General features: G+C 41.8%; 47 protein-coding genes. 22 read left to right on the top strand and 25 right to left on the bottom strand.

The genetic code is table 11. From position 1 onward, the window contains the following. The first annotated feature begins 270 nt into the window (after positions 1-270). From ACM0OP_RS12970 to ACM0OP_RS12945, 6 genes are all read left to right on the top strand, one after another. A complete protein-coding gene (locus tag ACM0OP_RS12970; RefSeq protein ID WP_414528828.1) occupies positions 271-1,083 on the top strand; it encodes a peptidylprolyl isomerase in 813 nt (270 codons plus the stop codon). Positions 1,084-1,218: 135 nt separating this feature from the next. Beyond that, on the top strand, positions 1,219-1,581 hold the full coding sequence (locus ACM0OP_RS12965) for a hypothetical protein (protein WP_414528827.1): 363 nt from the start codon (positions 1,219-1,221) through the stop codon (positions 1,579-1,581). Positions 1,582-1,819: 238 nt separating this feature from the next. Continuing rightward, positions 1,820-2,599, top strand: a complete 780-nt coding sequence (locus ACM0OP_RS12960) for a ParA family protein (protein WP_414528826.1) — start codon at positions 1,820-1,822, stop codon at positions 2,597-2,599. Position 2,600: 1 nt separating this feature from the next. Further along, positions 2,601-3,056 carry a hypothetical protein gene (locus ACM0OP_RS12955; RefSeq protein WP_414528825.1) on the top strand — a complete coding sequence of 152 codons (456 nt, stop codon included), beginning with the start codon at positions 2,601-2,603 and terminating at the stop codon, positions 3,054-3,056. 107 nt (positions 3,057-3,163) lie between these two features. Further along, positions 3,164-3,295 carry a hypothetical protein gene (locus ACM0OP_RS12950; RefSeq protein ID WP_414528824.1) on the top strand — a complete coding sequence of 44 codons (132 nt, stop codon included), beginning with the start codon at positions 3,164-3,166 and terminating at the stop codon, positions 3,293-3,295. Next, positions 3,292-3,504, top strand: a complete 213-nt coding sequence (locus ACM0OP_RS12945) for a type II toxin-antitoxin system Phd/YefM family antitoxin (RefSeq protein WP_414528823.1) — start codon at positions 3,292-3,294, stop codon at positions 3,502-3,504. Before ACM0OP_RS12950 ends, ACM0OP_RS12945 begins: the two co-directional genes overlap by 4 nt. Positions 3,505-3,732: 228 nt before the next feature. Here ACM0OP_RS12945 and ACM0OP_RS12940 read toward each other — a convergent pair whose 3' ends face one another. Both ACM0OP_RS12940 and ACM0OP_RS12935 read right to left on the bottom strand, forming a co-directional pair. Next, positions 3,733-4,383: a tyrosine-type recombinase/integrase gene (locus ACM0OP_RS12940; RefSeq protein ID WP_414528822.1), complete on the bottom strand. Its 651-nt coding sequence runs from the start codon at positions 4,381-4,383 to the stop codon at positions 3,733-3,735. Between the two features lie 135 nt (positions 4,384-4,518). Continuing rightward, a complete protein-coding gene (locus ACM0OP_RS12935; protein WP_414528821.1) occupies positions 4,519-6,408 on the bottom strand; it encodes a pentapeptide repeat-containing protein in 1,890 nt (629 codons plus the stop codon). A 167-nt stretch (positions 6,409-6,575) separates the two neighbouring features. Between ACM0OP_RS12935 and ACM0OP_RS12930 the strand changes: the two genes are divergently transcribed. After that, positions 6,576-6,812, top strand: a complete 237-nt coding sequence (locus ACM0OP_RS12930; RefSeq protein ID WP_414528820.1) for a hypothetical protein — start codon at positions 6,576-6,578, stop codon at positions 6,810-6,812. Positions 6,813-6,963: 151 nt separating this feature from the next. On the opposite strand, the gene ACM0OP_RS12925 is transcribed toward ACM0OP_RS12930, so the two are convergent. From ACM0OP_RS12925 to ACM0OP_RS12865, 13 genes are all read right to left on the bottom strand, one after another. Beyond that, the gene (locus ACM0OP_RS12925) at positions 6,964-7,695 is read right to left on the bottom strand and encodes a M48 family metallopeptidase (protein WP_414528819.1); all 732 of its coding nucleotides are present in this window, start codon (positions 7,693-7,695) and stop codon (positions 6,964-6,966) included. 118 nt (positions 7,696-7,813) lie between these two features. After that, positions 7,814-11,008 (bottom strand): type I restriction endonuclease subunit R, encoded by a 3,195-nt coding sequence (locus ACM0OP_RS12920; protein WP_414528818.1) that lies wholly within the window; start codon positions 11,006-11,008, stop codon positions 7,814-7,816. A 12-nt stretch (positions 11,009-11,020) separates the two neighbouring features. Continuing rightward, positions 11,021-11,284: a DUF3368 domain-containing protein gene (locus tag ACM0OP_RS12915; protein ID WP_414528817.1), complete on the bottom strand. Its 264-nt coding sequence runs from the start codon at positions 11,282-11,284 to the stop codon at positions 11,021-11,023. A gap of 84 nt (positions 11,285-11,368) precedes the next feature. Continuing rightward, on the bottom strand, positions 11,369-11,539 hold the full coding sequence (locus tag ACM0OP_RS12910; protein WP_414528816.1) for a hypothetical protein: 171 nt from the start codon (positions 11,537-11,539) through the stop codon (positions 11,369-11,371). Continuing rightward, positions 11,536-11,871, bottom strand: coding sequence for a UPF0175 family protein (locus ACM0OP_RS12905; RefSeq protein WP_414528815.1), 336 nt, complete (start codon positions 11,869-11,871; stop codon positions 11,536-11,538). Before ACM0OP_RS12905 ends, ACM0OP_RS12910 begins: the two co-directional genes overlap by 4 nt. A 31-nt stretch (positions 11,872-11,902) precedes the next feature. After that, complete coding sequence (locus ACM0OP_RS12900) at positions 11,903-12,112, bottom strand: hypothetical protein (protein ID WP_414528814.1); 210 nt, start codon at positions 12,110-12,112, stop codon at positions 11,903-11,905. A gap of 25 nt (positions 12,113-12,137) precedes the next feature. Then, a complete protein-coding gene (locus tag ACM0OP_RS12895; protein WP_414528813.1) occupies positions 12,138-13,436 on the bottom strand; it encodes a restriction endonuclease subunit S in 1,299 nt (432 codons plus the stop codon). A 119-nt stretch (positions 13,437-13,555) separates the two neighbouring features. Then, positions 13,556-14,017, bottom strand: a complete 462-nt coding sequence (locus ACM0OP_RS12890) for a type II toxin-antitoxin system VapC family toxin (protein WP_414528812.1) — start codon at positions 14,015-14,017, stop codon at positions 13,556-13,558. Then, entirely contained in the window at positions 14,002-14,256 is a 255-nt protein-coding gene (locus tag ACM0OP_RS12885; protein WP_414528811.1) for a hypothetical protein, read from the bottom strand. The genes ACM0OP_RS12890 and ACM0OP_RS12885 overlap by 16 nt, the downstream gene beginning before the upstream one ends. Before the next feature lie 23 nt (positions 14,257-14,279). Beyond that, positions 14,280-15,806 (bottom strand): type I restriction-modification system subunit M, encoded by a 1,527-nt coding sequence (locus tag ACM0OP_RS12880; protein WP_414528810.1) that lies wholly within the window; start codon positions 15,804-15,806, stop codon positions 14,280-14,282. A gap of 324 nt (positions 15,807-16,130) precedes the next feature. Beyond that, entirely contained in the window at positions 16,131-20,234 is a 4,104-nt protein-coding gene (locus ACM0OP_RS12875; RefSeq protein ID WP_414528809.1) for a plasmid replication protein, CyRepA1 family, read from the bottom strand. Further along, positions 20,231-20,584, bottom strand: a complete 354-nt coding sequence (locus ACM0OP_RS12870) for a hypothetical protein (protein WP_414528808.1) — start codon at positions 20,582-20,584, stop codon at positions 20,231-20,233. Before ACM0OP_RS12870 ends, ACM0OP_RS12875 begins: the two co-directional genes overlap by 4 nt. 323 nt (positions 20,585-20,907) lie before the next feature. Next, positions 20,908-21,252, bottom strand: a complete 345-nt coding sequence (locus tag ACM0OP_RS12865; RefSeq protein ID WP_414528807.1) for a hypothetical protein — start codon at positions 21,250-21,252, stop codon at positions 20,908-20,910. A 410-nt stretch (positions 21,253-21,662) separates the two neighbouring features. On the opposite strand from ACM0OP_RS12865, the gene ACM0OP_RS12860 reads away from it, so the two are divergent. The 10 genes from ACM0OP_RS12860 to ACM0OP_RS12815 all read left to right on the top strand — a co-directional run bounded on the left by ACM0OP_RS12860 (position 21,663) and on the right by ACM0OP_RS12815 (position 27,177). After that, the gene (locus ACM0OP_RS12860) at positions 21,663-22,025 is read left to right on the top strand and encodes a hypothetical protein (protein WP_414528806.1); all 363 of its coding nucleotides are present in this window, start codon (positions 21,663-21,665) and stop codon (positions 22,023-22,025) included. A 4-nt stretch (positions 22,026-22,029) separates the two neighbouring features. Further along, entirely contained in the window at positions 22,030-22,701 is a 672-nt protein-coding gene (locus tag ACM0OP_RS12855; RefSeq protein WP_414528805.1) for a hypothetical protein, read from the top strand. Positions 22,702-22,867: 166 nt separating this feature from the next. Continuing rightward, positions 22,868-23,146 (top strand): hypothetical protein, encoded by a 279-nt coding sequence (locus ACM0OP_RS12850; protein WP_414528804.1) that lies wholly within the window; start codon positions 22,868-22,870, stop codon positions 23,144-23,146. A 1-nt stretch (position 23,147) separates the two neighbouring features. After that, complete coding sequence (locus ACM0OP_RS12845; RefSeq protein WP_414528803.1) at positions 23,148-23,303, top strand: hypothetical protein; 156 nt, start codon at positions 23,148-23,150, stop codon at positions 23,301-23,303. Further along, positions 23,296-23,493, top strand: a complete 198-nt coding sequence (locus ACM0OP_RS12840; RefSeq protein WP_414528802.1) for a hypothetical protein — start codon at positions 23,296-23,298, stop codon at positions 23,491-23,493. The genes ACM0OP_RS12845 and ACM0OP_RS12840 overlap by 8 nt, the downstream gene beginning before the upstream one ends. Before the next feature lie 69 nt (positions 23,494-23,562). Next, positions 23,563-23,757: a hypothetical protein gene (locus ACM0OP_RS12835; RefSeq protein WP_414528801.1), complete on the top strand. Its 195-nt coding sequence runs from the start codon at positions 23,563-23,565 to the stop codon at positions 23,755-23,757. Beyond that, entirely contained in the window at positions 23,750-24,409 is a 660-nt protein-coding gene (locus ACM0OP_RS12830) for a hypothetical protein (protein ID WP_414528800.1), read from the top strand. The genes ACM0OP_RS12835 and ACM0OP_RS12830 overlap by 8 nt, the downstream gene beginning before the upstream one ends. A gap of 1 nt (position 24,410) precedes the next feature. Continuing rightward, complete coding sequence (locus ACM0OP_RS12825; RefSeq protein ID WP_414528799.1) at positions 24,411-26,486, top strand: IS1/IS1595 family N-terminal zinc-binding domain-containing protein; 2,076 nt, start codon at positions 24,411-24,413, stop codon at positions 26,484-26,486. A 3-nt stretch (positions 26,487-26,489) separates the two neighbouring features. Then, complete coding sequence (locus tag ACM0OP_RS12820; RefSeq protein WP_414528798.1) at positions 26,490-26,993, top strand: GIY-YIG nuclease family protein; 504 nt, start codon at positions 26,490-26,492, stop codon at positions 26,991-26,993. Further along, a complete protein-coding gene (locus ACM0OP_RS12815; protein ID WP_414528797.1) occupies positions 26,983-27,177 on the top strand; it encodes a hypothetical protein in 195 nt (64 codons plus the stop codon). The genes ACM0OP_RS12820 and ACM0OP_RS12815 overlap by 11 nt, the downstream gene beginning before the upstream one ends. A 75-nt stretch (positions 27,178-27,252) precedes the next feature. On the opposite strand, the gene ACM0OP_RS12810 is transcribed toward ACM0OP_RS12815, so the two are convergent. Together ACM0OP_RS12810 and mobV are read right to left on the bottom strand one after the other, a co-directional pair. Further along, positions 27,253-28,200 carry a DUF3991 domain-containing protein gene (locus ACM0OP_RS12810; protein WP_414528796.1) on the bottom strand — a complete coding sequence of 316 codons (948 nt, stop codon included), beginning with the start codon at positions 28,198-28,200 and terminating at the stop codon, positions 27,253-27,255. A gap of 32 nt (positions 28,201-28,232) precedes the next feature. Further along, complete coding sequence (mobV, locus tag ACM0OP_RS12805; protein WP_414528795.1) at positions 28,233-28,994, bottom strand: MobV family relaxase; 762 nt, start codon at positions 28,992-28,994, stop codon at positions 28,233-28,235. Between the two features lie 1,135 nt (positions 28,995-30,129). On the opposite strand from mobV, the gene ACM0OP_RS12800 reads away from it, so the two are divergent. Beyond that, positions 30,130-30,627, top strand: coding sequence for a hypothetical protein (locus tag ACM0OP_RS12800; RefSeq protein ID WP_414528794.1), 498 nt, complete (start codon positions 30,130-30,132; stop codon positions 30,625-30,627). 250 nt (positions 30,628-30,877) lie between these two features. On the opposite strand, the gene ACM0OP_RS12795 is transcribed toward ACM0OP_RS12800, so the two are convergent. Continuing rightward, the gene (locus tag ACM0OP_RS12795) at positions 30,878-31,045 is read right to left on the bottom strand and encodes a hypothetical protein (protein ID WP_414528793.1); all 168 of its coding nucleotides are present in this window, start codon (positions 31,043-31,045) and stop codon (positions 30,878-30,880) included. 219 nt (positions 31,046-31,264) lie between these two features. On the opposite strand from ACM0OP_RS12795, the gene ACM0OP_RS12790 reads away from it, so the two are divergent. Both ACM0OP_RS12790 and ACM0OP_RS12785 read left to right on the top strand, forming a co-directional pair. Then, entirely contained in the window at positions 31,265-32,296 is a 1,032-nt protein-coding gene (locus tag ACM0OP_RS12790) for a protelomerase family protein (protein WP_414528792.1), read from the top strand. A gap of 85 nt (positions 32,297-32,381) precedes the next feature. Further along, on the top strand, positions 32,382-33,272 hold the full coding sequence (locus ACM0OP_RS12785; protein ID WP_414528791.1) for a hypothetical protein: 891 nt from the start codon (positions 32,382-32,384) through the stop codon (positions 33,270-33,272). 152 nt (positions 33,273-33,424) lie between these two features. Here the strand turns inward: ACM0OP_RS12785 and ACM0OP_RS12780 are convergent, their stop codons facing one another. The 6 genes from ACM0OP_RS12780 to ACM0OP_RS12755 form a co-directional block, all read right to left on the bottom strand. Continuing rightward, positions 33,425-33,658, bottom strand: coding sequence for an EF-hand domain-containing protein (locus ACM0OP_RS12780; RefSeq protein WP_414528790.1), 234 nt, complete (start codon positions 33,656-33,658; stop codon positions 33,425-33,427). Between the two features lie 276 nt (positions 33,659-33,934). Continuing rightward, positions 33,935-34,867, bottom strand: coding sequence for a nucleotidyl transferase AbiEii/AbiGii toxin family protein (locus tag ACM0OP_RS12775; RefSeq protein WP_414528789.1), 933 nt, complete (start codon positions 34,865-34,867; stop codon positions 33,935-33,937). Further along, positions 34,867-35,463 (bottom strand): type IV toxin-antitoxin system AbiEi family antitoxin domain-containing protein, encoded by a 597-nt coding sequence (locus ACM0OP_RS12770; protein WP_414528788.1) that lies wholly within the window; start codon positions 35,461-35,463, stop codon positions 34,867-34,869. Before ACM0OP_RS12770 ends, ACM0OP_RS12775 begins: the two co-directional genes overlap by 1 nt. Before the next feature lie 240 nt (positions 35,464-35,703). After that, positions 35,704-36,135 (bottom strand): DUF2442 domain-containing protein, encoded by a 432-nt coding sequence (locus ACM0OP_RS12765; RefSeq protein ID WP_414528787.1) that lies wholly within the window; start codon positions 36,133-36,135, stop codon positions 35,704-35,706. Continuing rightward, positions 36,041-36,367 carry a DUF4160 domain-containing protein gene (locus ACM0OP_RS12760; protein ID WP_414528786.1) on the bottom strand — a complete coding sequence of 109 codons (327 nt, stop codon included), beginning with the start codon at positions 36,365-36,367 and terminating at the stop codon, positions 36,041-36,043. Before ACM0OP_RS12760 ends, ACM0OP_RS12765 begins: the two co-directional genes overlap by 95 nt. Before the next feature lie 350 nt (positions 36,368-36,717). Then, on the bottom strand, positions 36,718-36,972 hold the full coding sequence (locus ACM0OP_RS12755) for a hypothetical protein (protein ID WP_414528785.1): 255 nt from the start codon (positions 36,970-36,972) through the stop codon (positions 36,718-36,720). Between the two features lie 1,914 nt (positions 36,973-38,886). Between ACM0OP_RS12755 and ACM0OP_RS12750 the strand changes: the two genes are divergently transcribed. After that, entirely contained in the window at positions 38,887-39,051 is a 165-nt protein-coding gene (locus ACM0OP_RS12750) for a hypothetical protein (RefSeq protein ID WP_414528784.1), read from the top strand. A gap of 260 nt (positions 39,052-39,311) precedes the next feature. Here ACM0OP_RS12750 and ACM0OP_RS12745 read toward each other — a convergent pair whose 3' ends face one another. Continuing rightward, positions 39,312-39,536 carry an HAD family hydrolase gene (locus tag ACM0OP_RS12745; protein WP_414528783.1) on the bottom strand — a complete coding sequence of 75 codons (225 nt, stop codon included), beginning with the start codon at positions 39,534-39,536 and terminating at the stop codon, positions 39,312-39,314. A gap of 794 nt (positions 39,537-40,330) precedes the next feature. Between ACM0OP_RS12745 and ACM0OP_RS12740 the strand changes: the two genes are divergently transcribed. Further along, positions 40,331-40,474 (top strand): hypothetical protein, encoded by a 144-nt coding sequence (locus ACM0OP_RS12740; RefSeq protein WP_414528782.1) that lies wholly within the window; start codon positions 40,331-40,333, stop codon positions 40,472-40,474. Positions 40,475-40,827 lie beyond the last annotated feature (353 nt).

Below are 40,827 nucleotides of genomic sequence, written 5' to 3'. Positions count from 1 at the left end.
CTCCCTACTCCCTACTCCCTACTCCCTACTCCCTACTCCCTACTCCCCAGCTATAAAATGCAAAGCTTATAGATTTTCAGAGCCTGTCAAATTTATTTTGACAGAATAAGAAAGCTAATTGTCGTCATACAATATTCTAATACTTACGCATTGACAGAGTGATAAATCCGTAATAATACTCTACTTGCAATTGTCTCATTAAAAACATATAATTGATGATGCCAGAGAAAAACTATCAGTACATTCCTCACTAATACCGAATCGCACCCAATGGCACAAACTCTCCAATTTGGAAACCAAACTATTATAGCAGCAGAACTTTTGCCCATGCTAGCAGGTTACCAAATGCTGCCCCAGTTGTGCCGCTTTCTAATCATAGATCAAGCGATCGCATCAATAGAACTCACCCCGGAAGAAAAAACCAGCACCATAGAGCAGTTTTATCAGAATTATCAGATAACTACAAAAGAAACAAAAGCTTCAGCCTTAAAGCAGAACGCTATGAACGAGGCACAACTAGAAACTGCCGCCACAAGAGAACTGCGGATTGAAAAATTCAAGCAAGCCACCTGGGGACAAAAGCTAGAGTCATACTTCCTTCAACACAAATCGCAGCTAGACAAAGTTATTTATTCCCTAATTCGCACATCTGATGCAGAAGTAGCCCAAGAACTATACTTCCGCATCAAAGCAGGAGAACAAAGTTTTGCTGAATGCGCGAAAATTTACTCACAAGGAGCAGAAGCTCAAACAGGGGGAATGCTAGGTCCAGTTCCTATCTCGCAACCGCATCAAATAATAGCCCAAAAACTAGCTATTTCCCAGCCAGGACAGTTGTGGCCGCCAATGCGACTTGATGAGTGGATTGTAATTGTGCGAATGGAAAAGCTTATTCCCGCGCAATTAGATGCTGCCATGCGCTCTACACTCCTTAATCATCTATTTGATAATTGGTTATCTGAGGAAATGAGCAAAAGAGAATTAACTATATTTGAAGAAGAATACATCCGTCAGAATACACCCGTCAGAATCAAGAACGTGGGGGATTCAGACCCACCACTGATTGTTCACGCTGTTACGTAGTGAAAACCACTAAATCTACCCCCAGGAAAAACGCCACTCCAACAGCTAGACTCCAATCTTCTGTGGCTAGTTAGTAGCAAAGGTTCTAACTATGACGTAGGATCTCACCTTTCTTTGGAGAGATTCCGTGAGTCGGTGCAGGATTCTCAGAGTGAAAGATTAAGGGAGTCTGTCAATGAGTCGGTGCAGGAAAGTTCCCAATCCCCAACTAGCAGCGCTTTTGCAACTGATAAACAAGAACCACTTGTTTACATTAACGTAGAAAATCCCAGAGGATTGCGCCTATTGGGTTTAGGTTTAATTGACCCCACTTCCTCCCCGACTCCCGGACTCTCAGACTCTGGAATCTGGAACAACGCACCTTATGCCCCAGAACATCCAGAAGAACCAGAAGAATTGGGACAATCGCCACAAATCAAATGGCAACGGACATACCAACAAGCTGTAAGCTCAGTAAAGAAGGGTATTGCTGGAGTGCGGGTGTTTTCATGTCCATAGAACGGGAATCGGTAAATTTTAAACGAACCAAATCTTTTTATTGATCACTGAAAAGCAATCAGAGCCAGGATTTTTGGCTAAATCGCGGAATACCCCTGAATCTCTGCTTCACCTATAAAAAGCTAATTAGCTAAATTTAGCTTTTTATATAAATTTAAATAGCTAATTAGCTAACTTAATAAATTGACAAATTAAATAAATTAGTTTAAGTTAATTAGCTTAATTAATAAAAATATATATGTTGACGATTACCGTAAGCTCCTTGAGTGGCGGACAGGGCAAGACGACAACATCACTGTTCCTGGGGCGACTGCTATCCCGCCAGGGCTTGCCCACCTTGATGCTAGACTCAGACCCCCAACATAATCTCACCACCTATCTGGGGTTTGAGTTAGAACCTAACCAACCAACCCTATTGGAATTTCTCAAAAAAACAGTCGCGCCATCCGATTGCATCTACCCGACTCAAGACAACGACAATTTATTTCTCATCCCCGCCGACGACCAACTTGATACCGTACAAGATTATTTATCTAACAGTGGAGTTGGTGCAACCTTACTCAAGCGCCGATTAGAAGCCATCAGCCAAATATTCAAAGTCTGTATTATCGATGCCCCACCCCAGCGATCGCAAATTTGTTTAACAGTCATTGGCGCAGCAGATTTTTTGATTATCCCCGCCGAAGCATCGGTCAAAGGTTACGGTTCCCTGGTGCGGACGCTGGACTTACTTGGCGGCTTGCAAGATGTCGGCGCAACCAATGCTGAGGTATTAGGTGTTTTACCTTTCCGAGATCGCTGGTTTGGTAACACCCAAGCCCATGAAAGTCGGGCGGCTGTAGATGGAATGCGTGATGAAGTTGGCGAGGGGTTAGTTATACCCTCAATCCGCGAATCAGAACGCTATAAACAAGCCATAAACAAACGTACAACTCTCTCGCAGTTGGGATATACCGACTTGGAATATCCTTTTGAAATTTTAATTGCCAAAATTCACGCTTCACTTGGGGATAAATAAAATGTCAGATGATGTACTAAACCAACTACGCAACAAACGCAATCGCTCCACAGTTGAACCACGCCAGGATGCACTCGTTCCGAAAGTACAACCCCAAGCTTCAGCACCCAAGCAAAACTCACCACAGGAAACTAGCCCAGTTACCGAACCAACGAACCCAACTGCTGCACCAGGAGACACCATCGCCGAACTCCAAACCGAACTCGAAAAATACCCCGAAACTCGACGACATTCAGCTATCGTTCTGGAAAAAGACCTCGACCAAGAATTAACACGCTTTTGTAAAGACAGGGGCATCACAGTTGAGGTATTTCTAGAAGCTGCTTGGAGTTTTGCTAATGCCGATAACGCAGTTTTAGAAAAAATCACCACTGAAGCCAAGCGCCGCTACGACCAACGTAAGCGAGTTGGTCAAATTAAACGGTTAATTACTATGTTGAGTAACTCGTCAAAGTGATAGATGTTGAGAAGGTGATGGCGCAAGCGCCCGCCGTAGGCGATAGCGCGGAGCGCTGTGCCGGAGGCAATCGCTAGGTGTCTGGAGGAGGCGATGATCGCTACTGGATGTCTAAAGAGCAGGGGATTACTGTAACTTCAGTGATCATTGAGGCGTTAAACCAGAAATTTGGCAAACCAGATAGCCAGAAAACCAGAATAGCAGTCAAAGTAGCTCCCTCACCCCAGAAACTACCATGAAACAAATTACCCTTGCAGAACTTCCCGAAACCGTCCAAAACCTAATTAACCAAGCTCAAAAAACAGGTGAACCCCTGACCATCATCCAAAATGGTATCCCCTTCGCCATTATTTCCCCCATTCAGAAAAAATCACTCCTGGAAACACTTTCTACCCTGGAACCATTGGACGAAGACTTTGCCGATGTGGACGAAGGATTATTACCCTGAGATGATATTGAGTTTTAAAGGGGTAATGATTTACTGCCAATGTTCGTGAATTTGACCGTGTTCCTCATTTAAAAGTAGAAAACTGGCTCAAACCTGATAAAAAAAACTAGCCCCAATCATGCCCAAAAAACCATTCGAGGCAAATTAGAGATTTAGTCTCCAAACCCAGACTCCCAGGGGCATTACCTTTAGATCGTCATAGGCCAATTTAACGATCTATACGTCTTTCTATACGTCAGTTTCCGCCATTGAACTGGTGCTACTTATTTCATGGCTGGTATTACTCTCTGCTGCTACTGGTGTCAGCATCGACAATGCTGCGATCGCGCCGCGCACCTGTGACGATTCCACTTCTAGATATCGTTGCAGCTGTTCTAAGTTACGATGCCCGGAAATTTCTTGAATTACCCTGAGTGGGATGCCAGCGTTGCTCATCAATGTCAGGGAAGTTCTACGGAAGCTGTGGGTACTTGCTCCTTCGATATCAACTTGCTTACACCCTTCTCGGAAGATAATACTTGCCGAGTCCGAGTGCAGGTGTCCCCTTCCCCAGCGACCGGGAAACAGAAATCCGTCATTGGTAGTTGGGGGTTGATATTGTTCTAGGAAGTGCCTTAAGTCGTCCAGCACTGGAATAGTGCGGGTAGCTAGTTTGCCCTTAGTATTACCTTTGCGGATGATTAGTTCTGGTCTAATTCTGCCTTTTTTGTCGTAGACATCGGTAATTTTTAGGGTGACAGCTTCGTTAACACGGCAACCTGTGTACAGCATGACAGCGCAAAGGGTGCGATCTCTGACAGTGGTCAAGCCTTCTGTAAATAATCGCTGGATTTCTTGTTGTGTAAGGACTTTGGCTTTGCCGTGTCGGTCGATTTTCACATTGGCTGTCTACCCCGATGGTTGATCATGGTAGCAGGTATCGACTCACTCCAGGAGCGAGGGCATTAATTTTTGACACAATTCTCAATACGGTGATGAAGTAATTTAATTTCCTGACTTTGCTCAAAACGTGACCTATTCGGCTTCCAGATATCCTTTTATTGTTTCAACCGGAATACTAAAAGCAGGATGGTTAAATATTGCCTTCAGCGTTTCCAATCCTCCTGCTTTCAGTGCGGCTAGCAACCTAGCTTTGAAAGTTGGATCGGCTTTAATTTTTTGATGAATTACCTCTGTAGCAGCGTCTGTTGATGGGTTAGTTTGAGCTAATTGATTGAGAATTTGCTGAATTTCCTCTTTGGTTGTATCCAAATTTTGATTTTGCTGTGACTGGTAGATATTCTGATTAGCTTGCTGACGTGCATCATCCTGAATTTTGTTGGCAAAGTTAGCGATGTTAGGTTGATTAAAGTTATTGTTGAAAGTTTCTGACATTGAATTATTCTCCGCGTTAGCTGTGACATTAATAATATTTTGAATATTTCTATTTGCTACTATTTCAATGAGTTTATGTAAACTTGCATTCTCCTGACGATAAATTGTTATCTGTTCATCTTTCGCTTGTAGTTTTTCATGATAAATTGCTTCCAATGTCTTTAGCTTAATTTCATATAATTCCTTAGCCTGATGTTCAATCTTTGCTTTATTAATTTCTGGTGGAACTTCCAACCTGATCACAAAAGCACTTCCGCTTTTCTTTTCAATGGCTTGGACTGATAAGTTTTCTTCACCATATTCAGCTTGTAGTTCTTGAAAAGAGAGAAGAAATGCTTTCCAGTCAATACCATCAGCAAAAATTAAGTCAACTGTTTCTAAAGCCTTTTGAAATAACTTGCTAAAACCCCCAGGAGCAAACTCACCACTACTAGGTCGGCATTCACGGTTATCAGTTCCGAACTTTGGATATTCTAGAAGATAGACAAAGCGACAATCAACATTGTCTAACTTAGTTGAACTGTCAATATTCCATGCTTCTATACAAGCACCAGTCATTTGGGCATTAGTAAAATCAGCATACACAGCTTGAGTAATAGTTAGGTTTGCCCATTCTAAACAAGCTCCCTCGAAAGTGGCGACAATAATATCAGCACCTTTGAGATTTGCGTTGCTCAGATCAGCACCTTTGAGATTTGCACCTCTTAAGTTAGCAGCAGCATAGGATTTTCCCCTTCCGTTGCAAGTAACAAGCAAGTCTAGAACAGCGCGGTTAGCCAATATAGTCCCGTCTACTCTGGCAAATTCGAGTTTTTTGGCTTCATAAAAACGAGTACGTTTTAGGTCTGCTTTTCTAAAGTCTGTGTTTTGGAGAATTGCACCAGTAAAATCAGCATTAATCAAATTAGCACCATGAAAACTTGTGCCTCCGGTAGCAGCAAAGATATTAGCAAATGAGTTGAGCCAATCATCTTTGTCATGTTTACCTTGAATCCTCCACCCAATAAAAATACTAAATAATATTAAGACCAAGGCAAAGACTAAAGCAAAGGCAAGGACTAAACCTCTTGATGATGTTCTGGTACTAAGAAAGGTTCCAGGAAAGGCAACAGCGACCGTAAGGACTATGAGGCTGGTAATGACCAGAGTAACAGCCAGAGACTTTAAACCTGTTGTATAACCCTTGCGAACAGTAACAATACAAAAAACTCCTACAAGAATCAGGTAGACTGAACCCATGAATACGCTTCCAGGGTATTTGGTGTCAAATATAGATGATGCTACTGATAAACCAAAGCTGACTAAGTAAATCCCTGCTAGTGCTAAAAGCACTAATGTAACCATCAGCAACAAAATTACCCAATGTCGCTGTAGTCCAGCTTTAGCACCGCTAAAATTTGCACCTTTGAGAATAGCATTTGTAAAATTTGCCCCTCGAATATCTGCCTTACTAAAATTTGCACCTTCCAGGTTTTGACCTTTGAAGGAACGACCTCTAAGATTTTGACGGGAGAAGTCCTGGTGTGTCACTTGTTTGGTAGATATTCGGATTTATGTTCTAGCTTGAGTATGCAATTTTCTAGTTTTTTCAGCAATAATGGAATGTTTTGATGCTGGGTTCAAATAGATCAACATCTAAATCTAAAAGTAGAATGAGGAAAGAAAGGTAGAGACAGTCAAAAGAGTTAAATAGAGTTATGGCAAGCGTAACACCAACAATTGATCCTGTTGTTGTACCCGAAATATTACCATTTCTGGAGGCAATCTGTTGGCAAACAGCAGATGTCTATCGGTTTACTCCAGAAGAAATGCTAAGTCGTTACGAGCGTGGTTGGACATATCGCAGACTTTTTAACAACCTTGAAGGTGAGGAACTTGCTTTCCTCAAGAACCTTGCTATCAGGTATAAATCCTGGTTGCAAGTTGATTTATGACATTCAGGCTAGAACACCATAATAATGCGTCTATACCGATTTTTCTATACTAGAATCTATACCGGAAGAATTAAGCCAAGATTAGCGCACCTCACTAGAATCTATACCGGAAGAATTAAGCCAAGGTTAGCGCACCTCAATTGCATATTTTTCAGAAAGAACGTAGTTCAATGCGAGTATTGAGGTAATCTTTGCGAGTTTGCCAATCGGGAATGATGGTTTCTAAAAGTTTGTAAAAGCTTTGGGAATGGTTATGAATACGGATATGGCACAATTCATGGATAATTACATAGTCAATGCAATCTTTAGGGGCGCTGACCAGCATGGGATTGAGCATGATCTTACCTTCTTTGGTACAGCTTCCCCAGCGTTTGTGCATGGTGCGTAGCTCAAACCCTCTCTCATGGTCAATTCCGTATTGGGCTACGAGGCGGATGCAATCCTGGTAACGTTCCTGATATATTTGTTCAGCGCGTTCTCGATACCACCGTTTGACTAAATTCTCTATCTGTTTACTGTTTTCGGGATTGTGAGTGCTAACTTCTAATCTACCGTGCCAGAGTCGCACACGTTCTTGATTACTCTCAATTACTTTTAAGCGATATTGCCGACCCAAATATCGATATCCTTCTCCAGAAACATATTCCTGGGCGGGTAATGTGGGAGCATATTGGGCAAATTGCCGTTGCTGCTTGGTAATCCATCTGGCACGTTTGCTAACTCTAGTCTGGATAGCTTCTAAAGGTGAGTTATGGGGGGCTTTAACGACAACGCTACTATCTGGGTGGACTTCAATGCCGAGAGTTTTCCGCTCTCTATATTCTAGAGTAAATAAGATAGTGCTGTTGCCATACTCTACGCTATGGGTTTCAATTAATTTCATACTGTTTTCTGCTCTCTATATCGTAGAGTAAAATGGTGCTGTTGCTGTCCTCTACGCTATGGGTTTTAGTTAATTTAATAGTGTCTGGCAATGTGAATGGTGTTGCCTTCATTAAGACTCAGTTGCTTTCATAGTGTTTGGCAATGTTGATGATTTTGCCAATGATTTCGTCTAGTTCTCCCCAAGGAATAAATAACTCATATTTGGGCTTGAGTTCATGCACTAGGTCATCGATATCATTCAGCATCCGGTTTTGGATATCCTGGTTGGTGTGCCAGTCCCGGACTGTATTCTTAATGATAATATCGTCTATGCCAATAGCTAGGTTAGTGAACAATTCTAAATTATCTACTTTCCCGGTCAGCTTTTCTTTTAACACATTGTAATAGGCACGAGCTTGTTCTCTGTGTCGCAATTCTGCGGGAACTGAGCTAACACCACGATTCCGGGCAGTTTCTAGATATTCCTGTATCAGCTTCAGGTATTCCAAGTCACTAAGGCGTTTGGCACGGTGGGCATTGATAGCAGCTTGGATCAGTTCACTCAACCGCAGATATAGCACTGGGTCTTCTGCCATCTTCTCAGAAATGACTTTTTTCACCCGTGCGGCGATGGCATCAGCTTTGGCCGCCTCTCCTTCTATGCCGTTAATTTCTGCCTCAAAACGGTCTAATTCAAAAATATCTACTGGCTGAATCATCGTTTTAACTTCTTGGGCCCCAATTTGCTTTAATACCATGTTTCTAATTTGGGCTTCATAAGTGGAATAATCTATAGTTTCGGCATAGCGTTGTTTAACAGCAGCCCGGAGATTCAGAAAATATTTCAGGTCTTGGGTGTAGCGTTGTTTAGTCTCCTCTGGGGTTGTATCCTGGAAACGGGAATTACTCAGTGCTAGTTGTAGGGTTTTGGCAAAGTCTCTCAATGCCTCATAGAAAGCATCCCGCCTATCTTGGGGATAAAGCCATTGTTGCATGGCTTCGGGGTCGCGCTGGTTGGGGACTTGTTTGAAGACATCCCAGACAGCCGCGTGATGGGTAGGGAGTTTGTCAATTTCTACCTGCACATTCACTAATGCACCAACAACATCTTCTCTGTCAAATCCTTCTTGCTCTAATTTAGCGTAGAGATCCAAGGCGTTGTTCATGTCACCAAAGATACCCCGATAGTCAATCACCAGTCCATGATCTTTACCCTGGAATACCCGATTTACACGAGCGATCGCTTGCAGGATATTATGTTCTTTTAATCGTTTATCTACATAGAGAACAGCATTGCGGGGGGCATCAAAGCCAGTTAAGAGTTTATCCACCACTATAAGAACTTCAGGGTCATCTTCTCCATCCCCATCTGTAAACTTTTTAATCAGTGTTTCTTGGTATTTTCCTGGTGTCCCATAACGAGCCATCATATCTTTCCAGAACCGTTGGACTTCCGAGATATCAGCTTCATCTACGCTGTCGTGGTCTTCACGGGTATCCGGTGGGGAAATAATCACTTCGGCTCGGACTTTCCCCCATTTATCTAGCAGCCTTTTGTATTGAATTGCCGCCCGTTTACTCGATGTAGCAAATTGTCCTTTTAAACCCGTCCCCTGAAAATGTTCACTAAAATGCTCACTGATATCATAGGCAATTTCTGCCATGCGTGATTCAGCCTCATAGAGGGGTTCAGCACTTTTAAATTTACGTTTTAAGTCAACTTTTTGCTGTTCATTGAGTGTTTTAGTAATGCGTTCAAACCACTTATCTACGGCTTGGGTATTTTGAAATTCACTCTCCCGCCCTTCGTACAATAGAGGGACTACAGCTTTATCTGCTACCGCTTTGGGCATGGTATAAGTGTGAATCAACCCGCCAAATTTTTTGGCGGTGTTTTTCTGTTTTTTTAACAGTGGTGTCCCGGTAAAACCGATATAGCAAGCCTGGGGAAACACAATTCTCATCTGGGCATGAATTTGTCCATATTGTGACCTGTGGGATTCATCAACCAGTACAAAAATGTCACGGTTTTGGTTCTTGGCTTTTTCCCGTGCCACCGTCTCAAATTTGTCAATCACTGTGGTGATGATTTCCACCTTAGAATCATTGACTAATTTCAGCAGATGTTGCCCATTTTTGGCGCGGATAACTTTTGCACCACAATTTAAAAAAGTGTCTTTTAATTGCCGATCTAAATCAATCCGGTCGTTGACGAGAATAATTTTCGGGTTGAGGATGGTTTTTTCTAACGACAAGGCTTTGGCCAGCATCACCATTGTTAAGGATTTACCACTACCGGTGGTGTGCCAAATTAGTCCACCTTGGCGAGAGGAATCACCCCGGACTTTTTTCACCTGTTCCACGGTGGCTTTGACCGCAAAGTATTGTTGGTAACGGGCAATCTTTTTTGTCCCAGCATCAAAGATAATGTAACCAAATATCAGTTCTAGTAAGCGTTGGGGAGTTAAGAGACTGAAAAGAGTACGGTCTTGGGCAGATACTTGACGTTCTCCAGCATCCCAGATTTCTTGGATTTTCTGTTGTTGCCAAGGTTCCCTCCACAGGAGCAATTTTTCTTGTTGAGTTGGGGAGAGGGGAGTATTTACCAGTGGATACAGTTGTTGGTCTAATTCTGCGGCGGCTTCTTCTTGCCAAACAGCCCAAAATTCTTTATTGGTGGCAGTGGTGGCGTATTTAGCGGCGTTTTGGCAGACAACTAGCAGCAGTTGAGTTAAACAAAAGAAGTGGGGAATATTATCAGAATAATGATTCTCTAGTTGTTGATTGATGGCTTGATTTAATGCGTCTTTTAAATCGGGGCGTTTGCATTCAATTACTACTAGGGGGATGCCATTGACAAATAGCACTAAGTCGGGGCGACGGGTTTGGGTACTGTTGCGGCGTTCTATCTCAAATTCGTCGCTGATGTGGTAAACGTTATTGGCTGGGTTGTGCCAGTCAATGTATTGTAGGGGGTAACTTTTTTTATCACCGTCAATAATTTGCTCTAGGCTTTTACCCAGAGTGAGCAAATTGTAGAGTTCTTGACTGGTGGTATAAAGTGCGTCGTAAGTAAACTGACTGATGGCGGCGACGGCTTTTTGGATGTTGATTTCACTGAAGGGGTGCGTTTGACCCCGGTGTTCAATTCGATTCAGTTTACTTAGTTGGGCTGTGAGAATTTCTTCTAGGACAATTTTAGAACGTTTTCCCCCACGTTTGGCTAGGGCTTCTTGGGGTGTAAGATATTCATAGCCCATGTTTTGCAGAAGAGTCAGGGCGGGAAGTTGGGAGATGATATTTTCTAGCCAGTCACTTGGGGATAGGTTCATTGTCAGATTGTTTTAAATTTCTCTTGCTGTAATTAGAGCATAATCATAAATTTCTCTTGCTGTAATTAGAGCATAATCATAAATTTTGGGGCTGATTCTTGTGCCTTTACTGATTAAATCATCTAAAATATCCTTGACATTATCAATTAATTTTTGCTCTTTTGCTAAGATAATCACTCCAACTAAACCAATAATTGGCAAGCCTCTACTAATAGCAACTTTTCTCCCAGCTTTTTCATCAATTAAAAGTTGATCTGCTTTTAATTCTTCTGCCAAAATAATTGCCGAACATTCTCCTAAATCTAAATCTGTTTCTAATTGTAATTTTTCGATGAGTTGGTTATTAGTTATAGAACAAACTTATAGCCATAAGGCTGATTTTACAGCTAAAACTGCGGGATGATTCCCCGTTGTTAATTCTGCATAGACTTGTTGAGGAATTATTACTCTACCAAAAACAGCCTGAAGCAAGTCTAATTTATCAATTTTAGAAAGTTCACTTAATGGGGTTGTATCTGAGACAACAATCATGAATTATTGCCTGGTAATTTCATTTTTGCCTGATTAACCTCTTGCTGAAATTCGTCTAAGGTCATACTATCGTCAAATATAGATATCTCATACTTAGACATTAAATCTATTACGTCTAACCGAGAAATTCTTAGTAATTGACTAGCCTTACCACTGCTAATTTCTCCATATTTTAGTAGAGTCATTACATAAGCTTCTTTGGCTTTATTTTCTGCTTCTTCTCTGATAGTATTATTAACAGAGTGAATGGGAATGGTAAATTCTATTTTAGTCATAATTTCCGAAATTTTTAAGTGATAGCGGTAATTTGTGAGACGATATTTTCTAGCCAATCGTTACAGGTGTTAATATTTAGCAGGAATTTCATAGAATGGCTTCTCGTTGTGCTTGTTCTCCTGGGGGATGGCGGAAAAATGTTTCGTCTGGGATACATCCAGAGAATTGAGGCTGAGGATATTCTGGGTTGTTGTTGTTACTTTGTGTGGTCATACTTTGGGCGAGAAGTTGAATAATATGCAGTTTATCGTTGGGGGAAAGCTGTAAAAGTTGTTGTTCGAGTTCTGAGATAGTCATGATGGGGGTAAAATGGCGGATAATTTTATTCTACTTCTAGCTTTAGGGCTTCATCTACTTTGACTCGTTTTTTACCTGTTAATAGTTGCTGCATTAATCCGCGTTTTTGTTGTTTGTAGGCGGCGAGTTGTTTTTCTAGGTTTGAGATTTCCTGATTTATAGTAGAAAATACAGAGGCAAGTTTTTTTTGCTCCTCGATAGGTGGAACTAATATAGGTAGTTCCCGTAAAACGTCTAAACCGATTCTTTGGCGAGTTGAGCCAGTGCTATGAGATATTGCTATCTTGCGAAAAATAGGAGAGTTTATTTGCTCTAGTAGAAAAATGGGATCAAATCTTGATTTATTAACTTTTAATCTAATGCCATCTGATGCCATTAAAAATCTTGTGTCTGAATCTGGAATAAAACACGCTCGTGCAACAGGATCACCCATTTTTGAGATAATTATATCACCAGGATAGATATTACAAGAAATAAGTTCATCAGCTTTTTCTTTTGTAGTAAATATTTTATATTCATCATTAAATTTACCATCTCCAATATTTTGGAGTTGAATAATTCTTACTCCATAATCGGTGTAATGCTCTGCTTTAAGATTTGAACCAAATGGTCCACCCGTAAAGCTGTATTTTTCCTTTGTAACAACTTCTTTTAGAGGTACTTTACTCCATGTATTTGGGATATATTCTTCGGACAAAATAGGAAGACCAAACTCCTTAAACCGCTTATTCCCTGTCAATAGCTGCTGCATAAGCCCCTGCTTTAGCTTACGCTTGGCGGTGATGAGTTTCTCTAGGAGTGCGATCGCTTTATCCCAACTGCTGAGAATCTCAACGATTTTACGTTGTTCTTTTATAGGTGGATAAGCAATCTTTAGCTTTTTAAAATATGGTAAGCCAATAGTTTTAATAGTAGAGCCAACCGCCATTCTCTCAAATTCAGGCTTCATCAATTGAAGCCAATAATACAAGTAAACATTATAAATAATTTCTTTCGGCAAGCATCGCCATACGATAAAATGCTGGCTTACTGCCATGTCTTCTTTTAATATTGCACTTTTGCCAATGCCAGCATCTCTTGAAAGAATAACTGTTCCAGCAGGGTGCTTAACTGCGGAAGAATTTTTTAATCCAAGAACAGATATCTCTTTATCAGTATTGGCAATAAATAAGTTGTCCAACTTTGATGAATCGGCGAGAGAAACCCATTTTATTCCACCATTCCAATACTCAGAATTACTTTGGCTTGGAGTATGACCACTTCCTCTATCCGTTACGTCATCAAGAAGCGATATTTTCCATTCTGATGGATACTTATATCGCATATCCAATTTCCTTTAAATACTCACTCATCTTAATTTTGATTTTCGCCAACTCATCCTCTAACAAATTAATTGCAGATTGCATTTTCTTAATATCAATCTCTTCCATAAACACCCATAATTTAAACTTCCAACTCACCCAAAACTAAAACTTGCAACTCTGTCACCCGCTTCAAAGCCACATCATTCGTTAAAAAAGCCTCACAACCAGCACAAATTCCTACTGCTACCTGCAACGCATCCGGCAATTTCAACCCATAGCAAATTCGTAACTCAGCCGCTTGTTGTGCAATTGCGGCATCAATATTTACTAATACAATGCCATCCGTAGCCGTCAATAAATCTGTAAATCTTTTTCGTAACTCTACTTGTCCTAAACGAATAGGTAAAGTGACACATTCCGCCAAGGTTACAGGAGATACTACCCCTTGCATTTGCCCTTTCCCTATCAGAGCAAATATCCCCCGTACTACCTCAGCAAAAGCAGGTACAGCTTCCACATAATAAATTACAGGAGATGTATCCAAAAAAACTTTATTCACACCCTGCAAAGCATCATTGAGTTTCATTAAAGCTGTCTCCATGCTTCGCGCTCTTCCCACTCATCCCGTATCTGATTTACCCATACCTGAGCATCTTCACCCCCTAACAAATTGGGAGCTATCCCATAAAAATCAGTCACCTTATGCTTAGGCTTTTGAGTTACCGCAACCGAATCAACAGATTGCTTAATCTGCTTCACCAAATGCTCTAATACCTGCATTTGTTCCCCTAAACTTAATTGATTAATTTCATTTAAAACGCGCTCAATTGAAAAGCTCATTATTCTTCTCCCTATCTAAAATCCTAAATTTCAAACCCCAACTCCTGCAAATACCCACTCATCTTAACTTTAATTCCTGCCAACTCATCCTCTAGCAAATCAATCTCAGATTGCACTTCCTGAATATTAATCTCTTCTTCTTCCTCAAAAGTATCTACATACCTGGGAATATTTAGATTGTAATCATTCTCTTTAATTTCATCAAAACTAGCAAGATAAGCATATTTATCTACAAATTCCCGCTTTTTGTAAGCATCAACAATGTTTTTAATATCTTTCGGGCGTAAATTGTTCTGAGTTTTGACATCTCCATAGTCACGACTGGCATCAATAAAAATCACATTATTATCTATTTTATTGCGCTTTAAAATTAGAATCGCCGCCGGAATACCAGTACCAAAAAATAAATTACTCGGCAATCCAATCACCGCATCAAGCAAATTCTCCTCAATCAGTTGCTTACGGATTTTACCCTCACTGCTACCCCGAAACAGCACCCCGTGAGGAACAACCACCGCTACCCGTCCATTCATGAGCGTCGTCGTCTCAATCATGTGACTGATAAAGGCAAAATCCCCCTTCCCTTTGGGCGGAATCCCCCTCTCAAACCGTTTAAATCGGTCACTGGCGACATCATCCGCACCCCATTTATCCAAACTAAACGGCGGATTCGCCACCACCACCTCGAAACGCATTAATTTATCATCTTCCAGCAGTTTCGGCTCACGGATAGTATCACCCCATTCAATCCGCGCACTATCCACCCCATGCAGAAACATATTCATCTTGGCTAATGCCCAAGTCCCGCCCGTATTTTCCTGTCCATACAAGCTATAATCGTTACTGCCTTGTCGCTTCACATAATTAGCGCACTTAATCAACAGCGAACCAGATCCACAAGTGGGGTCACAAATCCGTTCCCCCGGTTTTGGAGCTATCAACTCTGCTATCAACTCGGAAACTTCCGCCGGGGTGTAAAACTCTCCCGCTTTCTTCCCCGCACCCGCCGCAAATTTAGCAATGAGGTACTCATAAGCGTTGCCAATGACATCCAGATTGCCTATGCGTGAGGGACGCAAATCAAGTTTAGAATTGGCGAAATCTTCGAGCAACATCTTCAGCCGCACATTGCGATCGCGCGTTTGCCCTAAGTTAGACTCACTGTTGAAGTCAATATTTCTAAACACCCCCGACAGTTTAGCTTTATTTGATTCTTCAATCTTCTCCAGAGCCTTATTAATAATATCGCCTAAGTTTGTTTCGTTCCGTTGGCGATACAAATCATCAAACCTGCACCCTGTCGGTAATACAAAGCGTTCTCGTTCCAACCGTCGCAGGATACGCTCTTTGTCGTCCCCGTATTGCTTTTTCAACTCCTCATAGTGTTCAGTCCATACGTCACTGACGTATTTGACAAACAACATCACCAGCAGATAGTTTTTATACTCACTGGCATCAATAGTGCCTCTGAAGGTATCGCAGGCGTTCCAGAGGATGCTGTTGATATCATCTTGACTGACAGGCAGTAGGGGAATTGTATCTTTGTCCATTAACAAGGTAAATTACCTAACAAGGCTACTGAGTTTGTAATTCAGTTACATTGTTTCATGAAAAACATGACATTTCTGCTTTGTGGAGATAATTTTCTGTCCAGCGATGCCAATGGCCGGCGCAGCGATGGGCTTTGCCCCGCCGGAGGCGATCGCCAACTTCAACTAACCCTTGCTTTTGTGCGATGCCTACGGTGTTCGCGGAACGTCTCGAAGAGAGCGCAGCGATGGGCTTTGCCCCGCCGGAGGCAATCGCGCTAATTCGGCTGTACTCAGAATAATCATCAGGCTGATTTGCTCACAACAGCCCCTACCCCCTTTGAACTAGCCATTGGCCTCCATTGGCAACACCGCTTCGGATAACAACTGGTAAAATCCCGGTACTGTATCCTCGACTTTCAGCAATTCATCTAGAGCGATCGCCTCCCATTCCAGCACCGTCTCCCACCGCCAAATCTCATTCCAAGGTTTGAGGATATTTTTAATCGCGTCTATGCCCTGCTTAATACCAGAGCGAAGCATTTCCACACGATGGAGTAGGGTAGTGGGGTCAGTTGGCGGTAGCTCTAACTCCAGAGATGAAACTGTGCCAGTTTCGGGTTTCTGAATATCCTCCCTGAATAATGCTTGAATTTGTCGCCTTTGCTCAATAGGAATCAGCTTCCACGCAGCCGCTTTTTGCTCTGGCGTGATAGTTTCTGCCAACTCCTTAAATTCCTCTCTGGTTGATAATTTCAGCATTTGCTCCGCCACCAATGGAGCAATCAAATCAGGATCAGCGATGAATGGCGCTGGCATGGGTGCGGGTATGGGTTGGGCAAGTAATTCTGGTGTGGGTTCAACTACTGCGGCTAATTGCATCTCGCGTTTTAGGTCTAGCGATCGCAATACTTCCGCTCTATCGGCATCGGTCGCCAGTTCCGCATCCAGAGAATAATACTTGATGCCATCGGATTTCCTAGCTTGCTTTAGCTTTATTCCTACTTTACTGAGCATTTGATTGATGAATTTAATAACTTGGGTATCTTTATTTACGGATATATTAAAAGCATTTTTGAGTAACTTCCTGTGAGGTAGAACTGATTTTTTGAACCACTCTTTCAAAACCTCAGAATCATTATAATATTCAGTTTCAAAGTCATCTAGTGGGATAGCTTCAAACAAATTAATGCTATTAATTGCTTGTACCTTGGCGCTATAAGTCCGGATATCTGGCAAGTATGCCACACCATCACAGAACTGTTTTAATTTGTACTTCCAATGCTTTCTATCAGCTTCCTTAGTTGCATCAACATTCTGAGTCATCCAAAATAACTTAACGCTATTTAACCATCTTCGATTATCCTTGTAAATTGCCTTATAAATGAAGTCGGGATTTAAATCAACCTCTGGCAATTCATCCTTTAAAAATGCTTTACTAACTTGGTGTTGTTCCTCATCTGTGGGGTTGGGCTTGCGGTTGATTTCTTTAGCTAATTCCAGAGGAATATCATCAGATTTAGAGGTCATCAAGGCTTTATTAAGCTTAATCTCTGTCTTCTCCTCCCTCACACAGTCCCCAGCATTGGTTTTGCCTTCAATGGCATAATCATTGATGATATGCCCCTCATCAATTAGCTCTTGGCGCAACTGCAATGATAGTTGACTTAATGCAAAGTTACGACGGGCTTTTAATTTGCAAAATAGGTCTATATGGGGATTATCCCAGCTACCAGTTGACCCCATCATTGATTGTAAATTTTCAATTAGCTTGGGTAATATTTCCGCGTCGCTATCGCCCTCAGCTTGCTGTTTGGCAAGGTACAGAGCAATATCAATTACTTGCGTGGTTAAGTCATTATAATTAAATATTTGCTTCTTAATAGCTTCTGGCATGAATGAATTAAAATCATCGCCATTGGAAACTTTACCCCGTTCTGCACACCAAATAATTCTGGGTACTGGTTGCCTTACCCGTGCTAACATTTGGCGACATTGCGACGGCTCAAGGTTGCCAAAAAACATCCCATAAACATATTTGAAGTATGGAATATCCAGCGAACAGCCAACCCCTAGTGATGGTGTATAAATTAATATTTTGGGTTGATGTTCTTGGATTTTTTGATTCGCCCGTTTAACAAAGCTTTTGCCAAAATCAGATTGAGTTACTTTAGAATCAATCCGAATTAACCCATTATGATTTGCTGCTAAGTGTGGGTATTTTTTAATCAGATGGTTTGCTAATGCTTCGGTTTCTGCTTGGTTATCTGTAGCAACTGCAATGGGTTCACAATCTTTATCGCTTACCCACTCTTCAATTTGAGAAATTATCTCATCTCTTTTGCCAGAATAAAAGGTAATATCCCACTTATCAGCATCGGGTCTAATATAATCTTTTTTGATGATAAACGGCTTATGCCCTGGACAAATTGCAGATAAATAATCGTAAGAAATATCAGTTAAATCGGCATCAGCACCAATAACTAAGCCATTGCCATCAAGACATTCTTTAAGCTTGGTTTCCAGTGTTGATAAAATTTTGGATCGTCTATCCTTACAAGTTGAGGATGTGGCAACGTGTGACAAGCCTAATTCAATTTCATCGATGACAACAATTGAGTTCGACCAATCCCTGTCAAACAATTTTGATAGACTATCCCAACATAAATTAATGCCCTCCGCAGTTTCTAAAAACGTGGCAGTTTGGAGTAATTCACCTTCATAGTCGTATTGTTCGGATTTAGTCAGGTCGCCATCTTCAATCCAGGTAATGTCCCATTCGATAGCTTGCGCCCTGCCTAGCGCTATTCTTGCAGTGATTGAGATGAATTTCACCCCTGTTTTTTCGTGGTAAATTTTCTCGATTTCCGGCTCAACATTGACCAATGATAACTGAGATGGGGGCTTAACAATTTCCTCCCAATAGCCGCCGCAGAATTTATCCTTGATCCGCTTAATACTTACTGACTTCCCACTACCTTTAGGAGCATTCAATAATACAATCCCTTGGCGAGGGATTATATCTGAAAGTTCTTCTGGCAAATATTTGGATGATGGGTCGCAAACATAATCGGGCGTGTAGGTGAGAGTATGCAGTTTTTTCTGAACTGCTACAACTTGGTCACGAATAGGGTGTTGGGGGTAGGGGGTAGGGTGTAGGGAAGACGGTATTGGTCGAGGCTTGGAACCCCCACCAATACAATCGTCTTGAGAAGACGAGGCTTGTGACCCACTGGTTGTTGGGGCTATTTTTCCCCCTACACCCCACACTCCACACCCTACACCCCGCCCCAACGGGGCTTGGTCATGCCACTGCGGGGGGGCTTGTCCCGCTTCGGTTACGGGTTTTTGCTTTTGTACTGGAAGTGAAGGATGAATTAATTTTTTAAATTCATCAATGCTGATAAATTGCAACTGGCTATAATCATTCAGTTCATCGATATCATTGTGTTCTTTAGTAGTTTGACCCCACCAAGCAAATTTGATATTATACCCAAAGCCAGAAATTAAGATGGCTACTTCCTGCCATCGCTTGCTAACCGCTTTGTTTTGAACATCGCCAGCATCAGGGTAGATAATGACATCTTTGCTGTCTACATCCTGACTAGCACGGCTCAAATATTCCTCTAGCAGCTTAGGACTACCAGCGAACTGTCCGCCAGCTGCACCAATAACAATTTGATTTAATCGCCTAGATGTTAAATAAGGTTTTACACCAGTTCCTTCTGCGATCGCAATTCCTTCTGGCTTCTCTGGCTTAAATACTGCCAAAGGATTTTCTAAGCGATCGCCAATCTGAACTGCTAATGTTTGAGCCGGACTGCTTACCCATCTATAGCGACCGCCATCAGCTGCATGATTTAGCCGCAGCTGCATCGCTGTGATATTGCCGTCGTAGTCCCGCAGTGGGCAGAGATAGCCATCCCCGCTTGTAATCAATGACCTCCTATCCGCACCAATTCCTGGCAACCTGGAATCAATAGAAAATCCTAGTCTATGGTATTTTTCAACTGGCTTAAACCCACAATCGGCAATCTCCTCTGGAGTAAACCCACGGGCTTTTAGTCCTCCAATGGTGGGGATGTCTAATTGTAAAGAATTAAGAATTTTTGAGTAAAGACCGTGACGGGTTGGAATATCGAGACATTTTTCTTTCTTGTCCGCATCTACCTTAATGGCTGCTAATTTAGCGGCTTGTTTCCTATCCTCCCATTCCCGCCGTCTTTCCTCTGACCATTCCTGAGAATTGTCTAACTTGAGGATTGCCCACAAGCCACCTTTCTCAAAGCCAATGACTTTATAGCCGTTTTCTACTATATCGCCCTTTCTCTGGCTATTGGCGGTCATGCACAAAATAATCTCGCCATCGGCATGATGACGGCATCTTCCTTGAGTATCGCCGCAAGATGGACAAGGATTAGCTTTAGTGGTTGGGATTAGCTTACTCATACCGCTACCTCCTCAGCCGGATACAAAGCCACATCGCAATGACCGCACCACACAAAGCCCTGATAATTCTCGTCCAAGAAATAGGTCATGCCACGGCTTGACCCGCAAGTTGGGCAGGGAGCATTTAATTTTGTTGGTTGTGGTGGCGGAAGCTTTGTTCCCATGTTTTTAAGTAAAATGACATCGCTTATGTCATTCCCACTTTTAAAAATAGACTTGGCGGAAAAAATATTTTCTGTACCACAAAATTGAATTTGGTAGGGGGATAATGCTAAAATGCTTGCACAATAAAGATGACATTCAAGTGCAGGGGGGGGGGATATTGCCCAACCTGCATTTTTGGTTTTCATGCAGATGCTCCGAGGTGTTGTAGCGAACCCCAAAGCTTTTATTTCGCCAGAAAAAAAGATAACCTTAAATTAGTATTTTTTAATTGTGCTTTTTGCACGCGTTTTTGCCTGATGGCTTGGGTATCTTAGATGCCTGTTGAAATAAAAGCCCCGGTAGAAGCGCTTTTTTTTTGGGAATGAGGTGGTCGCAGCATTCAACTGCCCTGAAGCGGCTTATTCTATCCTGAAATGAGCCTTTTTGAGAGCGATCGCTCTCACTGCTATAAAATTGCCTTGAAAGTTCAACTTGAACTTCTGAGATTTTTGGGACTGAGCGATCGCTTTCAATTATTCCGCCTAATTAATTGCAGCAAAATCGCCTCAAGGCTTTGCAGTGCTGCGTTTGTAGTGCGCTGATGCTCCTCAAAATTGCGCTGATGCTGTTCGTGACTATCCCGCAATTCAAGAAGTACATCGTCCAAAATTGCGCTACGAGCTAATACGCGGTCAGTGTTACTCGTTAGCTCTCTCATCTCTTGCGTTAGGTTGGCGATCGCCTGGGTATTGGCAGATTGCTGAATTGCTACGCGGTCTAAAGTCGCCTCTATGCGGTCAAGTCGGCTTGGTGTCCCGCCGTTGTAATCCCCTGGGGTGTCTGTCATGCTGATTTCTCCTGATTTTTGAGCCACATTGCTATAGCTTGCTCTAAAGCTTCACTATGGCTAATGCTCCTTATAGTGCAAGCGATTTTAAAATCTTTTGCTTGCTGAGTGGGTATATGCCCACTGATTTGTTGAAAATTAGGATTTCCCCTTTTAGTAACCACGGATAAATTTATCTGTAACATTATCCTCCTATTTTACGCGCGAAGTTGAGAAAACTTTTATTCATGTTGACACGAAGTTTAGTATTCGTGTACGATATCATCAACAGCAATCAGACGGCAACCCTGCACAGTTCCCGCATGGTTCACCCCAAATAATCCTGTAAATCCCAGCGTGGTAAGGACTTGGCAGAATCAAACCGCCGCAGTGCAGCATAAACCGCCCAATGGCTGAACAATTTCCGCCTATTCGTGATTCATTCACCTGGAAACCTTATGAGGCAACGAAGACAGCCGAACAAAACAAAACATGATTTGTTTCTAGACTTCCCCAGCACAAAGACTTATTTAGCCGAGTTATTAGGCGTTAGCCGTTCCACTATCAACCTTTGGGAAAATATCGCATTTTGGAGGATTCAAGCTTTTAGAGATAGCTACCCCAAAAAATCCACTGGGGAGTATGACCGAGAATGCCCCTTAAGCCCTTACCAATGCTGGGTTTTATGTAGAGTTGGCAGACTTATGAGCCAAATAGTTACATCCGAGCGAGTAAAGCAGGGAATAGCCAAGAATCCCAACCATTTCAGCCTCTACAGCTTCAAAAAGTCACAGCAACAGTTAACCAAGTTAGGAGCATAAACCAATGGCCAGACCTCGCAAAACCACAGCTACAACCGAGCCAACCACAATATCTATCAAAGACGCTGTTAGCCAACTTTCAACCACAGAACAAGCCTTAAGATTAGCTCTTTCCCACATACGCCCTGATGACTTTGATACTGTCAAATCCATACCCAGCTTAGATTTAGAAGCCGTCGCCAAAATTTTAAACCAACCACAACTCACAGAAGGAGCTACAACCACAGCCAACTCCCTAGAAAATGCCCCTAACGCTGAAACCTCTACACAGCAAGAATCACAGACAGCCACAGAGGGAGCCACAAATGACCCTATAGGGCAATTGGCAGAACAGCCACAGCAAAAAACCTTAACCCAACCCGCACAAGCCGCACAAGCTAACCAAGTCTCATTGGTTGAAATGCTGGCACGTCAGGCCACTGAGGAAATAGAAGCCATAGACGGATTAAGCCGAGTCAAGAACGCCGTCATCATCAACAACCTCCAAGCCCGTGATGCTGAACTTGCCCAACAAATCCAGGAAAGACATTGCGATCGCAAGCATGAAATTATGTCTTCCATCCGAGATGTGGCCGCACTTGCACAAGATAAGCCAGAGGTTAACAGCGACGATATCAGCCTGACTTCTGAAATTGACGATTTGATAAACCAGTTGGGGAAGTCCCTCACTCGGTAAGGGTCAAGCGTAATCTCTTATTCTTACCTCTCGATGCCCTTAATTTCACCCTAGAAAAAACCTTCAATCTATTTTCAGGACGTGGTTATGTTTAAACTTTTTGACCAATTCAATAACTGCATTGCTTTCGCTATCAACACCGTCTTAGGGGGAGAGTTCGCCAATTATGCGTAATCTTAGCCAACGCCTACAGGACATTGGTTTTCGCTATGGTGCGGGACTTGAACCCCACGATATCAATTACAGCGAACCCATAGCCGATGGTTGGGATATCGGCTTAAGCACTGAATACAACTTGATAGCCGTCCTTCATTATTCCGGCGTACTGACCATCAATGCCGAGTTTGTAGGTGAGCCGGAAATGTTCTGGGATGCCACTAAAGCATTAATTACCGATGAACTAGCGCAAGTTTCCAACCAAAGCAAACAACTATCCCTATTTTGATATGGCAACCGCAATCATCGCCCCTACCCCTACCCAACAGCAGCAAATTGAGTTAGCTATATCGGCACTCAAAGCCCTCAAATCCCGCCAAAACAGCTTAACCGTTACTCGTGCTATTGACTCCCTCTACCTAATCCTGGATGCAATCAATGACTAATCAGCAAAAGAGAGAATTACTCGAATTAACCAGAGCCGCACATCTAGCACTGTCCAAGGTTCAAAATTCCCCACTGTTTTTTGAGGTCGAATATTCCCCAGATTTGACCATTTCAGATGGGCTATCAGCAATTGAGTATCTGGCTTGGGAACTAGCGCCAGACCCACTAGAACACGTACATGAACGCTAAAAATCAAGGCAATTCCGGTTACAGGAATTGCCCCAGGTTTGCATCTAAATTTATTCCCTGGATTTTACCATGCAACCAGATGAAATCCTCAGCCAAATATCCGACCTCAAAACCGACTCACAGCAGTTAGACAAGACTTTAGAGAAGTATGACCTTGACGAACTGCTAGAGGCTGAGTTTAACCAAATTGACAAAGCTTTCCGCCAATTAGAAATACAATACCAGTCCCTAAAGAATGCTAGGAGATTCTTAAATAATGGCTAAACTGACTAACGCCCAAAAAGCCGCATCTAAAGAAGTAGCAGAGAAAATCGCCAACGGTTCAAAGGCAACAACTACTACCCCACTGGCTAACTCTACCACTACAAATTTACAGGATGCTAAATTACCCGGACTGCTAACGATTACGCCCGAAACAGTTCCCGGCATGATGCCCAAATTCAACCCAGAACTGTACAAAATTGATGACCCTTTAAATCCTCCCGAAAGTATCCCCCAAGCTACTCAAAGCCAGTTTGATAAAGGGATGAAGATTTACGAGGGTGCGACACGAGCCATTAAGTTAACGGGTGCATCTCTTGACCTTACCCGTGAGAAATTTACAGCCATCGGTAAACATTCAAAAGCATTCGGCGCGGGTGTTCAAGCGGCTACAGAAGCCGAGAAGGTGCGCGGTAATGTGATTGATTATCTCAGCCAGAAAGAGACGACCTCACAGAAGGGCATCAATTTAGATGTTAATCAAAACGTCACAATTGTTAACGGTAACGTCGCAGTTTTAACCAAACAAGACTTAGGCGAAAAGTTGAAGCAAGCCGAGATTAAATCAGAGGAATTGCGGTTAAAAACTGTTGAAGCACAAGGCAACTTACAGAACTTTAAAGACCAATTAGGAAGCTATCTAGAGGCTAAATAGAGTGAAACTATCCACATCAATCAGTTTAAGTGTTGCCAGTCTTTGCGCTGGCTTTTTATTATCCAGTGCGGGATTAAAATCTAATGTTGCTCTAGCAGCAGCCGCAGCCGTTCCCACGGCATTTATCAGTTATTTGGTTACTGATTCCAAAGCACAAGGCAAAGTTAACGCAGCTTTAGAAACTAACCGCAAAGCAGGTCAAACACTGCACAAGGTTATTCGTGATTTTGATGACTGTAAGTCAAGATTAGGTAAAGTTAACGGCGAACTGGAAAACCTTAAAAGTGAGTTAGCATTCGCCAGAAATACGGTTAACTCACTCGGCATGGGTAAACTGGCTTGTGCTGGAGAGTGTGAGAAATTGCGATGCCTATGGCGAGCGCAGCTATCGCAACTTGCCTACTGGCATGAAGAAAATAATCAAAAAATTGTCACCATCACGAAGCTGAGTGAAACCATAGAAAATTTAGAAGCCGTTGCTGATGCCTGGGAAGAAAATTTTAATGTCAAGTTAGAAACCGAAGTTAACCACAGATTGAAACTTGCCAAGCAAACAGAACTGGAGAAAATCTACAACGAACACGACGCGATAACCTCACAGTCTATGGAACTGTTTCGCCGGCTTCAAAGTTGGAGTGAGAAAGTAGCCCACGGTCATGCCAGCAAGAAAGAGATTATCAAGGGATTAGCTAACTCCTACAACCAAAATCTAGACCAGATTGGGAATGCAGTAGAAGCCGAGCGCTCAAATTATCTTGAACAAATCGAATTGTTAAACGAGCGCATAGGTCAGCTACAGCAAGCTTTACAGGGTGACTTGTTGGAACCGGAGTATAAAGACTTTGGGTTTAATGAGAGCGGGAGAATTAGTAATGCGATCGCACTGTGGCTATATTCCCAAAAACAAATCCCATTAAAGGTTACAGGTGCAGAAGAGGATAACGGAATTGTGACGGCTGGCTATTCCTACTCAAAGGCAATTAACCCAGATGCCCTTGTTAATTTAATTAACCAGAACGGTAAACAAATAGCTCAAAATCTTGGCATTTACAGCATTGAGAATGTGCGGAAACTTACTTATGCTGATGTTTTGGTGGTGAAGTTTCGGCGCGATCGCCCAACCTCCAAAGCCAATAAAGGGAGTTTGTACCGTAGCCAAAATGACTTTATAAATTATGTGATGTCTCAGCCCGTGCGTTTTCGCATAGTTGGTTCCCCAGGTGCGGGTAAAACTCCTACTACTTTGGTGATCATGTCTCACCTGCTAAAGCGTGGTTTTTTATCTGGGAATATGCCAACGGGTAAGAAACTTGATTATCTGGAGTTAGCTTTCTGTAATCCGTTGGCTGGCATCTCGGTTAAAAACAGTTCTGAGTTAGATTTTTGTTTGCAGTGGGATGATGCCAGCAAAGGTTTCAAGGGCTTGACAGATGAATATGAGGCTAGAAAATTACCTGTTAATTCTGAGTACAAAGATAACTCCGGTTACATCTGGATTTGTGATGAATTTGACAATGCTGTTAAGGACTCCCCCGACGGTGCGAAAGCATTCAAAGCCGCACTTAAAGACGGCGGACATACCAATTTAGGTGTGATTGTCTTGGGGCAAAGTGCAATGGTCAGCAGTACCAAGTCTTTGGGCATTGATGACATGAAAATGCTGGTTAACATTTTCATTGACCCGTCGTCAATTCGGACATTCTTAACCCAGTATGGCGATCGCTTCTACAGTAAGTCAGCAGTTGAAAGAGCGATCGCTAACCTTGAACAGCTAGAACTAGAACTGGAGGAACAGAACGAAAGCATAGCCGATACAGCCAGAGAATTTAGAATCGCTATGGTGTGCCAAGACCGTTCACCCGTCTTTTACCAGTTGCCATACTTCGATTCAGTTGATATTGATTTGGAGTCCTACCAGGGCCAGTTAAACAATATTGAGTTACTGCGTAGGGGTCAAACGGTAGAGGGTCAAGTTACCTGCCCACATTGCGGAAGTGCAAGTCACAAGAAAAATGGCAAGGCACAAGGTAAACAGCGCTTACAGTGCCGAGACTGCAATAAGAATTTTTTGGTGTAGGCAATGGAAAATAAATACTTTACCAGTGGCAACTACCAAGCCAAAAGCGACCACGAACCCGGATATATTTATTTGATGGAAGCTGAGGGCTACCACGGCATTTTACCCGGCTGTTATTTGCGGCGCTGTAAAATTGGTTTATCTCGCAATCCACAGCTACGGTTACAGAATTTTCTGAGCAATCAGCCGCCGTGCAATATTAAAATTCTGACCACAATTTATGTAGAGGATATGGCAGAAGTCGAAGGGCAGTTACACCAGCAATTCAAAAATTCTCAGGTGAAGGATTTAGTAAAAAGTCGTGAGTGGTTTGACTTGAACCCTGTTGATTTAGCGCTAGTTCACTGGGCATTTTCTCGTTATTCTGTCCGTGTCGATGCGGACAGAATTTCAACCGCCGGATTAATTGCAGCTTGCTTGGTGGCATTGGTAGGAGTGGGGACAATTGGAAGCATGATCATGAATCAGCCAGCAATGGTCGAGCCGGAGGTGAACAATGTCAGATGAAAATTATGACCCAGATTATCGCTGCTGTGATAATTGTCAGATGTTTTATCTGACGTGGGATTTAGGGAAAAATATCTGGCCACGGATTTGTCCAGAATGTTATTACTGCGAGTATGAGCGAAGGGGCAACAGCGAACATGATTCGGCTGAGGATTGGGAAAAATACCAGATGCATAAGCCATAAAATTATAGAACTGTAGTGAGTACATACACCACACCCTATTTGCGATCGCCGATACAAACCCTGCTTGCCTATTCTTCAAAATTCCAGTTCCTGTCCCGGCTGCTGGTGCTGCTGGTCATGCCTCTGTTGCTCTTGGTACTTTCTCCATGCACACAGGGTATCATTCCAATCTTTGCCTTTGGGTTTAACTCGCATGGCATGATGTAACTGTTCCATGATCATTCGTGCAGTTTCATTGCCAGGATCATCATTGTCATAAGCCACTTCTACATGGGGAACAGTTTGCAGAAACTCCACTGGCAGACTTTTGGGGCTATCGACTGCCATGTACATTGTCCTGGTTTTGGGTATTCCTCGCTGAACTTCCATTTCCAGAGTTGCAAATGACAGCGCTTCAATGGGGGATTTACACAATACTACTTTTTCAATTTCGCCGTTTGGTTCTCCACCGAGTTTTAAATGGAACCACCCTTCAGTTCGTTTACTTCCTGTCACATATCCCTCAAAGCTGTTATCTTCCCCTTCTGTCACATTTAAAAATGCACCAGTGGTTTCAGCATCCAAATTCCGCATTAAGAACACGGCGTTTTGTTGCTCGTCAGCGTAAATTAAACCCTGATCATGAACGGCTTGGATAAAACTGGGTAGTAATTCTCGCTTTTCGGTAAGATAGTTTTCGACTTTATGCCATTGGCGCTCATCAGCTGGTGGGGGTACAAACTTCGGTCTGGGTTCAAACTGTGCAATTTCAGCCGCTCTTTTTCGAGTTTGGGCAATAACTGCTCTCTCTACCCCTTTTTCACCAAATCTATCATGCAGCCATTCAATAGCTTGCTGATCATTACATTCGTTAACGTGTATAACCAAGTCAATAGCACCACCGCCACCCCTTTCTTCACTGGGGTGAAAGTCATAGAATTTGGAACCATCTATATTCATGATGTGACCCTGTCCTCTCCATTTCACCGACTGATTATGATCACGGTCTAAGCCCAACTGCCACGCTACATCCTCCAGGGGCAAATCCCGCAGTTGCTCTGTCTGCTGCCGTAAAACTAAGTTTTCTTCTTCAAGTTGTTTGATTCTGGTGTCCTGCTGTTGCCGGAGTTTTTCACTGGGTCAGCTTTGATCCGAGTATAGAATCGTTGTGCTGTTTCGCCCAATATGGGTTCTAATCGTTCAAGTTCCAAAGTCAAAGGTTGACTATTTACGGCTTGGTAATATTCCTTAACTTTGGTATGGGTGGCTTTACTGCCTTTGACCCCTCGTTCAATACCCAATGGTGCAAGAGCTTGAGCATAACTATCCTGCAATTTAGATAACTTGATTCTGCACTCTTTAGGTGAACCGCCAAACATTTTGTAATGACTGAGAAGATGGACTTTTTCGTCAATCGGCACTATGTAAGCGTGAATGTGGGGAGTGGCTTCATCCAGGTGTAATTCTGCTCTTACGCATTTATCCCCGTAATTTTCAATAAGCCAGTTCTTAGAGGTGTTAGCAAAATTCCTTAATCGTTGCTGATTCCATTCTCCCGCTAGTGATGGATTGTGTGGGCGAAAATATTCTGGGCTGGCACTCAAAAACATCTCGCTACACAACACGGCATCTTTGCGGGGCTTGTGTTTTGTGCAAGACTTAATTTTGAGTTTGACAATTTCCTCCAAGGGATGGTCAATGTCCCCAATCAACCTGATATTTGTTTTTTGTGGGTCAGCATTAGCAGTTTCTTGAAGTCTGGCAGTATGGGCTTCACTACCCCCGACATTGCCAAAAGATTTCAGCTTTACCACGCGTAAAATTGCTAAACCTGCCATCTGTTCTCAGTTGTATATTTACTCCAGTTGTCATGCCCCAAAGGGTAATTGTGGGTTGTCTCTTAGCGAGCATGAACGGGACGGAAATCTCACCCGTAGATTCTAGAACTGTAATGAGTACAGTTCTATTAAATTGCACCTGACACTCATGGGATGGCGGTAGTCCTGCCTGTGTCAGCATTCGAGAGAAACCCATCCCTTATAAGTATAACGAAAAGGCTATTTAACGGTTAATTTGCTGGGTTTTAGGGTTATTTAAGTCATCAGGTGATGTCCTGGTTTATTATTAGCAGTAAATCACCATAAAAATGGTGTTTCGGGGTCAATCTTTATCTCAAGTTACTATCAAAAACACCTCTGTGACTATTGCATGAGGATTGGCTAAAATAACGTAATCACAAGGGTTTTGGGCTATTTTATTGTCAATAATGCTAAATTATTGACAATAATTAGGGGTTTTCAGATTCACTCAACTTTTTTCAAAGGCTGACACAACTCTTTTGTAACTAAAAGTAGTATAAAGGACTACAGAATAATTTTTGAACAGTTTTTTGAATTACATTTGCAACATAAATGTATTATAGTTTTTGAGTCAAAATCTTCTAGTAAAAACGGCTGTAACTTTGTCTATATATGCTTTTGAGCGGTTTTTGACTAAAAATAGGAGGCGTAGACAAGGCATAAAAGTCTCAAAATATGTCGATTTTGGTGACTGTCTACACCCAAGAGAATGTCATGAAACCATGAGATTTTGGTTGAACTACTTTTTTTTGTTGCTCAACTACGCCCGAATGGTATCTAAAAGCCCTTTTTTTGATAGTTTAAGGTGTGCCAGAGACATAGTATTAACTTACACAAAATTGCTACAGATAAACTCAAGTAGCTCTATGTAGATTGTGTAGTTTATTTGCCAATTTATTTGTCAGTAAACGAGAAACTATCTTGGCTGAATAAATTTAGAGTTCAAATAAATTGAACAGGGTGTTATCAAAATTAGCTGCTAAATTCAGAAACGGTTAACAAGAAAATTGATTCTGGTTGCTCGGCAATAATTCCTTTGTTATTCTTTGAATGGTAGTGATGCGAAAATTATCGCATCTGCATTCCTGTTATCAAAATTTTCAAATACAAGAATATGACAGATGCAAAACTCCAAAGAATTTCCATAAAACGCTCAGAGGATAGTGTAGATGGACGGGTAATTAGCTACTTGCAGTCAGATCCTTTTAATCAGGATGAGAGTTTGACTGAGTTAGTTATCTCTACTCTCAAAGCACATTGGTTGCCTTTGGCAATGTTTAATGAGGGTGTGCGTGGGGAGAAAATGAGGCAGATTGGCATTGTGGCGATCTCTAAATTAGAAGCACAAATCAACATTATCCGGCGAATTTGTGGGATTGATATTGACTCTGTTTATGTCACACCAATAGCTAATCATCAGATATCGACAGCAACGCCAATCGATAAAGCATCTATCTGGGGAGAGATTTCTGAAAATCATTCAAATAACAATAGTCAATCAAATGCTCAAGCAGATGAGACGGAGGAGGAGGATGATGATGATGATTGGGGATTGATGAAGATGGAAAATACCGAAGAAATGGAACAAATTAACAAGATATTTGGCGTTTAAATATATACATAAAATGAGGATGAGGATGATGACGACTGGGATGTAGAGGCGGCATTAATGAGGATGCCAAAGCCTGAAGAATTAAGAGACGCGAATCGAATGATGGGTTTAGGGTAATAAATCAAGAAAAACTGCCTGACGATTCAGACAATTCTCCTAAAAGTTTATGGGAATATCGGCAATAAAAAACAGACTAGGGATTATGCCTAGCCTGGATCTCAAAAAAATTATTGCAATTTACCCAACCATTCTAAAATGGGGCTTTGCCTGTTTCTCTGGTGTAATCCAAGTAGCCCTTGTAGTATTCCCCACTGGTTTGTTTAGGGCTTGCGTGGGTAGCTGCATCAAAGTGTCCGTCTGCGTAATCGTTGCGTGTCTTGGTGGTTGTAGCTGGGGTAGAAGCTGTTAGAGTAGTCATAGTAAAAAGTTATTTTTGATGAAAGGGAGTCGTTAGCGCGTCTCTCTTTCGCTTACTTCTATATAGTAGGTGTTTTATTTATAGATGTAAAGGTGTTTTGTATAGGGATAACTGATGATAGATTGTGTCTACCTCCTAATCTATCTATAGATAAGCTATTGTGTATAGTCCTTGTTTACTCTAATATTGAGTAAGCTACAAAAAACAAGGAATACGCCAATGAGTAGACAGCTTAAGGCATACGAAGAATTAGCCAATACTTATGTAGATGAGAGAGTGGCTTATTTACTGCCACAATTCGAGGCACTAGCACCATACAAGCTGAATCAACGCAAGAAAGGTACAGGCGACTTAGCAGGGTGGGAAAAGCTGGCCGCAATAGAAGCCAAGAATTTAAAAATGGTTTACCCGGATGATAAACCAGAAGAATTAAAAACTTATAGCAGTGCATTGAGACAAATTACCGCACTAAAGAAAAGTTTAAAAACTGCTGCTAAAACTGACCTTAAGGACTCCGCACTATATCACCCTGTTTGCACAATCATCACTCATTTTGGTAATGCCCTTTCCTACCAGTTCGCCAGCTACAAGGAAAAGCAAAATACTGATTATCGCCAGCGTGTTGATACTAGGAGAGAGCCAGAAAACCGGATAGAAATTGATTTAACAAACTCACTGAAATTTGCTCACAATACACTTACAGATATTAAAAATGGCAATGATGCCAACTGGCTTGATGTCTCATGTTCCATCGCGCTGGTAACTGGTAGGAGAATGGCAGAAGTACATTTATCAGCTAGTTTTGAGCGTGTCGATGATTATACTGTCAGGTTTAAAGGGCATCTCAAAGGTAAGGATAGAAAACTAAAAATAGCTGATAAAGCTGTGTTTATCAGAGATGTGGCTTTTGATATCCCCACTTTGGTTAATGCTGATTTAGTCTGCTATGGCTTGCAGTGGCTAGGTGGTAAAGGCAAGCGATTTGATAGCAATGAAGACCCCGAACGGGTAAACAGACGGTTCTCTAAAACACTAAATCAACACTGTAAACAGTTTGATATTTTTCCAGAAGATGAACGCACTTATCACAAATTTAGAGCAGCTTACTTTAGGGCTTGCGTGGTAAATGCTGGTAGGGATAGTTTTGATTTTCTCGATTATGCCAAGACAGTTTTAATCGACAATGACGAAAAGACAATTGACAGTTATAAGCGGTATGAAATTAAACCAAAGTCACTTACCCATATTTAATTAAATCCCTATACTAGATATCTTAACAAAGTGACTGCAAAGTGTTTAGTATAGGGATAACAAACATACTTGATGAGTAAATTATATGAGTAGATGGCAGTCAGCAGGGGAAGAATTAGCCAAATTGCTTCAAGGCGTGACGGATGAGGCGACTATCAAGGAATTAGCCCAAAGCACTGTAGAAAGCATTAGAGAAGCTTACCCGGATAACATCAACAGCCGGAAAAAGCCAATGGCTGATGTTCGTAAGGCTTTCAGGGCTGTGTTCCCAGCAACTAAAAAACAAGAGCATAAAGGGCAATATTTCACCAATTCGGGTAAAGGCAATGTTCCCAGGTACGAGCATTTATTTTTTCAGTTTTTCACCTTAACCACTGATGAATATGACGCAGTTGGCGACGATGCTCGGCAACAGTGGAAAGAACAGCAGCAAGTTGAGACAATCGCACCCGCACCCGTTGCCACAGCAAAAATCATGAACATTGCACAACTAGAGTTAGACGCTGATACTCAGAAAATGGTAGAGTCCGCGATCGCGCACACTGGAATATCATTAGCCGAGTTTGTTAGAAAATCCTGCCAGACTTACTCGGCTATTGTCGTAGGCAAGGCGAAAATGTCTAACGACGACTTGACCACAGTTTCAACTCAAGACTTGTTAAGCAACAGGGTTTATAAGACTCACCCCAACCGTGCGGAAGAATTGACACGCCGTGCTATCTATGCCCTGGAAAATCATAATAATAACTGCACTGAGAAAAGCCAAAAATGGCATATTAACCAAACTGCTATACAAAGCCTTACAGGGAGCAAGCCAGCCACAGTTAAAGAAATTCTCAAGGGATGCCAGCAAAGATTAGATGACCACAATGCCAAGCATGACCTGAACCCCTATGACAACCGCAAGCCAGGGTCAAAGCTAACTGAGGTTATTGACTTAGCCGTGTTGGTTCCCAGTGGGGTAGATGTGGAATAAACCCTCTTATTAGTCTCCCCAAATCAAACCGCGTCCCACAGAGTAAAAAGTTGGGAGCGGTTTTGGAGTTTGGTGTCAGGCTTAAGTTATTGGGTGCTGAAATTGGTGTCAGTGGCTGTTTTAAATGGTAGGTTTATTTCCGCCGTAGTGTACTAGGTTAAATTACTTGCTTTCTCAACTGCTTCCTTTAACTCTTCAAAGGTAATACTACCGTCTTTGTCTAAATCATACTGTGCTAGTAACTCCTGGGGGCTATTGGTATTTGTTTCTGATGAAATGATTGCAGTTAAGCCAGGACTTAAAAAAAACTCATTCAGGGACACTTTGCCGTCTTGATCCCGATCTAAGGAATTAAAAAGAGAATGAAGCTCTTGCTCGGTTGCCATAAGTTTCTATTTGAATGAATTTTTCAATTTAATATCTCATTAATTTCTCAAAATTAAACATATCCTTAGACGTAGAAACGGGTATTGCAGGGGCTTAGATCAGGTGTAGGCTGTGATACAGGGTCTACAGTGGAGACAATGAAAATCAATCGGCACGGCCGAGCCAAAGATCACTTTACCGACTTCTACAGCAAGTGACAGCATCGACCAAGCAGAAGCCGGCAACGGTTAAAGAAATTTTCAAGGGAAGTCAAGATAATTAGTTTAAATATATTTTCATAGGTTGTTATTTATATCCTTCCAATACCCTGCTACATTCCAAACTTTTTCAAAGCTTTTATTTTGAGCAGATGCCATACAAGGTGGCATTATAAAAGTTTTAATAACAGTGACAACTTCATCAAAAGTAAGTTGCGGTTCTCCTATTTTAACTTTTTTAAAAAAGGCTATCCATAGTTTTCGTTTCTCTGGATCATTAGTAAATTCTGGGGTTAAAGCTAAAGGTACTTTTATTGGTATTTCTGTTTTGCGTCGTGTAAAAGTATTTTTTATAGCTTGGCTAAGTAAATCCCCTTGAAATTCAAAATCTTTACAAAGAAACCAAATATCATAAAAATCTTTAAGTCGGCTATTTTTTATACCCAAATCAACCATTGCTTGAAATTTTTCAGCTATTACTGTTTCACGAGGATAGGTTTTCAATTGTGGCTTAGGAACATCTAGAATGGTATCAATTAGTTCTTCTTGAGCATCGGGTGTAACAACATCACCAAATCCAATATCAACTTGAATCTTACACAGATTAGTACCTAGTTTTCCTGTAATGTTAACTCTTACTCCTTCATACTGCTGGTCTTCTTTTATTACTTGAGCTTTGATAGATTCTGGTAAAAAAATAATTCCATCTTCTTCACACTCGATTAAGCAAATTTCTTGAAAAACTTTTTCTATATGTTTGACTTCATTATTGCCAAAACTTAAGAAATCTAAATCTTTTGTGGCTCTATGTGGTTCACCATTCCACACCTTAAAAAGTGTAGCTCCTTTCAAAATGTATTGTTGTTGATTTGGAGATTGACTAAGCCTATATAGCAGTCTTTCACCGACATACAGGGTTAGCAAGTAATTATATTGTTCCCCTCTTTTTCTAGATAAATTTAACAATTTATCTCGGATAGAAGCTGCTATATTAATAGACTTTTTTGACATTATTTTAGTGAATTTAGATATGGACGTATGACATTATGTACTCGACAAATTTTAGCGTAGTGCCATAGTTCATCCATTGAGCATCTTCTTTCTCTCCAACATTCTCGTAGTGCTTCAAGCGCCACATCTAGACCAATTTTATTGCGAAATTTAAAACAATCCACAACTGTTTTTGCCAAAGAATATACTCGTACATTCACACCTTCTATTAGATGTTCTTCAACACCTTCACAGAGGGATTTACCAGACATATAAACAATTCTTAGAGGTAGAAGATTGTCTTTTGGGGGACGGTGCTTGTGAGGTATAGCAAGCCATACTTCAAAAGGTACTTGAGTAGTTAGCCCATAAAAACTAAGTGCTGATAGAAGACAAATTACTCCACTAGGAACTCGTTTAGCAGTTTCAGCCAAGGTATGACCTTCTGTAATTTCAGCTTCTGCAAAAGTGTAAATACCACGGGCTGAACGTATCAGTAGTCCTTGCTGTTCCAGGCGTTTGAGATATTGTCTGTGAATACCTTGTGCTTCTATATCTTTAGCTCTAATTATGCCTTTTTCACGGGCATAATCTAGCACCTGTTGTGTTTTTGACATAATCTATACGCTTGACGGCAATACAGCCTTGGTCGCAAATGTGATGAAGTGTTAGCAGTAGTTAACAATTACCCACAATTTATCACAAATTTTTCTGTAACGCATCGTTAAAACTAAGAAGAGGAAGTCACGAATAGGGTGTAGGGAAGACGGGGCTAGGTCATCGACTTAGCCGCATTAGTTCACGATGGCTTGGATGTGGTATAAGCCCCAGGAGCGATGGCGCGGCGGAAAAGTTGACTAGGGAGTAGTAGTTTTTGTGCGTGGACGGCCACCTTTTTGACCATTGCGACGAGATGCACTAACTTTAGCAGTGGAAGTAGAACTACCTCCTTTTTTAGCTAACCATTGCATCCAGGCTTTAGTCCCATACAATCCACTCATTAAACCGGGAATACTCAGATCCACGTCTAAAGTTTCCCAGTGTAATCCTTCCCCAGAAGGTGTTAACTCTACTTGCGCTAAATCTTCATCTAAAGCCTCAGCTAATCCCTGCCCTAAATGAGCAGGAAAAATAAATATAGCATCATTACTAAAAATAATATGAACCATTTGATTGTTTGGCTCATAAAAAGCCTTAATTGCCCTTGGTTCGCTTCTTTCGGCGTGGCTTCGGGCTTTTGCCAATTTGTTCAATAATTCTTGGTTGACTTGAATTTCTTTGCTGATCATACTCTTGCCATTTTTGATTGAGTTGGTCTTGATGTTTTGCAACTAATTTGAGAGCTTTTATTGCGTCCTTATCGCTCATATTAGTGACAGATATCCAGTCAGGGTCTTCATCTTGACTTCCTATTTTAATTCGCGCCTCACCACCGGCTTTAAAAACATGAACATGAGATGGCTCATAATCGTTTGGGTAAATGCGAATTTCAAAACCCTCTTCTTTGACAATTGTTGCCATGATTATTTACTTATAACCTAACGCTTGGGTTTTTACCATAAAGCAATAGTAACAATATGGGATAGAATAGTTGAGATTGTAGTTGCACACTCAATGCGTACAGTGAGCCAAAGACTGACCGTGTAATTGCCCACGGTAAAGGGGAAAGCAAAACCTCGAACGGTCGAATAACCATCAAGGCGGTTGAGAACACGGCAGTGCATGGTGAAAAATCCCCGACCCCAGGAAAGACCAGTCAGGGAAACAAGAAAAAAGCAGTGCTAAAAAGCGCTAGTTTTTTGCTGAGAACAAACCAGTAAAAAACAGCCAAAGTTTCAGCGCTGTTTTGTGCTGTTTAAAAATATTATTTTCTAGCGAATCGCCACCCATACAGACACCCCACAATCATTTGTGGGGTATTTTTTATGACGTACCCGCACCAGTTTTGTACTACCCCGCACCACTACCCGCACCACTTCAAAAAACGCTCTAGTGCTACAGCCCTGACTATGACTACATTCCAGCCTTCTTAGCCGCACCACCCGCACCACCCGCACCACTTTTTTTAAGAAAAGAAAAACAATGGTGAAGAAAAAAAATAAAAAAAAATAAATTTCAATATTCACAAAAGTGAGTAGAACCCCTCAAAACTGGTGCGCTTGGTGCGGGTAATGCGTCAAAGCTTGATATACCGTTGTTTCAGGCTTACCACTGGTGCGCTTCCTGGTGCGGGTATTGGTCAAACTGGTGCGGGTGGCATAGAAACGAGGATTTGCTTTAATTAGCCTGACAATTCTCTTCCACCCTTCAAAATAGAAATTAGAGAAGATGATTCAAAATCAAGTCGAGGGAAAATTTTTTAGTTGCCCCTTGAATGGTTGCTCCCTGCCAATTGGGAATTTTGTAAATTGTGCGATAGCTACGCTAACCTCTAGCGATCGCGCGCAGCACCTTTGGTGAGCGCCTCGCCTCATTATCAAATCAGTAGTTAGGATCAATGCCACAAATGCGGCGAATGAGATTAATTTGAGCTTCTAATTGATGCAGCGCCCAAAGAATTGGCACACGCAATTGTTCACCGCGCACCCCTTGTGACAGAATGCATAAATTGCTATTCCCAAAACTGGGAAAAATTTTTTCTAACTACATCTAAAATTTGTTGTGGTCAAATCTCCACTAAATACATAGACTTAAGTTTATATTTATGTACAGAAAATGTATAGTACACAACAAGTCCTGGGAGGGTGGTATATAGCACCTATATATAGGTGTGACATAACACCTATTGAGGACTTCAATTCGTAATTTATGTGAGTTTGAGTTAGTTTAATGATTCAAAAGAAACTCTTCAAAAGGTGTGATATGACTGTCGTGCAGCACCTATTGAGGAGTTTCATCTTTCAGACAAAAAGCTCTACAATTCTTACACCAACCGCTTTCTAGCCATTATTTTTCAAAATACCACTGTCATTAAGTTCAAAATTATTGAGAATTATGTAATACATTGATGTTGCAAAAGTAATTCAAAAAACGGTTGAAAAAATATTTTGTAGTTGTTGATAATACAAATAGTTGCAAAAGAGTGGTATCAGTCCTTGAAGAAAGTTGAGTGAATCCGAAAACCTCTAATTATTGTCATTAAACCAAACTTATTGATACTGAAATAACCTAAAACCCCTATAATTACGTTAAATGAGCCAGTGAGCAGCAAAGGGTCGCCCTAGTATTTTTGATAGTATTTTCAGATGAAAATTGACCCCAGAACACCTGATTTATTGTCATTAGCTCAAAATTATTGACAAGATGAAATCAGGGCAAAAATTGATAAATTAGTTATTCTTGAGAGCCGCTAAATGAACAATAATTCAGCCAATTTGATATGCTTTTAAGGGATAGTTTTTGTCAATCAGGGGCAGGGGAAGCGCTACCCCACGACCGCCTCAGTCTGAGCTAAAATTTTCTAGAACTATAGTAAGTACAGTTCTAAAATTTAGGGGGGATATTTTGCCCCCGGCCGCACTCGCCCTGAGACAATCCATATTTACGCTTTAGGGCATGAAATCCGGGCTAAATCTACAACTATGAACTGATGGCAGGTTTAGCAATTTGGCGCGTGGTGAAGCTGAAAGATTTTGGCAATGTTAGGGCTAGTGAAGCCCATACAGCCAGACTTCTTGAAACTGCCAATGCTGACTTACAAAAATAAATATTAGGTGGCTTGGGGACAGTAATCACCCTGGGAAGAGAATTGTCAAACTCAAAATCCAATTTAGAACAAAGCACAAGCCGAGCAAAGAGGCAAGGCTGAGGAATTACCAAACTGCTATACAAAGTCTTACAGGTAGCAAGCCAGCGACCGTTAAGGAAATTCTCAAGGGATGCCAGCAACGACTAGATGATCACAACGCCAAGCATGAGTTAAACCCCTATGACAATCGCAAGCCAGGGACAAAGCTAACTGAGGTGATAGATTTAACCGCATTGGTTCCCAGTGGGGAAGATGTAGAGTAATCCCCAAGAGCGATCCTTTGAGTAGTGCGATGGGCAAAGCCCCGCCGAAGGCGATCGCTAACTCCCTGCAAATGGTGTTAGTTAGCGATAGCCACCCATCCCCAACTCAACCCAACAGAGAAGCCCCAGCAATGGGGTTATTTTTTACGTGGGGTAGCTTGTGGGAAATGTTGGGGCATCTTGCAGGGCAATAGTGGCATTGTGCGGGTTTAGGTTATAATGGAGTCCGTCGTAATGACAGTCGTGGTGACAGAAACCCGGTGTAGTTGCGCCCTCAATGCGTACAGTGAGCCAAAGACTGACCGTGTAATTGCCCACGGTAAAGGGGAAAGCAAAACCTCGAACGGTCGAATAACCATCAAGGCGGTTGAGAACAGGGCAGTGCATCGTTAACAATCCCTGACCCAAGGAACAACCAGTCAGGGAAACAAAAAGGAACACAGTGCTAAAAGCGCTAGTTTTTTGCTGTCAACAAACCAGTAAAAACAGCCAGAGTTTCTGCGCTGATTTTGTACTGTTTATAAATATTATTTTCTAGCGAATCGCCACCCACGGCACAGCGCTCCGCGTGATTGCCGACTCCAGGTGCGCTCCGCGCTATCGCCTCCGGCGGGGCTTTGCCCATCGCACCAACCCCAATCCAATCAAAAGCCCCAGCAATGCGGTTATTTTTATGCAAAGGTGTATTCTATCCCGTGGGGCAATTGTGGGGAATGCTGGGGATTGTGCGGTCATTGGTCATTGGTTCTTAGTCCCCAATGCTTTGCAGTAGCAAATTAGTTACAAAAACAACTGAATGATAAATCATATAATTCTTGTTTTTGACAAAAAAATTTTTTTCCAAGCGAATCGCCCAAACCCTTAACCAGAAAGCCAAAAAACAGGGTCAATCGATTTTTAATTGTTAGATAAAATAAATCCATTGTCCCGCCTATAAATATACGCAAATATACAAAACCATGTATAAATAAAGCATTGCTGAAAATGTGGGGTTTAGTCCTGGGGAATGGGGATTGTGCGACGGCGGTTAGTCACTGGTTACGCAGTAGCTAGTTTGTTTAAAAAACAACTGAATGATAAATCATATAATTCTAGTTTTTGACAAAAAAGTTTTTTTTCCAAGTAAATCGCGCAAACCCTTGTACAGAAAGCCAAAAAACAGGGTCAATCGATTTTTAATTGTTATATAAAATAAATCCATTGTCCCGCCTATAAATATACGCAAACATACAAAACCATGTATAAATAAAGCATTACTGAAAGTATAGGGGTTTAGTCCTGCAATGGGGAGTGGGGAAGTTTCCAAAAATATCTGTGTGAGTGTTCAGATGTTTCTATGCCTATACAAGCCGATGGGAATTGTGCAGGGATGCGGTAATTGAGGAATTAACCAGACGCGCGATCGCTCCGCTCGCCGAAGGCATCGCACCCAACCGCCCCCAATCGCCACAACTCATGTAATAAGTTGCATCAGTGCCAAAAGCCTCAGCAATGGGGTTATTTTTATGGGAATGGCTATTCTCATCCCGTGGGGTTATTTTGGGGAATGCTGGCGATTATGCGGCGGCGGCGTTAGTCATAGGTCATTGTCCATTGCCACCCCTCCCAAAATATTAACTTGTAGCAATTAGCACATTTAGCTACCTTCCTCGACCTTAAGAAATTAAAGCCAGAAGGATATGAAAAATCTAGTCACACACAAGCTTAATTATTATAAGGAAATGGGTTTGTGTGTGACTAGACCTAAAGCCTTACGGCACAATTCTTACAGCGATTTTTGAGGGTCAAACCAAGCCAAGTCACACACAGGCTATTTTGGGCAAAAAACGGGTGTGTGTGACTAGATTTTTGGGGTGAACTGTACTGAGATGGTAGTGGGGGAGTGGGGAGGATTTGCGGGTCAATTCCTCAGTATGTGGGGACTGGGGACTGGGGACTGGGGACTGGGGACTGGGGACTGGGGACTGGGG

The organism is Nodularia chucula CCY0103, assembly GCF_963923915.1.
Lineage (GTDB): Bacteria > Cyanobacteriota > Cyanobacteriia > Cyanobacteriales > Nostocaceae > Nodularia > Nodularia chucula.
The sequence above is the reverse complement of the archived record's forward strand: the minus strand, read 5'-3'. Positions and strand labels throughout refer to the sequence as shown.

Excerpts from the sequence above, each read along its gene's own strand:
- ACM0OP_RS12760 (WP_414528786.1), bottom strand. The coding sequence starts at position 36,367 with ATGGCAACAATTGTCAAAGAAGAGGGTTTTGAAATTCGCATTTACCCA.
- ACM0OP_RS12890 (WP_414528812.1), bottom strand. The coding sequence starts at position 14,017 with ATGGAGACAGCTTTAATGAAACTCAATGATGCTTTGCAGGGTGTGAAT.
- mobV (WP_414528795.1), bottom strand. The coding sequence starts at position 28,994 with ATGGCAGGTTTAGCAATTTTACGCGTGGTAAAGCTGAAATCTTTTGGC.
- ACM0OP_RS12800 (WP_414528794.1), top strand. The coding sequence starts at position 30,130 with ATGACAGATGCAAAACTCCAAAGAATTTCCATAAAACGCTCAGAGGAT.
- ACM0OP_RS12785 (WP_414528791.1), top strand. The coding sequence starts at position 32,382 with ATGAGTAGATGGCAGTCAGCAGGGGAAGAATTAGCCAAATTGCTTCAA.
- ACM0OP_RS12955 (WP_414528825.1), top strand. The coding sequence starts at position 2,601 with ATGTCAGATGATGTACTAAACCAACTACGCAACAAACGCAATCGCTCC.
- ACM0OP_RS12770 (WP_414528788.1), bottom strand. The coding sequence starts at position 35,463 with ATGTCAAAAACACAACAGGTGCTAGATTATGCCCGTGAAAAAGGCATA.
- ACM0OP_RS12840 (WP_414528802.1), top strand. The coding sequence starts at position 23,296 with ATGACTAATCAGCAAAAGAGAGAATTACTCGAATTAACCAGAGCCGCA.
- ACM0OP_RS12860 (WP_414528806.1), top strand. The coding sequence starts at position 21,663 with ATGAGGCAACGAAGACAGCCGAACAAAACAAAACATGATTTGTTTCTA.
- ACM0OP_RS12815 (WP_414528797.1), top strand. The coding sequence starts at position 26,983 with ATGTCAGATGAAAATTATGACCCAGATTATCGCTGCTGTGATAATTGT.
- ACM0OP_RS12900 (WP_414528814.1), bottom strand. The coding sequence starts at position 12,112 with ATGACTATCTCAGAACTCGAACAACAACTTTTACAGCTTTCCCCCAAC.
- ACM0OP_RS12850 (WP_414528804.1), top strand. The coding sequence starts at position 22,868 with ATGCGTAATCTTAGCCAACGCCTACAGGACATTGGTTTTCGCTATGGT.
- ACM0OP_RS12910 (WP_414528816.1), bottom strand. The coding sequence starts at position 11,539 with ATGATTGTTGTCTCAGATACAACCCCATTAAGTGAACTTTCTAAAATT.
- ACM0OP_RS12790 (WP_414528792.1), top strand. The coding sequence starts at position 31,265 with ATGAGTAGACAGCTTAAGGCATACGAAGAATTAGCCAATACTTATGTA.
- ACM0OP_RS12775 (WP_414528789.1), bottom strand. The coding sequence starts at position 34,867 with ATGTCAAAAAAGTCTATTAATATAGCAGCTTCTATCCGAGATAAATTG.
- ACM0OP_RS12875 (WP_414528809.1), bottom strand. The coding sequence starts at position 20,234 with ATGAGTAAGCTAATCCCAACCACTAAAGCTAATCCTTGTCCATCTTGC.
- ACM0OP_RS12920 (WP_414528818.1), bottom strand. The coding sequence starts at position 11,008 with ATGAACCTATCCCCAAGTGACTGGCTAGAAAATATCATCTCCCAACTT.
- ACM0OP_RS12895 (WP_414528813.1), bottom strand. The coding sequence starts at position 13,436 with ATGCGATATAAGTATCCATCAGAATGGAAAATATCGCTTCTTGATGAC.
- ACM0OP_RS12830 (WP_414528800.1), top strand. The coding sequence starts at position 23,750 with ATGGCTAAACTGACTAACGCCCAAAAAGCCGCATCTAAAGAAGTAGCA.
- ACM0OP_RS12750 (WP_414528784.1), top strand. The coding sequence starts at position 38,887 with ATGGGCAAAGCCCCGCCGAAGGCGATCGCTAACTCCCTGCAAATGGTG.
- ACM0OP_RS12765 (WP_414528787.1), bottom strand. The coding sequence starts at position 36,135 with ATGATCAGCAAAGAAATTCAAGTCAACCAAGAATTATTGAACAAATTG.
- ACM0OP_RS12795 (WP_414528793.1), bottom strand. The coding sequence starts at position 31,045 with ATGACTACTCTAACAGCTTCTACCCCAGCTACAACCACCAAGACACGC.
- ACM0OP_RS12780 (WP_414528790.1), bottom strand. The coding sequence starts at position 33,658 with ATGGCAACCGAGCAAGAGCTTCATTCTCTTTTTAATTCCTTAGATCGG.
- ACM0OP_RS12820 (WP_414528798.1), top strand. The coding sequence starts at position 26,490 with ATGGAAAATAAATACTTTACCAGTGGCAACTACCAAGCCAAAAGCGAC.
- ACM0OP_RS12870 (WP_414528808.1), bottom strand. The coding sequence starts at position 20,584 with ATGAAAACCAAAAATGCAGGTTGGGCAATATCCCCCCCCCCTGCACTT.
- ACM0OP_RS12930 (WP_414528820.1), top strand. The coding sequence starts at position 6,576 with ATGGCAAGCGTAACACCAACAATTGATCCTGTTGTTGTACCCGAAATA.
- ACM0OP_RS12945 (WP_414528823.1), top strand. The coding sequence starts at position 3,292 with ATGAAACAAATTACCCTTGCAGAACTTCCCGAAACCGTCCAAAACCTA.
- ACM0OP_RS12970 (WP_414528828.1), top strand. The coding sequence starts at position 271 with ATGGCACAAACTCTCCAATTTGGAAACCAAACTATTATAGCAGCAGAA.
- ACM0OP_RS12845 (WP_414528803.1), top strand. The coding sequence starts at position 23,148 with ATGGCAACCGCAATCATCGCCCCTACCCCTACCCAACAGCAGCAAATT.
- ACM0OP_RS12960 (WP_414528826.1), top strand. The coding sequence starts at position 1,820 with ATGTTGACGATTACCGTAAGCTCCTTGAGTGGCGGACAGGGCAAGACG.
- ACM0OP_RS12855 (WP_414528805.1), top strand. The coding sequence starts at position 22,030 with ATGGCCAGACCTCGCAAAACCACAGCTACAACCGAGCCAACCACAATA.
- ACM0OP_RS12925 (WP_414528819.1), bottom strand. The coding sequence starts at position 7,695 with ATGAAATTAATTGAAACCCATAGCGTAGAGTATGGCAACAGCACTATC.
- ACM0OP_RS12880 (WP_414528810.1), bottom strand. The coding sequence starts at position 15,806 with ATGGACAAAGATACAATTCCCCTACTGCCTGTCAGTCAAGATGATATC.
- ACM0OP_RS12885 (WP_414528811.1), bottom strand. The coding sequence starts at position 14,256 with ATGAGCTTTTCAATTGAGCGCGTTTTAAATGAAATTAATCAATTAAGT.
- ACM0OP_RS12950 (WP_414528824.1), top strand. The coding sequence starts at position 3,164 with ATGTCTAAAGAGCAGGGGATTACTGTAACTTCAGTGATCATTGAGGCG.
- ACM0OP_RS12835 (WP_414528801.1), top strand. The coding sequence starts at position 23,563 with ATGCAACCAGATGAAATCCTCAGCCAAATATCCGACCTCAAAACCGAC.